41 protein-coding genes, 10 tRNA genes and 1 pseudogene (2 of these 52 only partly in view) are annotated in these 57,671 nt (G+C 40.8%); 38 read left to right on the top strand and 14 right to left on the bottom strand.

Translation table 11 applies throughout. The annotated features are described in order from the left end of the window. On the top strand, window positions 1–1,090 hold the 3' portion of the coding sequence (locus tag AAEU31_RS09885; RefSeq protein ID WP_421967123.1) for a hypothetical protein. Its footprint begins 275 nt before the window's first position; 1,090 of the gene's 1,365 nt are visible here — the last part of the coding sequence; the start codon falls outside the window, past its left edge; its stop codon occupies window positions 1,088–1,090. 219 nt (window positions 1,091–1,309) lie between these two features. Here AAEU31_RS09885 and AAEU31_RS09880 read toward each other — a convergent pair whose 3' ends face one another. Both AAEU31_RS09880 and AAEU31_RS09875 read right to left on the bottom strand, forming a co-directional pair. Then, window positions 1,310–1,702, bottom strand: coding sequence for a hypothetical protein (locus AAEU31_RS09880; protein WP_289098136.1), 393 nt, complete (start codon window positions 1,700–1,702; stop codon window positions 1,310–1,312). A 49-nt stretch (window positions 1,703–1,751) separates the two neighbouring features. After that, the gene (locus tag AAEU31_RS09875; RefSeq protein ID WP_421967122.1) at window positions 1,752–2,066 is read right to left on the bottom strand and encodes a hypothetical protein; all 315 of its coding nucleotides are present in this window, start codon (window positions 2,064–2,066) and stop codon (window positions 1,752–1,754) included. A 927-nt stretch (window positions 2,067–2,993) separates the two neighbouring features. Between AAEU31_RS09875 and AAEU31_RS09870 the strand changes: the two genes are divergently transcribed. After that, window positions 2,994–3,326: a hypothetical protein gene (locus AAEU31_RS09870; protein WP_421967121.1), complete on the top strand. Its 333-nt coding sequence runs from the start codon at window positions 2,994–2,996 to the stop codon at window positions 3,324–3,326. 363 nt (window positions 3,327–3,689) lie between these two features. On the opposite strand, the gene AAEU31_RS09865 is transcribed toward AAEU31_RS09870, so the two are convergent. Together AAEU31_RS09865 and AAEU31_RS09860 are read right to left on the bottom strand one after the other, a co-directional pair. Then, window positions 3,690–3,766: transfer RNA gene (locus tag AAEU31_RS09865), tRNA-Pro, on the bottom strand. Window positions 3,767–3,870: 104 nt separating this feature from the next. After that, window positions 3,871–4,488, bottom strand: coding sequence for an arylesterase (locus AAEU31_RS09860; protein WP_135925084.1), 618 nt, complete (start codon window positions 4,486–4,488; stop codon window positions 3,871–3,873). Between AAEU31_RS09860 and AAEU31_RS09855 the strand changes: the two genes are divergently transcribed. The 21 genes from AAEU31_RS09855 (at window position 4,489) to AAEU31_RS09755 (ending at window position 18,241) form a co-directional block, all read left to right on the top strand. Next, window positions 4,489–5,208: an ABC transporter ATP-binding protein gene (locus AAEU31_RS09855; RefSeq protein ID WP_421967120.1), complete on the top strand. Its 720-nt coding sequence runs from the start codon at window positions 4,489–4,491 to the stop codon at window positions 5,206–5,208. It abuts the gene before it with no gap. Beyond that, window positions 5,198–7,699, top strand: coding sequence for an ABC transporter permease (locus AAEU31_RS09850; protein WP_421967119.1), 2,502 nt, complete (start codon window positions 5,198–5,200; stop codon window positions 7,697–7,699). Before AAEU31_RS09855 ends, AAEU31_RS09850 begins: the two co-directional genes overlap by 11 nt. Window positions 7,700–7,828: 129 nt before the next feature. Then, window positions 7,829–8,353, top strand: a complete 525-nt coding sequence (ruvC, locus tag AAEU31_RS09845) for a crossover junction endodeoxyribonuclease RuvC (RefSeq protein ID WP_421967118.1) — start codon at window positions 7,829–7,831, stop codon at window positions 8,351–8,353. Window position 8,354: 1 nt separating this feature from the next. Further along, entirely contained in the window at window positions 8,355–8,975 is a 621-nt protein-coding gene (ruvA, locus tag AAEU31_RS09840; RefSeq protein ID WP_421967117.1) for a Holliday junction branch migration protein RuvA, read from the top strand. A gap of 7 nt (window positions 8,976–8,982) precedes the next feature. Further along, complete coding sequence (ruvB, locus tag AAEU31_RS09835) at window positions 8,983–9,987, top strand: Holliday junction branch migration DNA helicase RuvB (RefSeq protein WP_135925074.1); 1,005 nt, start codon at window positions 8,983–8,985, stop codon at window positions 9,985–9,987. 934 nt (window positions 9,988–10,921) lie between these two features. Next, on the top strand, window positions 10,922–11,626 hold the full coding sequence (tolQ, locus tag AAEU31_RS09830) for a protein TolQ (protein WP_135925071.1): 705 nt from the start codon (window positions 10,922–10,924) through the stop codon (window positions 11,624–11,626). Next, on the top strand, window positions 11,613–12,038 hold the full coding sequence (gene tolR / locus AAEU31_RS09825; protein WP_135925068.1) for a protein TolR: 426 nt from the start codon (window positions 11,613–11,615) through the stop codon (window positions 12,036–12,038). The genes tolQ and tolR overlap by 14 nt, the downstream gene beginning before the upstream one ends. A 1-nt stretch (window position 12,039) precedes the next feature. Further along, the gene (tolA, locus tag AAEU31_RS09820) at window positions 12,040–12,978 is read left to right on the top strand and encodes a cell envelope integrity protein TolA (protein WP_421967116.1); all 939 of its coding nucleotides are present in this window, start codon (window positions 12,040–12,042) and stop codon (window positions 12,976–12,978) included. A gap of 9 nt (window positions 12,979–12,987) precedes the next feature. Further along, window positions 12,988–14,346, top strand: coding sequence for a Tol-Pal system beta propeller repeat protein TolB (gene tolB / locus AAEU31_RS09815; RefSeq protein WP_421967115.1), 1,359 nt, complete (start codon window positions 12,988–12,990; stop codon window positions 14,344–14,346). Window positions 14,347–14,380: 34 nt separating this feature from the next. Continuing rightward, the gene (pal, locus tag AAEU31_RS09810) at window positions 14,381–14,923 is read left to right on the top strand and encodes a peptidoglycan-associated lipoprotein Pal (RefSeq protein WP_135925061.1); all 543 of its coding nucleotides are present in this window, start codon (window positions 14,381–14,383) and stop codon (window positions 14,921–14,923) included. A gap of 12 nt (window positions 14,924–14,935) precedes the next feature. After that, the gene (gene ybgF / locus AAEU31_RS09805) at window positions 14,936–15,694 is read left to right on the top strand and encodes a tol-pal system protein YbgF (protein ID WP_135925058.1); all 759 of its coding nucleotides are present in this window, start codon (window positions 14,936–14,938) and stop codon (window positions 15,692–15,694) included. 168 nt (window positions 15,695–15,862) lie between these two features. Beyond that, window positions 15,863–15,938: transfer RNA gene (locus AAEU31_RS09800), tRNA-Lys, on the top strand. A 62-nt stretch (window positions 15,939–16,000) separates the two neighbouring features. Further along, window positions 16,001–16,076, top strand: a tRNA-Lys gene (locus tag AAEU31_RS09795). Window positions 16,077–16,132: 56 nt separating this feature from the next. Beyond that, window positions 16,133–16,208, top strand: a tRNA-Lys gene (locus AAEU31_RS09790). A gap of 47 nt (window positions 16,209–16,255) precedes the next feature. After that, a tRNA-Lys gene (locus AAEU31_RS09785) sits at window positions 16,256–16,331 on the top strand. A 56-nt stretch (window positions 16,332–16,387) separates the two neighbouring features. After that, window positions 16,388–16,463 (top strand) — tRNA-Lys (locus AAEU31_RS09780). 49 nt (window positions 16,464–16,512) lie between these two features. Further along, window positions 16,513–16,588: transfer RNA gene (locus AAEU31_RS09775), tRNA-Lys, on the top strand. A gap of 51 nt (window positions 16,589–16,639) precedes the next feature. Further along, window positions 16,640–16,715 (top strand) — tRNA-Lys (locus tag AAEU31_RS09770). A gap of 54 nt (window positions 16,716–16,769) precedes the next feature. Continuing rightward, a tRNA-Lys gene (locus AAEU31_RS09765) sits at window positions 16,770–16,845 on the top strand. Between the two features lie 129 nt (window positions 16,846–16,974). Next, window positions 16,975–18,015 carry a quinolinate synthase NadA gene (gene nadA / locus AAEU31_RS09760; RefSeq protein WP_135925056.1) on the top strand — a complete coding sequence of 347 codons (1,041 nt, stop codon included), beginning with the start codon at window positions 16,975–16,977 and terminating at the stop codon, window positions 18,013–18,015. 138 nt (window positions 18,016–18,153) lie between these two features. Continuing rightward, window positions 18,154–18,241, top strand: a tRNA-Ser gene (locus AAEU31_RS09755). 64 nt (window positions 18,242–18,305) lie between these two features. Here the strand turns inward: AAEU31_RS09755 and AAEU31_RS09750 are convergent. The 5 genes from AAEU31_RS09750 to AAEU31_RS09730 all read right to left on the bottom strand — a co-directional run bounded on the left by AAEU31_RS09750 (window position 18,306) and on the right by AAEU31_RS09730 (window position 30,874). Beyond that, window positions 18,306–20,030 carry a GspE/PulE family protein gene (locus AAEU31_RS09750; protein ID WP_421967114.1) on the bottom strand — a complete coding sequence of 575 codons (1,725 nt, stop codon included), beginning with the start codon at window positions 20,028–20,030 and terminating at the stop codon, window positions 18,306–18,308. A gap of 2 nt (window positions 20,031–20,032) precedes the next feature. After that, complete coding sequence (locus tag AAEU31_RS09745) at window positions 20,033–20,455, bottom strand: hypothetical protein (protein ID WP_421967113.1); 423 nt, start codon at window positions 20,453–20,455, stop codon at window positions 20,033–20,035. Window positions 20,456–20,473: 18 nt separating this feature from the next. Next, complete coding sequence (locus AAEU31_RS09740) at window positions 20,474–21,382, bottom strand: prepilin-type N-terminal cleavage/methylation domain-containing protein (RefSeq protein ID WP_421967112.1); 909 nt, start codon at window positions 21,380–21,382, stop codon at window positions 20,474–20,476. 286 nt (window positions 21,383–21,668) lie between these two features. After that, the gene (locus tag AAEU31_RS09735) at window positions 21,669–27,836 is read right to left on the bottom strand and encodes a pectate lyase family protein (RefSeq protein WP_421967111.1); all 6,168 of its coding nucleotides are present in this window, start codon (window positions 27,834–27,836) and stop codon (window positions 21,669–21,671) included. 80 nt (window positions 27,837–27,916) lie between these two features. Then, window positions 27,917–30,874, bottom strand: a complete 2,958-nt coding sequence (locus tag AAEU31_RS09730) for a TonB-dependent receptor (protein ID WP_421967110.1) — start codon at window positions 30,872–30,874, stop codon at window positions 27,917–27,919. A 173-nt stretch (window positions 30,875–31,047) separates the two neighbouring features. On the opposite strand from AAEU31_RS09730, the gene AAEU31_RS09725 reads away from it, so the two are divergent. Beyond that, window positions 31,048–32,460 carry a pectate lyase family protein gene (locus tag AAEU31_RS09725; RefSeq protein WP_421967109.1) on the top strand — a complete coding sequence of 471 codons (1,413 nt, stop codon included), beginning with the start codon at window positions 31,048–31,050 and terminating at the stop codon, window positions 32,458–32,460. 119 nt (window positions 32,461–32,579) lie between these two features. Here the strand turns inward: AAEU31_RS09725 and AAEU31_RS09720 are convergent, their stop codons facing one another. Together AAEU31_RS09720 and AAEU31_RS09715 are read right to left on the bottom strand one after the other, a co-directional pair. Continuing rightward, on the bottom strand, window positions 32,580–32,978 hold the full coding sequence (locus AAEU31_RS09720; protein WP_421967108.1) for a DUF2750 domain-containing protein: 399 nt from the start codon (window positions 32,976–32,978) through the stop codon (window positions 32,580–32,582). A gap of 85 nt (window positions 32,979–33,063) precedes the next feature. Further along, entirely contained in the window at window positions 33,064–33,645 is a 582-nt protein-coding gene (locus AAEU31_RS09715; protein WP_138557141.1) for a TetR/AcrR family transcriptional regulator, read from the bottom strand. Window positions 33,646–33,766: 121 nt separating this feature from the next. On the opposite strand from AAEU31_RS09715, the gene AAEU31_RS09710 reads away from it, so the two are divergent. The 8 genes from AAEU31_RS09710 (at window position 33,767) to AAEU31_RS09675 (ending at window position 49,193) form a co-directional block, all read left to right on the top strand. Further along, the gene (locus tag AAEU31_RS09710) at window positions 33,767–34,810 is read left to right on the top strand and encodes an alkene reductase (protein ID WP_421967107.1); all 1,044 of its coding nucleotides are present in this window, start codon (window positions 33,767–33,769) and stop codon (window positions 34,808–34,810) included. A gap of 211 nt (window positions 34,811–35,021) precedes the next feature. Next, on the top strand, window positions 35,022–37,379 hold the full coding sequence (locus AAEU31_RS09705) for a TonB-dependent receptor domain-containing protein (RefSeq protein ID WP_421967106.1): 2,358 nt from the start codon (window positions 35,022–35,024) through the stop codon (window positions 37,377–37,379). A 56-nt stretch (window positions 37,380–37,435) separates the two neighbouring features. Then, window positions 37,436–38,563: an alkaline phosphatase family protein gene (locus AAEU31_RS09700; RefSeq protein WP_421967105.1), complete on the top strand. Its 1,128-nt coding sequence runs from the start codon at window positions 37,436–37,438 to the stop codon at window positions 38,561–38,563. Continuing rightward, a complete protein-coding gene (locus tag AAEU31_RS09695; RefSeq protein WP_421967104.1) occupies window positions 38,560–39,621 on the top strand; it encodes an alkaline phosphatase D family protein in 1,062 nt (353 codons plus the stop codon). Before AAEU31_RS09700 ends, AAEU31_RS09695 begins: the two co-directional genes overlap by 4 nt. A 151-nt stretch (window positions 39,622–39,772) precedes the next feature. After that, the gene (recC, locus tag AAEU31_RS09690; protein ID WP_421967103.1) at window positions 39,773–43,117 is read left to right on the top strand and encodes an exodeoxyribonuclease V subunit gamma; all 3,345 of its coding nucleotides are present in this window, start codon (window positions 39,773–39,775) and stop codon (window positions 43,115–43,117) included. Next, entirely contained in the window at window positions 43,104–46,679 is a 3,576-nt protein-coding gene (gene recB, locus AAEU31_RS09685; RefSeq protein WP_421967102.1) for an exodeoxyribonuclease V subunit beta, read from the top strand. Before recC ends, recB begins: the two co-directional genes overlap by 14 nt. Before the next feature lie 5 nt (window positions 46,680–46,684). Continuing rightward, window positions 46,685–48,751, top strand: coding sequence for an exodeoxyribonuclease V subunit alpha (gene recD / locus AAEU31_RS09680; protein WP_421967127.1), 2,067 nt, complete (start codon window positions 46,685–46,687; stop codon window positions 48,749–48,751). Then, window positions 48,738–49,193: a GNAT family N-acetyltransferase gene (locus AAEU31_RS09675; RefSeq protein WP_421967101.1), complete on the top strand. Its 456-nt coding sequence runs from the start codon at window positions 48,738–48,740 to the stop codon at window positions 49,191–49,193. The genes recD and AAEU31_RS09675 overlap by 14 nt, the downstream gene beginning before the upstream one ends. Here AAEU31_RS09675 and AAEU31_RS09670 read toward each other — a convergent pair. Then, window positions 49,190–49,819 carry a trimeric intracellular cation channel family protein gene (locus tag AAEU31_RS09670; RefSeq protein ID WP_253038369.1) on the bottom strand — a complete coding sequence of 210 codons (630 nt, stop codon included), beginning with the start codon at window positions 49,817–49,819 and terminating at the stop codon, window positions 49,190–49,192. The genes AAEU31_RS09675 and AAEU31_RS09670 overlap by 4 nt on opposite strands. Before the next feature lie 113 nt (window positions 49,820–49,932). Continuing rightward, the gene (locus AAEU31_RS09665) at window positions 49,933–51,225 is read right to left on the bottom strand and encodes an amidohydrolase (RefSeq protein WP_421967100.1); all 1,293 of its coding nucleotides are present in this window, start codon (window positions 51,223–51,225) and stop codon (window positions 49,933–49,935) included. Between the two features lie 56 nt (window positions 51,226–51,281). Here AAEU31_RS09665 and AAEU31_RS09660 point away from each other — a divergent pair, with 56 nt between their 5' ends. The 6 genes and pseudogenes from AAEU31_RS09660 (at window position 51,282) to AAEU31_RS09635 (ending at window position 57,326) form a co-directional block, all read left to right on the top strand. Next, complete coding sequence (locus AAEU31_RS09660; protein WP_421967099.1) at window positions 51,282–51,944, top strand: Crp/Fnr family transcriptional regulator; 663 nt, start codon at window positions 51,282–51,284, stop codon at window positions 51,942–51,944. Window positions 51,945–51,998: 54 nt separating this feature from the next. Further along, the gene (locus AAEU31_RS09655) at window positions 51,999–52,403 is read left to right on the top strand and encodes a hypothetical protein (RefSeq protein WP_421967098.1); all 405 of its coding nucleotides are present in this window, start codon (window positions 51,999–52,001) and stop codon (window positions 52,401–52,403) included. Between the two features lie 105 nt (window positions 52,404–52,508). Beyond that, window positions 52,509–53,012 (top strand): Mpo1 family 2-hydroxy fatty acid dioxygenase, encoded by a 504-nt coding sequence (locus tag AAEU31_RS09650; protein ID WP_421967097.1) that lies wholly within the window; start codon window positions 52,509–52,511, stop codon window positions 53,010–53,012. 21 nt (window positions 53,013–53,033) lie between these two features. Then, complete coding sequence (locus tag AAEU31_RS09645; protein ID WP_138557155.1) at window positions 53,034–53,822, top strand: SDR family oxidoreductase; 789 nt, start codon at window positions 53,034–53,036, stop codon at window positions 53,820–53,822. A gap of 177 nt (window positions 53,823–53,999) precedes the next feature. After that, window positions 54,000–55,001 (top strand): annotated as a pseudogene (locus AAEU31_RS09640) (branched-chain amino acid aminotransferase); the annotation flags it as partial. 171 nt (window positions 55,002–55,172) lie between these two features. Further along, window positions 55,173–57,326, top strand: coding sequence for a prolyl oligopeptidase family serine peptidase (locus AAEU31_RS09635; protein ID WP_421967096.1), 2,154 nt, complete (start codon window positions 55,173–55,175; stop codon window positions 57,324–57,326). A 63-nt stretch (window positions 57,327–57,389) separates the two neighbouring features. Here AAEU31_RS09635 and AAEU31_RS09630 read toward each other — a convergent pair whose 3' ends face one another. Then, window positions 57,390–57,671, bottom strand: partial view of a DUF481 domain-containing protein gene (locus AAEU31_RS09630; protein ID WP_235382469.1) — the 3' portion only. It continues 810 nt past the right edge of the window; 282 of the gene's 1,092 nt are visible here — the last part of the coding sequence; its start codon lies beyond the right edge, outside the window; it ends in the stop codon at window positions 57,390–57,392.

Raw genomic sequence — 57,671 nt, 5'->3', positions numbered from 1 at the left:
TTGGGGGCGATTTGAAAGCAATGAATCAATAAAAGAAAAAAAAGGCTGTCACTCTCTAAATGAAGAACAATTTCGTTTACCTACAGAGGCTTTAGGGGGAACTATAACAGGTGCTATATATAGTGCTGGTTTGTTAACTGCAGGCAATATTGAATTCGATGAGGATAAGTACATATCAGCATTGACTGAGGCAGAAAGTAACTTTGAATTTAATGGTTTAAAGGGAAGAATTGCCGTGCAGGCCATGTTAGTTGAATGGACTAAGGCTTACGACTTTTATAATAGTAAGTACCCCTCATTAAAAAAGGAGTTAGCTTCTGTAAACAGTATTGCTAATACTTATAAGATCAAGCGCGTTTCTAAACTACCAAGCAATCTTAAACAACTAAACTATGACTTTTCATCAGTAGAAGATATGAGTTCTTACTTTTCACAATTGTATAGTACATATGAACTTATTTCTGGGGAGATAACTAGTACTAAATTAAATATTGCAAAAAAGGCATTAGCGGATCAACAAAATATGTTCGCAGGTGCAAATACTGTTGATGATTATGACAGAATTTTAGATCAATATAGTAATTCACAATTCGCAGATAAGCATTTATTGGAGCTTGTTGAACAGAAACGTTATGAATTAATTAATAAAAAATATGAAACTGAATTTGCTAAATTAGCAAATACTAGTGACTATCAACGATTTATTGATCTATTTACTCGATATTCTCATGATCCAAAGCGTTATGTAGTAATGACTAGAGAAAAGTTATATGAACACAACACTAGAGTTGCGAAAAAGCAAGCTGAAGAAAGAGTAAGATTAGCCAAGATACAAGAAAAAAAGAGACAGGAACGACTTAAAAAGGAAAGAGATGACTTTATTAGAACGGTTACTGCATATAGAAGCACTTTAGCTGAAGGAAGTAGCTCTCATTGCGGCCTAGTAGTTGAAGTTAAAAAAGTAGTTGCTAGTGTTCAGTCTATGGAAGGCTTACAGTTCATTAAAATAGACCAGCTATATCCTCAAGGATATGCGCAATGTAAATTTTATAATGGCGTGTACCAAGCACCACAAGGTTTAGCCATATAACTACTATTCTGAAAATTTAAATGAGAAGTCACTTACCTTGAAGTGGCTTTTTGTTTTAATATCAGCTTACTTTAGACCCCAAAAGTATTCACCTTTGTATTTGATTAAGCTAGATTGGTATATAGATTCCAAGTTTAGATCAGTTTAATCCATTAAGGTTTTTTAGTACGACACTGAAAATACCTAAATATAAAAAGCGACTCTTTTGAGTCGCTTCAATTAACCATCATTTTCAATGATTGTGTTCCAATGCCACTGCGCTAATTCGAAGAACAAATCAGGCGGCAGTAGAAAGAACTGTTCAAACTCATCAGCCCAAAGCTCGCAGAAATCTTTTATTTGGTCGATGTAAAAGATGAGTATGCGGTACATACCGCTCCCTTCAAGATACTGACTTTCAAGGCTATGCTCTCGAGCAATTGACTTACTAACGCTGACCCCGACGACTTTTCCAACATCATCACGATGAACGTATATGTACTGTGAAAAGTCTAACTCAAGCCTGTCTTCGTTAGTGACATTTGCAAGCCAAAGGCTCGTCGATGCGTCTTGAAAAGGTGACTTAGACTCTCTTGTGTACTTTCTGACAATTTGAAGTTTTGTTTGGCTCATGTTTATCTCCTGTATGTACTTAAAGATAAACATGTTCACTGCAAGCGAATTAATACGAGTTATCGAAGTCAAATTCCAACTGACGCTCATCAACAAAGCCTTCACTAACACCAGCGTCATTACTCACTAATAAGTTAGTGTTGCTGCAAAGTAGTAATAATAGTGACCTTAAAAGAGATAACTGTTCATAGCTAAAACAAATTTTGTAGCTACTCGAAAAGCAGTGAAAAAGCAGCTTCTCTACATCAAAATTATCTTCCGTAAAGTTTAGGTCATAAATAGCGTCATACTCTTGATAAAGGCACTGACTAACTTTCTCTAAAAAATCGGCCGCTACAGCAGCATTGAACTTCTCATTTTCCATTTTGGTTGCTTCCTTCTTTATTAATTTAAAAATAAGAAGCCGCAGACAATGCAAATTTTGCATAAGTAGCTCGCATTTATTTTTGAAGACAAACTTTTTGGAGATGAATATGACTAACTCAAACGTTGTGTAACTATTTCAGAAGCGACCTGCAGTTGCTAATGGTGAAGAATATATTGCTTTATATGAACAAAATGATAGCTACATATATTGCGTAAGAAACTATGTAGCCCATCTAGAGTCTAAAACTTTAATCAAACGCCTTTGAATGTGCAAAAACGGCCTCACTATCTGCGTAGCGAGTTATAAAGTCACTTTCATCAAAATCAAAATCATAAAAGCAAGTTGTAGTTATTGGTTTTTCATTCTCGAGTAAAATTTCAAATTCGGCCTGTAGTACTTCAGAAGCGCGTATAGGCTTATCAAAGTACACGTAACATTTCGAATTACCACCTAATGAATGAGTTTTCCCATCAATATTTATTTTATTACCCTCAATTACAATTTCATTGGGTGTAATAACTAGGTAAGAGAAATAGTAGACTACACATAAGTAAAAAATTGGAGATACAAACAGCGCGGCTTTTATCTTTATGGATTCCGTATCATGAAAGTAATATGTAGATACCAAAGATACCAATGAGAAAAGAAGTGTTATGACAAACATTGGTGTAAGCCAGTTTTTTTTAAATTTGAAGTTCAATATTGATTACCATTTTAAAGCTTAAGTTGACTCAACTGCATTGAACCAATTAGAGAGAGTAATTTTAAGGTTCTCGCCTATTTCCACAAGCACCATTAAGCTTTTTATTTTCCATAAAGTTTGTTTTTTCTCAGCCGATCAAAAAATAATAAATCAGCAGACAATACAAATTTTGCATAAGTAGCTCGTATTTATTTTCGAAGACAAACTTTTTGGAGATGAATATGACTAACTCAAACGTTGTGGAACTATTTCAGAAGCGTCCTGCAGTTGCTAATGATGAAGAATATATTGCTTTATATGAGCAAAATAATGATTACATTTATTACGTAAGAAATTATTTAGCTCAGCAAGAGTTTATAGTTGTTAGCGACTCTTTTATGCAAGCACTACCTGAGGAGATGCGCCCAGCTACGAACGTGTTTTTCAGTTGTAATTTCTGCTTATTGAAACAGTTCAAGCAATTGGTGCAATCGCATATTCTCAACACTGGACAATTTCTTTATTTTTATCATTTGTTTGATAAATCAGTTAACGCGTTTTTTGACTCGTTATGACTTAAAGCCAGCTCTGCTGGCTTTTTTAAATCATTGAGCGTGATTTAAGTGAGGCATTAAAAGTAAAAGGTAATTTGATGGATATTTCAAGCATTCTTAAAAACACTATAACGGTAAGGCAAAGTTTGTTAGTTGATAGGACTGAACAATGATCGTAATAACAAAGCTAAAAAGTTGTGTTTCAATCGAACTCACTATGCTTAAAGCTGGACGAAGTTAGAATGAATTTAAGTCCAATTAACTTAAAAAACGTAAGGGAACAAAAATACTGTATTTTGGGAAGTTACTGGGATAATTATGGGGTGGCTATTTTTTAGCCTTTAAGGACGAAGCAATTAAGTGATTGATTAGGGTGAGAAAAAATGGTCGGCATAGCAGGATTTGAACCTGCGACCCCTGACACCCCATGACAGTGCGCTACCAAGCTGCGCTATATGCCGACGTTGCAAGCCATAGTACGGCTTTTTTTATAAAAATCAATACACCTGCGGTTTGTTTGGCTGTTTATTGTCCAGCTCTAATTATAAAGTGATTAGGCTAGCGGTTAATCTAGCCAATCGTTGATCGTTTTGTACATAAAGTCGCGTATTAATGGTTGAGCATCGGCGTTAGGGTGTAAGTTATCGTTTTGCATAAGCTCTGGTCGCCCAGCAATATCGATCATAAAAAATGGCATAAGTTCTGAGTTTGTTTCATTGGCAATGGTTTTAAAGCTGTCGGTAAAAAGCTTGGTATAACGCGGGCCATAATTTGGTGGGATCTGTACCTCCATTACGGCGGTTTTCGCCCCAGTTTGTTGGCTTTTTGCTATTAAATCACGTAGGTTAGCTTGTAAGCGCTTGATTGGAAAACCGCGTAAACCGTCATTTCCGCCAAGCTCTATAAGCACGTGCGTAGGTTCGAACTCGGTTAGTAATGCATCGAGTCGTCTTAATGCACCGCCTGTGGTTTCACCGCTAATACTGGCGTTTACTAGGTATACTGATTGGTCTTTTTCATCGTACTTATCTTGTAACAATTTAACCCAGCCTTGCTCTTGTTTAAGGCCATAAGCGGCGCTTAAACTGTCACCTAAAATTAAAATTGTGTTGTCAGCTGCTGCCGTAAGTGGTTTGATTACTAACAGTAAAACGAATATAAAACGTAGGATTGGATGCATCATATGTCAGCGCTTTCTCAATTAAACATTATTCAAGTTAAAGGACTTTCTAAAACGGTCACCACGGTTGAGGGCGACCTCACCATCCTCAGTGACATCAGCTTTAATGTCAAGTCAGGAGATTCGGTTGCGGTAGTGGGCACATCTGGTTCGGGTAAGTCTACTTTATTAAGTTTATTAGCCGGCCTTGACCAATCAACCAATGGCAGTATTCATTTAGATGGTGCTGCATTACACGAATTAGATGAGGAAGAACGTGCTGCACTTCGCGCAGAGAAAGTGGGATTTGTATTTCAATCTTTCATGCTCGTGCAAAGTTTAACAGCTCTAGAAAACGTGATGCTTCCGGCTGAACTTACAGGAAGCAAAAATGCTAAACAACAAGCACTTGAGCTACTTGAAAAAGTAGGGCTAAGTCATCGTGTTGGCCATTACCCGTCACAATTGTCGGGCGGTGAGCAGCAACGTGTAGCGATTGCTCGTGCATTTATTGGTACACCTAAAATTTTATTTGCCGATGAACCTTCAGCCAACCTTGATAGTAAAAACGGTAAGCTCATTGAGTCGTTATTATTTGAACTTAATCAAGAACACGGTACGACACTTATTTTAGTAACTCATGATGAGCAGCTTGCGCAAAAATGCCAGCAAATATTACATATTGAAGCAGGGCAATTAGTAACAGTAAAAGAAAGCGAAGGAGTGCAAGCGAATGTGGGCTAAATTAGCACTAAAACTGTTTTCACGTGAGTTTAAGCGCGGTGAGTTAACAGTGATCAGTGCAGCCATAGCTTTAGCTGTACTGACTGTTTTAACTTTATCTATGGTTACTGACCGTATCGGTCAAAGTATTGAGCAAAAAAGCAGTGCCTTTATTGCTGCAGATCGTGTCTTAGCAAGTAACCATGCTTTACCTGCTGAGTTTTTAGATAAAGCCGCCCAAGATAACATTCGCACCGCAAAAATAACCTATTTCGATACCATGCTATTTGCTGGTGACGAAATGCAGTTGGGTTCGGTTAAAGCGGTATCAAACACTTATCCATTAAAAGGCGAGCTAAAGATAAAATCTAGCTTAACTGCTGAGCCTCAGGTAACTGAAGACATTCCAACTCGCGGTGAAGTTTGGCTCAGTGAGTCGGTGTTCTATGCGCTTAATATTAAAGTTGGCGATAAAGTAGAGTTAGGAGCCGCCACTTTTGTTGCCAGTCATGTTGTAGCTGAAGAGCCAGATGCACCGTTTAATGTGTTTTCTAGTAGCCAACGTATTTTAATTAACGAAGACGATATTGCAAAAACTCAGGTTATTCAGCCGGGTAGTCGAGTGTTTTACCGCCAGCTCTATGCTGGGGACGAAAGCGATATCGAAAATTTTTATAGCTGGTTAAAACCTCAAATGAAAGAAAACCAGCGTTGGTATGGCGTTAAAGACCGCCAATCGCCTATTTCTAATAGCTTAAACCGCGCCGAAAGCTACTTATTATTGGCAGGCTTACTTGGCATCATACTAGCTGCTGTGGCTATCGCGGTATCGGCAAAGCGCTATTGTGAACGCCAATACGACCCTGTTGCCATGATGAAAACACTCGGCGGTAGCCGCGCTATGATCCGTAAAATATATCTACTTCATTTGAGCCTTGTTTGTTCAATGTCGGTGATCGTTGGTTTGCTGATTGGTTATGGATTGCAAGCCATTGCAACAGATTATCTAGCACAAAGCATGGGCTCAGTACTTCCTAGTGCATCGGCTAAACCGTGGATTATTGCAATTAGCACAGGTTTAATTTGTGCAATTATGTTCTCGATTAAACCATTACTCGATTTATTTGATATTCCGCCGCTGCGCGTACTGCGTCGTAACTTAGGCGATCGTTTATTGGTCAGTAAAATACACCTTGCTATGTCTGCACTTACCGTATTTTTACTGATGTGGTTATTTAGTAATAATATTAAAATAAGCGCTATTTTGTTTCTCTCTACAGCGTTTTTAATTGCTGTGTTGTTTGGTTTATCAAAGGTTATATTTGGTGGCGGTCGAAAGCTCGGTTTAAGCCCTGGTAATAGCTGGTCTTTGGCAATTGCGTCTATCCAAAAACGCGCCAATGTGAATGCTGTGCAATTGATTAGTTTTGCTTTGGCTATCAAACTGTTGCTGTTTTTAATTGTACTTAAAAATGACATGATCTCTGACTGGCAATCGCAATTACCGGTTGATGCGCCCAATTCATTTTTAGTGAATATAACAGAGCAAGAACTAGAGCCAATTACGAGCTTTTTAGCAGAGCGAGATATGCCAACCTCTGACTTTTACCCGGTTGTCCGTGGCCGCGTAAACGCCGTTAATGGCGAGTTGGTAGCTCGTGAAGTCTCACAAGAAGACAATGAAAAGAAAGATGAAGAAGCCCGTTCAGGTATTGGTCGTGAGCTAAACCTAACTTGGCGTGAAGATTTACCAAGTCAAAATGAGCTTATTGATGGCAGATGGTTCACAAAAGATTCTGTCGCTGAAGCTTCAGTTGAAGAGTCTATGCTTGAACGCCTTGATGTTAAATTAGGTGACACATTAACCTTTTTGATTGGTGCACAATCGTTTGATGCCAAAATCACCAGTGTGCGCAAGGTTAATTGGACAACATTAAAGCCGAACTTCTTTATTATTCTAAGTCCTGATGTATTGGCGAGTTTCCCTGCTACTTATATTTCATCGGTAAATGTAAAAGCAGATAAAAAGCGCGAGTTTAATGAGCTAATGCGCCAGTACCCAACGGTTAATGTGATTGATGTTGAAAGCTTTATAAAGCAAATCCGCTCAACCATAGAGCAAGTATCGTTAGCGATAGGGTTTGTGTTGGCAATTGTTGTTGCTTGTGGTGCTTTAGTGCTTATTTCACAAGTACAAGCAAGTTTAGGCGAGCGTATGCAAGAGATAGTTATTTTGCGAACCTTAGGTGCGAAAGGGCGCTTAATTAAAAATGCCACCTTATATGAGTTTTTACTATTAGGGGTCACAGCAGGCTTAGTCGCTGCCATTGTTAGTGATGTTGCATTATTAATAGTACAAAGGCAGATGTTTGAATTAGCAGGCAAACTGCATCCGCATATTTGGTTAATTGGCCCTGCGGTAGGGGGCTTATTTGTGGCATGTTTGGGTTATTTAATGATAGCCAGAACAATGCGCAAAAATACTCAAGGCTTATTGCGCTCGTTGGCATAAGATAAAGCTGTGTGAAAAATGCTCGCAATTGCGGGCATTTTTTATGAATTGCAATTGGTTACTGGTAATTTATACAGTGCTCTGGCATTATTAACTGCAGATAATAATGATAATAGACGGGTCAGTTAGTTGGCGATTATTTTAGGAATTGATCCTGGTTCACGATTAACAGGGTATGGTGTGATTGCCTATCAAGGTGCAAAGTTTACCTATTTAGGAAGTGGTTGCATTAAATTAGCCGATCACGATTTTCCGGTGCGCTTAAAAATGATTTACCAAGGTATTAGCCAGTTGGTAGAACAATTCTCTCCAGATAGCTTTGCTATCGAAAAAGTGTTTATGGCACATAATCCAGACTCGGCACTTAAACTAGGCCAAGCCCGAGGTGCAGCAATTGTTGGTGCTTCAATGGCTGAGCTGCCAGTTTATGAGTATTCGGCACGACAAATTAAGCAAGCAGTTGTAGGTAATGGTGGTGCCGATAAGTCGCAAGTACAGCATATGGTTAAAAATATATTAAAATTACCGGGCACTCCGCAAGCCGATGCTGCTGATGCCTTGGCTATTGCTATTTGTCATGCTCACTCAGAACAAAATTTAATAAAACTTGCGGGGAGCGCTAGCAAAACCGTAAGAGGACGATTAAGGAAGTAATATGATTGGTCGATTAAATGGCTTACTAGTTGAAAAACAGCCACCAGAAATTCTTATTGAAGTAAGTGGTGTAGGCTACGAAGTACAAATGCCAATGACCTGTTTTTATGATTTACCGGCAGTGGGTGAGCAAGCGATTATTTATACCCACTTTGTAGTACGTGAAGATGCCCAGCTATTATTTGGTTTTAACAATAAAACCGAACGCGCTTTATTTAGAGAGCTATTAAAAGCCAATGGTGTTGGCCCTAAACTTGGCCTTGCCATTTTATCGGGAATGTCGGCGCAGCAATTTGTAACGTGTGTAAATAATGAAGATGCAACCACTTTGGTTAAACTACCGGGAGTTGGTAAAAAAACCGCTGAGCGTTTAGTGCTTGAAATGAAAGACAGACTTAAAAGTTGGGGTAATGACTTATTTACGCCATTTAGCGATAATGCGGTTATTGAGCCAGCAAGTAATAATACACTTGTGGCAAATAACGCTGCCGATGATGCTGTTTCAGCGCTTGAAGCGTTAGGTTACAAATTACCGCAAGCACAAAAAGCGGTTAAAGCAGTTAATAAACCAGATATGACGACCGAGGTTCTAATTAAAGAAGCTCTAAAATCAATGTTGTGAGTAAACCATGATTGAAGCAGATCGCTTAATTGATGCATCTGAGCAAAGTAACGAAGACAGTGTTGACCGTGCTATACGGCCAAAGCTTCTTAATGATTACACAGGCCAGCCGCATGTTAAGCAACAAATGGAAATTTTTATTGAGGCCGCACGGCACCGTGGTGAAGCACTCGATCACTTATTAATATTCGGTCCTCCGGGTCTTGGTAAAACGACTCTTGCTAACATTGTTGCTAACGAGCTTAACGTAAATATTAAAACGACGTCTGGTCCTGTACTCGAAAAGGCAGGGGACCTTGCTGCACTTTTAACAAACCTTGAAGAAGGTGATGTACTTTTTATTGATGAAATACATCGGCTAAGTCCACAAGTTGAAGAGATTTTATATCCGGCGATGGAAGATTATCAGCTAGATATTATGATTGGTGAAGGCCCTGCAGCGCGCTCAATAAAACTCGATTTACCGCCATTTACATTAATTGGCGCAACAACACGGGCAGGATCACTTACCTCACCGCTAAGAGACCGTTTTGGTATTGTACAGCGCTTAGAGTTTTATTCTGTTGAAGACTTATCAAAAATTGTTGCACGTTCTGCTAGCTTTTTAAATTTAACCATGTGTGATGAAGGCGCGGCAGAAATAGCCAAGCGCTCGCGTGGTACACCTCGAATTGCAAATCGTTTGTTGCGCCGTGTGCGTGATTACACCCAAGTACGCTCAGATGGTAAAGTAAATGCTTCGGTGGCTGAGCAAGCACTCGATATGATTGATGTTGATAAAAGTGGCTTTGATTATATGGACCGTAAATACTTGCTTGCTATTATCGAAAAATTTATGGGCGGCCCCGTTGGTCTTGATAACCTCGCTGCCGCCATCGGCGAAGAAAAAGAAACCATAGAAGATGTAATAGAGCCTTTTTTAATACAGCAAGGTTTTATTCAACGCACTCCACGCGGACGACTTGTCTCGGATATTGCCTACCTTCACTTTGGTTTAACACCCGATAAATAATCAAACCTAAAGCTTAGTAACAAGTTTTTTATTTATAAGTTTCGAGCAGCTCAAAAGGGCTGCTTTTTTAATTTAGGTAACTTGGTTTTATTTATTAGCAAGATAGGTTTTACCGCTTACCGCTTACCGCTTACCGCTTACCGCTTACCGCTTAGTATCATTTTAACATCTGTAATTCACATGCTGTTAAGTTAGCTGTAGGTATTCTCGTTCACGTTTGCTCAGGCAAAAAAAAGCCCGCATAAGGATGCGGGCAAACAACAAGTTGAAGGAAGTAATCTTGGAAACTATGGTCAATTTGAACGAGGTTTTATCCTGTGCAAATTAACCTGGAGCAATACGAAACATCATAATGCAAAAAACTGAGCTTAATGAAAGACTCTTTCATGAGGTTGCTAGCTCGGTATAGGTAAATAATACGCAATGAAGGATTTTTCTTCAAACTAGAAAAATTTTATTTTCAGATAAAAAAAACTAATGTGAGTGAAAATTTAAGTTGTGTGCTTTTTGTTCACTTTTTGGTGTTTTTATATTTAAGCTCATGAATAAAGTGGGTTTTAAAAATTTTATGAACTTCATTCAGGATTAGTTTAAGTATTCTGTAGTAGATTCGCAAAACTGCTTTTGGGTGTTTATGCGTGTTTTTTGAATAAAAGCGCTATTTTTTGAGGTTTTATTAGCTTTTTAGGATTTTTGTAATGACTTTTTATTAAGGTAAAAATATGCACAAAAAGACGAGTGAAACTTAATATGACTAAAAAATAGCTAAGCAATTTGCTTTTTACCGTTAATTGCCGCTAATTCACAGCAAGAGCGTTGTCAGTTTATAACTGACTATATACACTAGGCACAACTTTTGGCCTCATTTATGGTCAAACAGTGCGCATGTAAAAAATATAACAAATTATATAGAAATCTATTTTAGGAGTTTAACGTGGGATCAGGGCTTAACTTTTTAGATCTTATTCTAGAAGCCAGTGTACTTGTCCAGCTAGTAATGTTGGCATTAGTCGGTATGTCGGTAATGTCATGGGCAATTATTTTTCAACGTAAAAAAGCGATTTCTGATGCACTTAATGGCGCAAAGCGTTTTGAGCAAAAGTTTTGGTCAGGCGTTGATTTAAGTAAACTATATAATGAAGTGTCAGCTCGTCCTGGAGGCGCTTCTGGTGTTGAGGCACTTTTCGTCGCAGGTTTTAAAGAATTTGCTCGTCATAAGAAAAATTCAATTCAAAGCGCAAGTATTGTGATGGAAGGAACGCATCGTTCTATGCGCGTTGCTTTGTCTCGCGAAGTAGAAAAACTAGAATCAAGTCTTTCATTTTTAGCAACAGTAGGTTCAATTAGCCCATATATCGGCCTATTTGGTACGGTGTGGGGTATCATGAATGCGTTTATCGCGTTAGGCGAAGTTAAGCAAGCTACGTTACAAATGGTTGCACCGGGTATTGCAGAAGCACTCATCGCTACAGCGATGGGCTTATTTGCGGCAATCCCAGCTGTTATCGCTTACAACCGTTTTGCAAACAAAGTAGAAAAGCTTGAAGGTAATTACATTAACTTCATGGAAGAGTTTGCTAATATTTTACACCGCCAAGCAGCTACACAAATAGAGGCTAAAGCGAATGTATCAGCGTAAGAAACGTCGCCCTGTAGGGGAGATAAACGTAGTACCTTACATTGATGTAATGTTAGTACTGCTAATCATATTTATGGCAACAGCACCACTTATCACCCATGGTGTAAAAGTCGACTTACCGAAAATGGAAGAGTCTGATCTTGTTGATACCAAAGATACACCACCGATCATTGCTTCAATTGATGCCGAAGGTAAATATTATGTCAGTATTGGTACTGACCCAGAAGCGCCGATGGAAGCCCTTGATGTGGCGGCGGTTATAAAGCTACAGCTGCAGAAAAATCCAGATACTCCGGTTATGATTAAAGGCTCTGGCCGCGTTTCTTATCAAGAAGTATTGCTATTAATGGACTTTTTGAAAAACGCGGGTGTTCCGTCTGTTGGTTTAATGACTGAATCATTCGAGGAGTAGTATGCGTGCATCAATAATAAAATCGGTTATTTTGCACCTTGCTATCGTTGGTTTTTTAGTAGCGAGTGCAAACTTTCATATGCCAGCTCCTAAAGTCATGGAAGTAAACCTTAATCCAGCGTTACCTGCACCAGAAAAAGCTGTGTCTGCTGTTACCGTTGATCAACAACAGGTTGAGCAGAAAATTGCAGAGCTTAAAAAGCAAGAAGAAGCAAAAAAACAAGCCGAAGCGAAACGTATTCAAGAGCTAGAGCGTCGAGCTAATGAAGCGCGTAAGCAAAGAGAAGCTGAAGACCGTCGTCTTAAAAAGCTAGAGCAACAGCGCCGTGCTAAGGAAAAAGAAAAAGCAGAAGCTGAAGCACAAGCGAAAAAAGCACGCGAAATTCAAGAGAAAGAACGTGCAAAAGCTGAACAAGCTGAAAAGCAAAAGCAAGAGGCTGAAGCTGCAGCAAAAGCAGCCGCTGATAAACGTAAAGCTGAAGAAGAAGCGTTAAAGAAAGCGGAAGAAGAGCGTAAGCGTAAAGCAGCTGAAGCAGAAGCTGAGCGTAAACGTAAAGCTGAAGAAGCCGAACGTAAGCGTCAACAAGCTTTACAAGAACAAATGCTGCAAGAACAGTTAGCAGCAGAGCAAGCTGCACGTAACAAGGTACGTCAACAACAAGTTCTAGGCGAAGTTGAAAAATACAAAGCGTTAATAATGGCACGCATTCAGCAAAACTTCTTAAAAGATGAGAAGATGAAAGGCAAAGAGTGTCGCCTTAATATACGTCTTGGTTTTAATGGCCTTGTGACTCAAGTAAAATCGCTTGGTGGTGATACCTTAGTGTGTGAAGCTGCAATGCGTGCAGTGCGTATGGCAGATACATTACCAGTATCACCTGATCGTGACGTATTTGAGCAACTAAAAAATATAAACTTAACCATAGCACCTAAATTTTAAAGGAATGATATGTTTAACCAGATAAAAACTGCGTTTTTTATTGTATTACTGGGCTTTCATGGCATTGCCAGTGCTGCCTTAGAAATTGTAATTACCGATGGTATCGATGGCGCTCGCCCAATTGCGGTTGTGCCTTTTAAATATCAAGGTGTTGGTCCTATCCCTGAAGAATTAAATAAAGTGATTGCAGCTGATTTAATGCGCAGTGGTAAGTTTAAGCCAATCGATGTAGCAAACATGCCGCAGTTACCGGGCAAAGATGCTGATGTTGACTATGGCGCATGGGTTAACCAAGGCGTTGAGGCTGTGCTTGTTGGTCAAGTAGAGCAACAGCCAGGCGGCCGCTACCTTGTAAAATATGAACTTATTGATGTTATTCGTGGGCAAATCACCGGCGGACAAACAAAAATGATGGCTAATGGCAAATTAATGCAAAGCCAAGATCATATTTTAGACGCCCGTGAAAGTGTGATTTCTGAAACCGGTTTTCGCCGTTATGCACACCGCATTAGTGATGTGGTTTACGAAGCACTAACTGGCGAAAAAGGCGCATTTCTAACAAAAATTGCTTACGTTATCGTGCGTGATGATGAGCCAAAACCTTATCAGCTCGTTGTTGCAGATTACGACGGTTATAATGAACAAGTTCTACTTCGCTCTAAAGAACCTCTTATGTCACCAGCGTGGTCACCAGATGGGACTAAACTTGCGTATGTAACTTTTGAGAATCGTCAAAGCCAAATTTACATCCAAGATCTTTACACTGGTAAGCGCGAGTTAATCACAAGCCATCAAGGTATCAATGGTGCACCACAGTTTTCACCAGATGGTCAAAAGCTACTTTTAGTACTTTCGAAAGACCGCAATGGTGCAACCGAAGTATACCTTTTAGACCTTGCTACGCGTAAAGAAACACGCCTAACAAATCACCGCAGTATCGATACAGAGCCTTCTTGGTTCCCAAATGGTGAAGATATTGTGTTTACGTCTGAAAGGGGTGGTAATGCCCAGATTTATAAGTTAAATTTAAAAACAGGCAGAGCTAAAAGAATGACGTTTGATGGTGATATGAATTTAGCAGGTTCTATTTCACCTGACGGAAAAGAATTAGTGATGGTGAATCGAACAAACGGTCGATACCATCTTGCTAAAAAAGAGCTAGCTACTGGTGCGTTCCAAGTGTTAACGAGAACACGCCTAGATGAATCGCCAAGTATCGCGCCAAACGGTTCGATGATTATCTATAGCACGCTTCATAATAATAAACAGGTATTAGCGTTAGTTTCTATGGATGGTCGCTTTAAAGCACGTTTGCCTGTACTAGACGGACAAGTTAAGGCACCGGCTTGGTCGCCTTATTTACAGTAATTTTACTGGTTTACTCAATATAGGAATCAATTAAATGCAACTTAATAAAACTTTAAAAGGCCTGCTAATTGCTGTGCCAGTGATGACATTAGCAGCATGTAGCTCTTCTTCTGATCTTGATGAAGGTGCTGCAAACCAATCTAACCAAGGTATGGTTGAGCAATCAAACAACAATGATACAGTTGAAGTTGCAACACTTACTCCAGAGCAGCAAGCTGAAGAAGCACTTCGTCAAAAATACGAAGCGTTACGTCAAGAGCAAATCATTTACTTCGGTTTTGATAATGCAAAAATTCAAAGCAAATATGCTGAGCTTTTACAAGCACACGCTGAATTCTTAGTACAAAACCCATCAGTTAAAGTACTAATCGAAGGTCACGCAGATGAGCGCGGTACACCTGAGTACAACATCGCGTTAGGTGAGCACCGTGGTCAAGCAGTAGAAAAATATTTACAAAGCTTAGGTGTTTCTGCTAGCCAAATGTCAGTAGTGAGCTATGGTGAAGAAAAGCCAATGGTTAAGTCTCGCACTGAAGAAGCGTTCGCGAAAAACCGTCGCGCAGTATTAGTTTACTAATAAAGAGTCATTATGAAGCCGAAAATTATTTTGGCAGCAATGATCTTAAGCGGGAGCACCCAGTTATGGGCTGCTCCCGCTCCTGTTTCAGAAGCTGCAAGCTCACAATCGAGCATTGAGAAGCGTTTAGTCGCGTTAGAAAACATGATGAAGTCACGTAATTTATTACAAGCTGAGCTTCAGCAGCAGCTTAATATATTACAAGACGAAGTAAGCCAAGTTCGTGGTATTACGGAAGAGCAAAGCTATAAGCTTGAAAAAGTACTTCAGCGCCAACGCGAGTTGTACCAAGAAATCGAGAATCGTGTAAGCCAAGCATATAGCCAACCTGCTACGCCAGCTCAACCTACAAACAGCTATACCGATGTAGGGGCTACGCAAGCGATTAGTTCAGACTTATCAGAAAACGAGGCTTATGAGCGCGCTGTAGCGTTAATCATGAAAGATAAACGTTATGAGCAAGCGATTCCTGAGTTTCAAACATTCTTAACGACTTATCCTAATTCAGTATATGCATCTAATGCACATTATTGGTTAGGTCAGTTGTTAACAATACAAAATGATCAAGCGGGTGCGACTGAACACTTTAAAAAAGTAGTCAATGAGTATCCTAATTCTAACAAGCGCCCAGATGCGATGCTAAAGTTAGGAAACTTATTAGCTGATCAAGGTTTAAGCGAGCAAGCACTTAAAACCTTTAATGATTTAATTAATCAGTACCCAAGTACGACTGCTGCAAAATTAGCCACAGAACGTCTGTCGCAAATGTAGATTTGACCTGATTAGACTGCTTTTTGACTTAAGCGGTCTAAAATTAGGCATCTAGACATAAAAACTTAAAAAAAGAGATATTTTCTGTTGCACTCAGCATTTAAATAAGTATTATAAGCGCCCGCAGCAGGCGATTGGTAACAACAGCCGAATTGCGGAAAAAAGAGCGGGTCATTAGCTCAGTTGGTAGAGCAGTGGACTTTTAATCCATTGGTCGATGGTTCAAGTCCATCATGACCCACCATTCTATTAGAATGGTAATCTTTAATCGACGGATTTACGTATAGCTTTTATAAGCATCAGAGCGGGTCATTAGCTCAGTTGGTAGAGCAGTGGACTTTTAATCCATTGGTCGATGGTTCAAGTCCATCATGACCCACCATTCTTTGAATGGTTCTATATCGACGGATTTACGTAGCTTTTAATAAGCAGCAGAGCGGGTCATTAGCTCAGTTGGTAGAGCAGTGGACTTTTAATCCATTGGTCGATGGTTCAAGTCCATCATGACCCACCATTCTTTGAATGGTCATATCGGCGGATTTACGCACTTAATACCAGAGCGGGTCATTAGCTCAGTTGGTAGAGCAGTGGACTTTTAATCCATTGGTCGATGGTTCAAGTCCATCATGACCCACCATTTTATGGTATTATTCAAATCGGCGGATATACGCAGCTTTCATTAAGCGACAGAGCGGGTCATTAGCTCAGTTGGTAGAGCAGTGGACTTTTAATCCATTGGTCGATGGTTCAAGTCCATCATGACCCACCATTCTTCGAGTGGTCTTATATCGGCGGATTTACGCACTTAATACCAGAGCGGGTCATTAGCTCAGTTGGTAGAGCAGTGGACTTTTAATCCATTGGTCGATGGTTCAAGTCCATCATGACCCACCATTTAAAATGGTATTTTACATCGGCGGATTTACGTATCTAAATATCCAGAGCGGGTCATTAGCTCAGTTGGTAGAGCAGTGGACTTTTAATCCATTGGTCGATGGTTCAAGTCCATCATGACCCACCATTTCTAAAAATGGTATCTCACATCGGCGGATTTACGCATCTAAATATTCAGAGCGGGTCATTAGCTCAGTTGGTAGAGCAGTGGACTTTTAATCCATTGGTCGATGGTTCAAGTCCATCATGACCCACCATCTCTTACTTACCTTTTCTATCTAAGTTATCCTTTATTTATCTTAACAGCGCACAGCAATACTGTTCTTTAGCTTAAGATTCTCGTATAATTCGCGCCATGAATGCACTGTGGACTAAGTGGTCGAGAAATGAGTCTAGCTGAACAAATTATGCCTGAAGATTATATCTTCCCTCCAAAGCCAGCTCCGTTATCAAAAGACGAGCAAGCCGAGTACAAGGCACGTATCAAACAATTATTGAAAGATAAGAACGCCGTTCTTGTTGCCCATTATTACACTGATCCTGAAATTCAAGCGCTTGCTGAAGAAACAGGTGGTTGTGTTGCTGACTCGCTAGAAATGGCGCGTTTTGGCGCTAAGCACGACGCAGATGTAATTGTGGTTGCGGGTGTTCGCTTCATGGGCGAAACAGCAAAAATCCTTACGCCAAATAAAACAGTTGTTATGCCAACACTTGCTGCAACCTGTTCATTAGACGTAGGTTGCCCAATCGAAGAGTTCTCTGCGTTTTGTGATCAGCATCCAGATCGCAAAGTAGTAGTGTATGCAAATACATCAACTGCAGTTAAGGCGCGTGCAGATTGGATTGTTACTTCTTCATGTGCCCTAGAGATCGTAGAGCACTTAGACGAGCAAGGCGAAAAAATCATTTGGGGTCCTGACAAACACTTAGGTTCTTATATTCAAAAGAACACAGGTGCTGACATGATCATGTGGAATGGCGCCTGTATCGTTCATGACGAGTTTAAAACCAAAGCACTTAAGGATATGAAAGCCTTACACCCAGATGCGGCTGTATTGGTTCACCCAGAGTCACCTGCGGAGATTGTAGCCTTAGCAGATGCAGTTGGTTCAACAAGCCAACTTATCAAAGCAGCGCAAACCATGGACAACAAAAAGTTCATCGTCGCGACTGACCGTGGCATTTTCTACAAAATGCAGCAGTTATGCCCAGAGAAAGAATTCTTTGAAGCACCAACAGCAGGTGAAGGCGCAACATGTAAAAGCTGTGCACATTGCCCGTGGATGGCAATGAATGGCTTAAAAGCGATTGAAGAAGCACTGACAGACCCAGAAGGTAAAGAAGTGTTTGTTGATATGGACTTACGTGAAGGCGCATTAAAGTCGCTTAACCGTATGTTAGAGTTCTCTGCAACGCTTCAGCGTTAATGTTTATACAAAAGGCAAGGTGTTTACCTTGCCTTTTTTGTTTGATTACTAATCACTTAACTACACTATTTTAAAAAGCCCTTGCGTCTGTAGGGTTGTTTTCATACTATAACGCCGCGCTAAACTCTAAGCGCCTTAGGTGACGTGTCCGAGTGGCTGAAGGAGCACGCCTGGAAAGTGTGTATACGGCAACGTATCGAGAGTTCGAATCTCTCCGTCACCGCCATTTCTTTATCTACCAAGCTTACTTTAATTATTCTCAAATGGTTTAAAGGCGTATTTTAGCTAGTCTAATTATCCAAGTTGTTAATTATTTCACACTCTTTCCAAAAGGACTGTCCTAATACTCTGTTTATTTCTTCTGCTGAAGTGAGGCCTTTTGATAATGCTTCTAAGGCTACTTTATATAAAGACCTCGCACCGCTTTGAGCTGCAACCTCTCTTAACTTACTGGTACTTTCTCCAGCTCTAATTGCATCGGCTAGTTGATAGTCTATAGTGATTATTTCGAACAGAGGAATGCGTCCTTTGTAACCAGTGTGATCGCACTCATCGCAACCTGATGGCGACATAATATTTATATCAGGAAAGATACTTTTAAAGCGTTTGCCATGGGTATCTGTGGTCAATGGTCCACTTAGATTACAACTATGGCATAGTTTTCTAATTAAGCGCTGTGCTGCAACACCTTTTAAAGAGTCGGCAATAATAGGCCGTGACACACCTAAGCCTATTAACCTTGAAATAGTCGTAATTGCATCACTAGTATGTAAGGTGGTCATTACAAAATGCCCGGTGATTGCAGCGCGAAAGGTCATTTCTGCTGTTTCTTCATCGCGAACTTCACCCATCAATATTACATCAGGGTCTTGTCTTAAAATACTTCTGAGGGCGCTGGAGAAGGTAAGGTTCTGTTGAGGATTAATATTAACTTGGGCAATACCTTCAATTTCATATTCTATAGGGTCTTCAACTGTAACAAGGCACTTTTCGGGTGAGTTTAATTCTTTTAAGGCTGCATAAAGTGTACTTGTTTTTCCTGACCCGGTAGGGCCTGTTATCACAAAGATACCTTCGCTACTTTGCAGTAAGTTTTTAAATGTGTCGAGCTCTTGCTGTTGTAAACCAATATCATCTAATTTGTTTACAACAGATTTGATTAGCAGGCGGATGACTACTTTTTCTCCCCCTTTAACAGGTAATGTCGATACCCGTAGGTCAACATCTTGGCCTTTAAGCTCTAAACTCACACTACCATCTTGTGGGACCATTTTTTTTGCTAAATTAAGGCCAGCTAATGCTTTTATTCTTTGTATTATTGGGATAAAAACTTGTGCAGGTAATTCTGATATGACCCTTAACATGCCATCTACTCTGTAACGAACTATGCCGCCATTATTAAAGGGTTCTATATGGATATCACTGGCTTTAAATATAAATGCCTCTAACAGCATTTCAGATACAATTTTAACGATGGCTGAGTTTGAAGAGTCGGGCTCATTTCGTTTTGTTCGTGTGTTAAGTTGGGTTGTTTTTATAATAATGTCATTTTCAGATAGCATTTGCTCCTGATAAAACATTTCTGTCCATTTTGCTATGAGCTCGGGTGATGCCAATACTGACTTAACATGCAGGGTCGTTAAAAATTCAACCATTGCTTCCATATCAGTATCAAATGGGTGGGGTGAAGCAACTGTTAATAAGCCATCAGTAAAGCCCACAGGAAAAATGCCATACTCTCTGGCTACTTTAAGAGAAACATAATGAAGCAATTCTTCCGGCACATTGGTAGGAGGTTTTGCAACCTCTAACTGGTAACTCTTTGCAATCATTTCAGTTAATATTTTGCTGTTGACTTGCAAAATTGCCTCTGCACTTTTCCATGCTGAAATCGCAGATTCACCGTTATACATTTCTTCAATATTAATATTGCTGTTAGTTGATTTTTCAATGCAAAATCGTTTTAGCCAATTAAAAGTGGCATTACTTCTGTGTACTTCATGTTTATCAGCCATACTCATTCCATATATATTTTGTCGTCTTTGGCATCAAACGTAATTGTTGAATTACCATGTGGAATGGTTAGGCGAAAATGTTCGTTGGTAATTTTTTCATAAGTTACATCCATAACAGATGCAATAGGGCTTGGTAAATCGTCTGGCAGTTCTCCGTAAGTTGTGCGGTAATGTTCAACATCTTCTGCAATCATTAATAATGCTACTGAGCTGCCCGTTTGATAATCTCTGTCATAATTTACAGGGTGAGTTTCATGACCGATAACTAGTGCTTTTGCTAACAAAAACCCAAAAGCAATATATGCTGCATAAGGAAGCCAGCTCGGTAAAACAATAAAAGATCGATTTTTATTTCGTTGATTATTTTGCGTTTCATCCATCGCTTGCGCGATACTTTCTTGCCATCGTTTATTGGTTGAAATCATTTTTATCTTCCTAGTTACTTATTCCTGATGGCCGTGCTGCTGACCTATATGTTGTTCAGGGTGTTTTACCCAGCCCGGAGGCCAATTCAAGTTAGAACCTGCATTACTGCGACTGCCTGATTCTGATTCACCATTTGTACCAGTTTCTGTACTTGTACCAGTTTCTGTACTTGTACCAGGTTCTGTACTTGTACCAGTTTCTGTACTTGTACTCGTTTGGCTACCCGTGTCGCTATCACCACTACTTCTATCTGGAGGTGGGGTATTACCTGTGTTACTTGCATCAGGAAGTTGGGGGTTACCATTATTACTTGCTTCAGGTTGCTGGCTAGTCCCAGCATTAGCTAATTTAGGTGGTTGATTGATTTTGGGAAGGTTTGAATTTGCAGCTAAAGGTTCTTTATTTGTTTGGTGTGTCTCATAAGGTATTGCTAACGCAATAATCATCATATTAGGAGTCACGAAAGAGTGTTTTAACTCAGTTATGTGATCTAAGGCATTAAGTACATTTAAACCGTTTTGACTATTTGCTTTTAAAAATAAAACAGGAAAAGCCTCATGACCGGTAAAATTAAAAAACCCAGAATGATTAACTAATTGAGCTGAAAATCCAATATCAAACTCTTCAGAAAACTGACTGGCAAGTCCTGGTAAATAGCTTGGGGCTTGACCAAAACTTGAACTTGAAAGCTCATTTGGCTTTGCCAGTGCATCTGGTGAAGTTGCTATAACATCCTGATATGCAAGCCCTATAGAATAGATTCTATATAACAAGGTAGCTGCTTTAGATTCATTTACATAGCTTTGATAATTAGGTAGGGCGATTAAGGATAAGATCCCTATAATTGATATAGCCACCATAAGCTCTACCAATGTGAACCCATTACTTTTAAAAAAGTTGAGCTTTCCCAAAATCGTTGATTTCATTAATACAATTCACTATTTAAGTTATATCTTCTTAAATATAGACAAAATCATAGGTTTTTCATCTTAGTTTAATTTATATTTTTCGTAACTTAAGGATGGTTAATTAAGTAAATTCAATGTTCTACAGTATAGTTGTTTGAAGGTTTTTCAGAGTCAACTTGCTTGTCAGCATCAGGTTTACTATTTAAGAATATTACGCTTAATTAAATTGATTGATATAAAAAGCCGTGTGGTAACAATTACCAAAAAATAAACCCCGCAATTGCGAGGTTTATAGCGTAATGCACTATTGAATACTTATTTTATCCAATGTGATAGTCGCTTCACTTTCCGTTCTTATGGTGATGAATGAAGTGCTGGTTGCAACGAGTCCATCCACAGTATAAGTTTGGCCTGCTGTTAAGTCAGACAGCGGCACAGAATAAAACTTAGACGCAGTGCCATGAATTGAATTGCTACTACCCGAAGTATTGTTATCGACATAAATTTGAAAGTTTTTGGCTGTGTTTCCAGCTACCGCTGCAACTTTGAACGTTACTTGGTAGTTGTTTGATAAATCAAGCAAGCCTGTTGTTTCGGTGTCATTTCCTGTCGTACTGGTACTTGGGGTTGTGTTAGCAATGCTAATTCTAGCGCCAGTCATTGTTAACTGTCCGCCTGCGACGTCAACATTACCTGTTACACGGTAGAACAGCGCTTGTTCGTTACCCGCAGATCCTGAAATATCACGATAGCTGTTACTAAAAAACTCATCAGTATTAGCAGCAGAGAAGTTTTCAGTAAAGGGCAATCCAAGTGGTTCTTGAATAGGAGGCTCCGTTGGAGACTGAATATCAGGAATGTCTAAATCACTTTGATCCAGCTTACCAACACCTGCATGAGCAAGTACATGTGCTTTAACATCCATTACAGGCGTAAGCGTATATTCATAAGGTGCTTTATATGAGCTGGTTGGCGTCATGCCATTTTCAGTCACTTCTGCTCGTACATCCCCATCTGCCGCATCACTCCATGTAATGCCTTCGCCTAGATAATTACCTGATGTGTTCCAATAACCAATCTGTGCTGAATAAAAAGAAACCACAGGGTTCTTGGTATTTTCAAAGTAATTATTCTCTATGTGTAGCTCAGCTCCCATGCGTGAATTAATTGCACTTGAAGTGATATTGTTATAGTAGTTATTGAAAATATGACCATTACCGAACCTAAATAAAGGAACCCGAGAGACAATATTTTCAAAGCGGTTGTGATGGAAGGTGATATGACGGTTTTTATTACTGCTGTCGTCATTGTCACTATGGCCATGTAATGAAGTTTTCCAACTATCATGTATATAATTGTAAGAAATGGTAATGTTCTCAGCACCCGACTTAGAATCAATTAAGCCATCATAATAGTCTTGATCCACGGAGAGCGAAGAATACAACTCATTATGGTCAATCCAAATGTTTGCTGTTGTTTCGTTTTCATCACCTTCAATTGAAATTCCGTCTTTACCACCAGTGAGTACTTCATGAATTTTTAAGTTTTGGATGATAATGTTGTTAGCGCGGCGAATAGCAATGCCAATCCCACTAAACTCACCTCTATCAGCCACACCGATAATTGAGACATTATTCATATCTTTAATTTCAATAGATTTATTATCACCGCCACTGTTAGCATCTGTGATTACACCATCAACATAGATAGTAATAGCGGATGCTGAAGACTTCGCTTGTGCTAGGGCTGCTTTTAATGAAGCACCATTATCAACAGTAACAACAGTACCGCCTTCACCTCCGGTGATATTATAGTTATACCCTGCAAACCCTCGACTAGGATTGATTGGCGCAATGCTGACAGGCTCATCCGGTAGTTGAGGAATAGCAAGTGGTTTTGGACTCCATCCTTGACCGTCGTTATAATCTGCAAAAATGTTTTCGCGGTCTAGTAGCTCGTTGACTTCTGAATCTGAAAGAATATAGCCACCTTCGCGTTCAGATAAATCAAGTGGATTACCGTCTAAATCCATACTGCCATATTCGCGCCAACCACTGGTTGCTGTGGCAACGCTAGGGTTAGGAGCAGGTTGATTATTTACACCTTGAACAGCCCAGCCAATTTTAGCGATATGTGTATCAAACCTATTGTTTATTAAGGTTATATTATCAAAGTATGTATCGCTGCCTCCACTTCTTGCAATGTATGTTGAGTTATCTAAAACATCATTGCCAATGGGGCCAGGACCATGTGTGAATCGACTATTCAAGAAAATAAAACCAGGGTCTGTTTCTACAGGTACACGCGCTTGTAAAACATAGCCACCCGCTGAGTCAGTTAAAGGATCACCGTCTTTTGAATCACCGATTGTACGGATCTCTGAACTCTCGAATAACGCCGTTGTTGGGTAACCCCAAATAAAATCAACATTCCCTGCAACAAGCGTGTTGTAGAACCATGAGTATCCTTTTAACAGAAGGGTATCTTGTTCACTTTTAAAGCGGGCATTGTTCGCAACTAGGCGGTACGGGCTATTGAAATAAATAGTTTCTGCTTGGTTTGAATCCACATTATTACGAATATGCGTATTTTTAAGGGTGAGATTATTAAGGGTCAGCATGTCGACACCTTCTACTAAAAACACACTTCTACCTCCGTTAGGTGTTCCTGTGCTAATAGGTGCACTGCCACCCGTGCCGCCATTCATAGACTCGTAATTCTCATATTGAATAACGGTGTTTTCTTGGCTTTCACCTTGAATAGTGAGGTTGTTTTTATCGCGCAAAAATAACAGTTCGTTATAAATGCCGTCTTTTATGGAGACAGTGGTGTGCTCATCTTTGCCCAAGTACTGCATAGCAAAATTAAGTGCACCTTGCACAGTTCTAAAGTCTGCCGCACCTTCATCATCAACGAGCAGCTGATTACCTGCAGGCATGCTTACTTTAGTAACAAAGTCCCATTGACTGTTATCACCTAGGCCACTAAATTCTTGACCATTTAACATTGCACCAACCACGACATCATCACCAATTACAACACGGTATGTATGTCCATACTCAAGGGTATTATTGCGTGGCTTAATGGTGAGCGTGTTCCCATTTAGCTGTAGTGGATAGTAGTAAACAGAGCGAACTTTAGCTTGTCCAGCAAAACCAATGTGGTCAATGTTTTTACCAACGGTAAGGGTATCGACTAAACTGTTATCGCTGACTTTATAAATACGTACTTCACCTAAAGCGCCTAAACTTGGTTCATTATCAAATGTAAGGCTAAATTGCGTATCAATAAATTGATTGGCACTGTTTTTTTCAGGAAATAACTTTCCAGTTAAGTCGCCATAGTCAGTTGTTGGCATGACAAAACCTTCAGCCACACTCACTTCTATTGTTCGGGTTATGGTACCATCAGAACCAGAGACGAATGTAATCGTGGCATTACCGGCCGCCATTGGGGTGAGAGTAATTACACTTCCATTGATATCGACACTGACAATTTTGTCATCAGTTGAAGTCACTGTGAATTCATCAATTGTTACTCCATCATTTTTAATGGCGGTGACATTAATTGTTAATGGTTCAGCTGTCGTTGAGGTGTCCCAGTTAGGGGCCTTGTAATCCAGTGTGAGTTGAATGGGTTTGATAGTCGGATCGCCAACTTTTAAGTCATCCAATTCAAATGAACGGTTATTAGTAAATAAACCTATTAGCCCACGTGCGCTGTAATTTGTATCACTCACTGAGCCTAAGTTTTCACCATTTAAATAAATGGTTAATTGATCATTGATTAATTCAAAACGGGTGGTGTACCAAACACCGTCTTCTGTGCCCCCTTTTTCGCCGAGTAAAATAGGTGTACTTGCCTGAACAGGGCGTGCAATAGAGCCCTCGGTGCTGACAGCAACTTCTACTCGAGTGCTACTAGATGAGTTTTGCACATTTAAACCGCCACCATACCAGTTTCCTGTATCTTGATAACGGGCCATCATGTACAACTGTTTGTTTGCTGTTGTACTGTTTTGACGAGGACGAATTTTCGCTTCTACAAAATAATTACCTGTTTGTGGGATATTTTGCATTGCTTCGTCTGTGGCTAAAATAAGTTCACCGCCTGCGTTGCCTGCGGTGTATCGCATCATATTATTACCGTTGATATTTAAAATATCGAATTCACCCATGGCACCGTCTACGTTAGTAGGCGTTGCTAAAATTTTCCAGTTGCTCAAATCACCACTTTCAAAATCATCACAAAAATACAGTTCAGGTGCATCTGTACACTTAAAGATACTTGGGTCTTCAACGTACTCAATGCGTAAATTATTAATCACTACTTTACCGCCTGTCTCGGTACGCAATTGTAAAAAAGAGTTCTTGGTAGCGAGTTTTCCGGGTACGACTAAGGTTTCGCCAACAACTAAGTCATTGATTAACTTGTTGAAGAAACGAGATTCACCACCGTGCATCGATTTAGAGCTACTTGATGTATTGTTGTCGACATAGATTTGGAACTTGTTGTCACCTTCAGGATCGCTAGCACTGACAATATCCATGACGACTTGGTAAGGCCTTGATAAATCAAATACCCCCGTTGAGTTTGTATCATTTTCGCTGGTTTCCACGCCCGCAGTGGTATTACCCAAAGTGAATCGGCCCCCGTCCAGTTCTAAGCCGTTTTCCACGACGGTGACGGATCCTCCAGTTTTTGAAAACATCGGAACTTCATTACCTTGACTATCAACTATTTTTTGATAGTCGACAGAAAAAATATCACCAGTAACAGTCGTAAAATCGTTTGTGTAAGGAAGTTCAACAGTGGGGATCTCACCTGTTGCAGGTGGATCAATTGGCGGTTCAACAGGCGGCTCAACTTCGGGCACATCTGTCGCAACTGTTTCTATTTTTAGATTATCTATGACTAATAAGGCGGCTGAATCGGTTCTGATTTGAAAGTAAGAGTTTTTAATATCTGCGCTCAGGATACCGCGTGCATCTGGGTGCGTTAATTCAGTTCCTGTATTAACATCTTGCCCAGGTATATAAGTATAAGAGAAGCGTTGTCCGACAGGCAGGTTGGTTTCATCAATCGATTTTCCATAAAACTTTGATGCATCAGCATGCACAGAGTTACTTTGGCTTGTTGTATTGTTATCAACGTATAAAGAAAGAGAGCCTGCACCATTATGGCTAATGACGTCAAAGCTAATAGTGAAGCCTTCGCTTAAATTGTATATTCCCACACCCGTTGTATCGCTTGGCGATGATTCTTTACCTGGCAGGGTATTACCGATTGTGAAACGGTCACCTTCCAAAACAAGCTGACCCAATTCATTGATAATGGCACTGCCGCCAGATTTAAAATAAAGAGGCCCACTTCCTTGCTCATCAGAGAGGCTTTTATAACTAGATGAGAAGAATGTATCAGTGTCGGTATCGAATTCTTCGTTTAATGCAAGACCGGTTTGTTCAGCAAGTTCACTAAGCTTTACCAACTCATTTTGGGCTTGCTGTTCATCAAATGCTAAAATATTGTTGTATGCATCATCGTTGTTATCACAGCTAAGTACTAACGTTGCAAGCTGTGCTGCATCATTTGTAGAGCACACACTAAAGGTATTATTGACAGTGTTGTGCGAGCGAGAAATTAAATAATGCTTACTCGGTGTATCACCTTCACTGGTTGTTAATACTAAAACGCGATTACCAAACTGAAACTCATAGCTGCCAACAAGCGTTTCATTCCCATCGACTAGCTTAGTGAATGACCCCGTGCTTGCTCCTTCTTCACTGGGTGTAAACTGCCATATTTCAATACTCGCTTTTGCCCCTTTTACAACGGGGTTATAAATTGTCCCCGTAAAGTCGGCAGGAGTGAAGGCGAGAGGCTGTGTACTGTTATACTGCTCAAAAATAAAATCTACAAAATGCATAATGGCAGTATCAGCACTCACTAAGCTGGTATTTGCTCCCCCAGCGTTAGCAAGCCATTGATTTACCTTTTCGTCAAAATCGTCACTGGCAAAGAATTCTGCAGGTGTTTGTTCTTGGGCTAATTCCATTACTGCAGCCTGTGCTGCTGCGTCACTAATGGTAATACCGTTACTGGTGTCACCATCCACATCTAACGACTGCAATAAACGCAAACTATTGATTACAGCAGGATGAAATACTGTGTCTGTAGAGAATACGCTCAGTGGAGTGACAACATTGCTGGCCGCGACACTTGGAAATGTCAGCTCACCAATAGAAAATGTGATCGCTTCACCACGGAAATAATCAAATTGGCCATTACTGTCCGTTTTACCGTTTGTCACAGACGGGCTGTTATAGGTCAATCCGGCGACAGGGCTATCTATAAAAACCCCTTGAATAGGGGGGAGTGGCGCCTCTTTTACGTTGACAGAGCTTTCTTCGCCGCAGCCTGCAAGTACGGCTGCAAGCAATAAGCAAGATGGAATTTTAATTGTGCTATTCATACATCCCTCCAAGGATGAACGCGTTTAGCAACACAAACGCGTGTGTTCAGTGATTATTGTTGTTTTAAGTAGTTGAATTATTAGTAGAACTTATAATTCATTCCTAGTTGATATGTCCGACCATAATCTTCTCGTTGATACAAAATCTCGCCGCCAGACTGATCATTACCGGTGAAATAACGAAGGTCTGACTCGTCGGTGATATTGATTGCATCAAAGTAGAATGAAAGGTGTTCGTTGAAGTCGTAAGTCGCTTTTATGTCAAAGGTTAATATGTCATCTTGGTAGATATCAGCCCATGTTTTACATGCTTTAGCATCATTTTTGTCTGCTGAAATAGGGCAAGAGCCTACTTGCTCTAAAATATCGGAACGATAATTACTGATTAGCCTAAGTGACGCTGTTTTATTCTCCCAACCCAGCGCAATATTAGCGGTAATATCTGCTTGGCCTGGTAACGGCATTTTTTCATAGCGTATGGTGTCATCGAGTTTTGACTCACTACTGACGACGGTCATATTACTTTGCCAAAATAAGCCGTTTTCAAAAAACTGGTTATAACTGAGCTCCATACCATACACGGTTGCTTTATCACCGTTTAAGGTGATATCAACTTGATTTATGACTAAGTCTTGTGGAATCGCGAAGTCAGAAACATGATCAACAGGTAATGTAAGAGGTAGCTCATCTAACCCCATTTGAATACCACTGACATCAACAATGAAGTTATCAATATTTTTATAGAAAACAGCTACTTCAACGAATAATTCTTTGGAAGGATACCAACCAAATGAGGCGTCAAAGTTGTCTGATGTCATTGCGACAAGATTTGGGTTACCAACTTGAAGTGCATTGTCGGGCCCCAAAATATAGTTTTGTAATTCTAATGCACTTTGCCCATCGGGTTCGCTATAACATGTATTGGTTGTGGGGTCGCATAAACTGATATCATCATCAAACCGTGCATATCCTCGTGCTTGTTTAAACGAAGGGCGAGTGTAGCTGGTCCATAAAGAGGTTCTAACTAACATCGTTTCATTTGGTTCATAACGAAGATGCATACTAGGAAAGTATTCACTGTAAGTTATTGATGATTCAGGTAACGGAACTGCAATATCTAAGGTATGCTCACCACCAAATGACCAATCGTCATTTTCAAGTGACATAAAACCAGTCGACGAAAACTCGGTATGCGCATAACGCACACCCGTTATTACGCTTACTTTTTCTGATAACTGCAGTTCTGCCATAACATAAGCGGCATACGTGTCCTCGGTGAGTACATAGTCTTCTTTAGTGCTGTCGATTGATACTTCGCCACCGGTGGCATTTTCGCGCGTGATTTTTGTTGAATCAACCATGTACTCAACATCCTGCGCAGACACTAAAGGGTAGGTGAATAAATCACCAGCGGGCACACTATAGTCATAATCGGTAATATTAGAGTTAGCAACAGCGATACAGGTTTCATTACCATCGCAATCATCAGCATTTATCGTGTAACTCCAACGATCTTTATCTCTGTAGTGTTCACGTTCGTTGTAGGTGCCCCCAAACTTTATAGAATTTAAAAACTGACTATCAAACTCCTTTTGAAAGTTAAGTTTAAAGCTTGTGATTTCGTCTGTGCGGATGCTGTCTTCCATGAATAGGTTATCGTATTGCATATTAGAAAGATCGCTTAAATCACCGTCGGCCTCACCAGCAAAAACATCATTGTCTGGGTCAAGCTCAAAACCACCAAGAGCCGCAGCTTCAGAAGGCGTTAATACTTTCGCTGTAATAAAATCACGGCCAGCCTTGCCATAAACGATATTTTCTCGTTCGCGGAATTGCACACGACGATCACCCACTGATTCATCGTCTGTTTTAGAGTAAGCATATTCATAATCTACGCGCCACGACTCAGCAAAGTAGTTTTCACCACCAAAGCTATAGTTGGTGGTTACAGTTTCACCTTCTTGAATAAAATACTGGTTGTAAACATCAATATCTGAAAGTGCAAACTCCTTAGTTTGTGGGTTAACATAAATAACTTCGTCTTCTTGATCGCCATTATAAAAGTTATAAAATTCACGTTGAGCGATATCGTCGTCGGTGTATTTTGAATAATTACCACGAATATAGTAAAAGCTGTCTTCATTTGGTTTGAATTCGACATTCAGTGTGGCATTGGTACGTTTACGATCCGCTATTTCGCGACGGTTTTCGAGCTGTGCAGGGATTAAAATTTCTTCTGCATTTGCTAATTCTGTTTCAGAGAGACCAATACCCCCTTTTAAAAAGTTCATATCACGAGAGCTGTGATGACGTACTTCATCGACTTGTGTTTGTCTGTCTTCATAGCTGGCCGCAAAGCCAATACCGACTTTGTCATCAAATAATAACTGTGTACCATCAATACTAAACTTCGGTGAATGTGCCTCTCTCATTTCATTGTAAGAATCTTGAAGTTTTATTTTCAGTGTATTGTCACCACGGTCATAAGCCGAAATAGCTTTCACGTTTACTGCGCCACCGATTGAGTTTAAGTTCATATCAGGTGTGAGTGTTTTAAACACCTCAATTGCACCAAGAGAGTCACCCGTTATGCCATCAAGACCGACTTTTCGGTCATCACCTGCACCAGAAAGTTCCGCGCCATTCATATTTACCGACACAAATTTGGGACCAAGACCACGTACTGCTACATATTTACCTTCGCCTTCGCTTCTTTCTAAGGTGACACCGGGAACACGACGTAGAGACTCAGCGACATTTTGGTCAACTAAGTTACCTAAATCATCTGTAGCAATCACAGAGCTAAATGCTTTGCTTTCACGTTCCATTGCTCGGGCTTTTAAATCAGCCTGATAAATGCCTGTTACAGCGATGATCTCCATGTCATCATCTCCATCTTGGGCTTTCTTTATCGCTGTTTTTTCATTACTACTAGACGCTGTTTGCGGTACGGGTTTGGTTGTCTGTGCGTCTTGTGCATAGACGGGCAGGGCAACCAAAAGTGCTGCTGCAATACCGCTGAGTTTTATCGTTTTCATTGTTGTTCCTTTTTAAAAGGCTTTTATTGTGTTCTATTTTCTTTTTAAAAATCCATTTGCCACCGGTGGCAATCGGAGGTAACATAAAGTTAACACTGCATTAATTAAACTGTCAATTTTTTAATCAGCATAAAGGCTGGTTTTTTCTAAAAGGTACAAAAAGGTGGGTTTGAATGAAAAGTGAACAATACCGGTTTTGTCGAAACGTCCTGTTGCTACTGTTTGGTGCATTGAGTGTGTCACTATTTAGTGCAAATAGTATGGGTCAGTCGTTAACGCCTAGGCCTATTGCCTTTGATGGTGCCGAAGGGTTTGGTAAATTCTCTCGAGGTGGCGCAGAGGGTAAGTTGTATATTGTAACGAGCCTCGAAGACAAAGATGAGCCTGGAACCTTACGTTACGCAATTAAACAAAAGCATCCTCGCGTTATTACATTTGCTGTGTCTGGGGTGATTAAGCTGTCAAAAGAATTAAAAGTAAACCACGGTCGAATCACGCTAGCAGGGCAAACCTCTGCGGGAGGCATTACCATTTCAGGTGCGCCATTTACTGTCTCAAATGCAGAGGATGTGATTATTAGATTTATTCGTTTTCGATTAGGGACATTTAAGGTGGTAGAAGACGCATTAACTGTGCGCAATTCTAACAATGTTATTATAGACCATTGTTCATTAAGCTGGTCTGTTGATGAAACGGGTAGCTTTTACAATAATCGTAATTTCACATTACAAAACTCTATTATTTCATATAGCTTAAACGACTCTATTCATCCTAAAGGAAAGCATGGTTATGGTGGTATTTGGGGAGGAGCTAATGCCTCTTTTATTAATAATATAATAGCAAATCATGCAAGTAGAACTCCCCGTATAAATGGACACAGACTAAAATCTCCTTACCCTTACACAGATGAATTTATCGAAGTGAGTAATAATATTATTTTTAATTGGGGACACAATAATGTGTATGGCTCTGAGAATGGGCGATTTAACCTGATAGCGAATTATTACAAACCGGGTAAAGCGAGCAAGCGCATTCAATTTGCGGATATTTGGTTCTCCCCATTAATTAGCAAAAACCAAGCTTATATCGCTGGAAATATTCTAGAAGGGTACCCAGAGTTTGATGATAAAAACTGGTTAGCTGTCAATTATAGAAATAAAAAAGAAGGGAAACGTATCGCCAGCCAAGCAAACAGCCCTTGGTTGAGTGATAAAAAAATTATAGTTGAGAAAGAGTCTGATTTTAAAGAAAAGAATGCGAAGCAGGTGTTTTATGACATCGCACAAAATCAGTTAGCGGGAGCTAATAGAAATGCAAATGGTGTGTTCATAGACAGCGTTGACCAGTTAGTTTATGACCAACTCAAAGACAAGCGTCCCGTAACAGGGGATGGGTTAATTAATCATGAACTTGACGTTATTCCTAGCTGGCAAGCGTATGAAGCTCAATTTAAAGATGTTGCTGTTGTTCAAGATAAAAATAACGACGGTATTGCCGATAGCTGGTTTGCACAACAAGAAGCGGTGTTAAAAACATTAAACGAATCACAAAAATTAGAATTATATTTAGAGCATTTAGCAAAGTAGTCAATAATTTTTGTTAAATTGGCAGGATTAGGTATTTTACGGATTGGTATCATAGCCTATCGGTAAATGCCGCATAACAAAGGGAGCTATTCCTCCCTTTGTTAAGTTATAAGCATGATTTAAAAACGTCTTTTTGGCACTCTTAGTTGCGAGTCAAACTCATCGGGGAATAAAATCGTGCCATCATCCTCATCAGTTGGGAATACAGCAATCAGTAAGTCATCTTGTTCAAGGCCGGGTGTCCAGCGGCTTAACCAATCTTTTACTGGAATCGCTTTGGGCTCGCAATCTTGCCATTCACCGGTTGCCCAGCTTTGTGCAAATTCGCGGCTAGGCCATACAGGGACACAGTCGTCGTCTTCGTTAGAGAGCATGACACAGCCATGTTCATCATTGAGGATCCATACTTGTTTAAACTCTTGAACCGTTTCAAACATATAAGCGAGTCGTTTCTTTGCGCCTAAGGCGAGTACAGCATCAAACTCAGTTTCAACACGTTTAGCAGTTGCATTATTCATGACAGGCTCACTCTTTTAGTTATACACAGCTACACCTTAATCATAAGGTGATAAATAAATATGACAAGTAAAGTTAATAGCTAAATTAATTTACTAATGCAGCGAATAGATCGTCAGCAAGTTGTTGCAGAGATTTTGGATCTTGATTTGTTAGTGCATAGGTACGAATACCGTATATACCCATTACTAAAAAGCGCGCCAACTGTTGAGCTGGCTTGCTACTTTTAAATTCGTTGTTATCAAGGGCTTTTTGAATTTGTTCGGCGAGGGCATTCTCGTAGGCATTAAGGTTACCACGCAGCACACTACAAATTTGTGGATCATTGCCTTCAACCTCAGAAATACTTTTTGTAAGCAAACATACCTTGGCAACTTCACCTTCAATACATTCATCAACAATCACAGTTAAGTAATGTTTGAGGGTCGATAAAATTGATTGTTGGTCATTAAAGAGGGCAGTAAATTGTTGGTTTCTGTCTTTTTGATACTGCTCAGTAGCGGCTAAAAATAAGCCTTTTTTGTTGCCATAAGCCGCGTAAATAGAGCCCGGATGAAGATGAGTCACTTCTTTTAATTTTTGCATACTGGTCTTCGCATAGCCATATTGCATAAAGGCATGCATGGCTTGGCGTAGTACAAATTCAGTATCAAATTCAGCAGTTCTCATTAAAGCTCCTCACGATTTATAAACGAAGTTTACGTAATCTTGAACGAATATTCAAAATAAACCTTGAAGTGTGTATGTTTCGCCCTTATCTTGAATTTATGTTCAAGATAAGGATAAAACCATGACAACCGATTTACTTTCTCCATTTAAACTAAACGACAGTATTGAGCTGCAAAACCGTGTACTAATGGCCCCACTTACACGCTGTATGAGCGACGATAACCTCGTTCCAACCCAAGCGATGGTTGATTATTATGCGCGCCGTGCCGATGCCGGTTTAATTATTAGCGAAGCAACAATTATCCGCCCAGATGCTCAAGGTTACCCAAATACACCGGGTCTATTTACCAGTGAACAAATTCAAGGTTGGAAGAAAGTGACCGATGCTGTGCACGCGAAGGGCGGCAAAATGTTTGCTCAGCTTTGGCACGTAGGTCGCGTTGCTCACCCTCACTTTTTTGGTGGTGATGTACTAGCACCATCAGCAATTGGTGTAGAGGGGTCGGTACCAAGAATGCGCGAGTTAACTTACGTTACCCCAAAAGCTGCAACCATTGAAGACATCCAAGCTTTAATTGCCGACTATGCAAAAGCGGCTGAAAATGCAATTGAAGCGGGTTTTGACGGCGTTGAAATTCATGGTGCGAATGGTTATTTGATTGATCAATTCTTACACTTTGCTGCCAATCAACGTGAAGACCAATACGGTCAAACACCAGAAAACATGTCACGTTTTGCTCTTGAAGTTGTTGATGCTGTAGTGGCAGCCATTGGTGCAGATAAAACAGCATTACGTTTATCGCCAGGTGCGTATTTTAATATGACTGAAAGCGACGGTGATAAAGCAGTATTTGATTATCTATTACCAGCACTTGAAACACGTAACCTTGCGTACCTACATGTTGGTATTTTTGATGACAGCATGCGCTTTGCAAGTTTAGGTAATAAGTCGGCGTCTGAATATATGCGTGGTGCTTATAAAGGTACCTTGGTAGGGGTAGGTAGCTATAGCTTTGAAACAGCAAATCAAGCTATCGATAACAACCAATTTGATTTAATTGCGATTGGTCGCCCATTCATTGCGAACCCAGATTACATCAGTAAAGTTAAAAATGGTGAAGCGTTAACACCATATAGCGAAGAAATGCTGGCTGAGTTGATTTAAGCAAATCTAATAATATTGTCCAACCAACAAGCGCCCAGTTAATTTAACTGGGTGTTTTTCTAATACTTTCTTATTTATTAAACAGTTGAGTCTTAAATCTGCCATGAAAATGCATTAATTGTTTAACTGTTGTGTCAAAAATTTTGACCCTAAATGTCATACACGCTCTGCATACTGTGCCCGCTTTTATATACGTAACCTTGGAAAAACAATGAGCACAGTAACTAAAAAAACAAAACTAAGCCTTGTCATCGCAACGCTTTTAGCAACATCGGCAAATGCAAACACCAATAACGAAATTGAAGAAATTACCGTTGTTGCAAAGCCAACCAGTTATGCAAATAATGTCATTGAACCTGCCATGCTTGAGCAACAAAGTTCAGTATCAAGTGTGTTAGCCGTGATTGATAACTTACCGGGTATTAGCATCAACGAAGGTGATGCATTTGGTGGTGACGATTGGTCAACCACCATTACTATGCGTGGCTTTAGTATCGATGGTAATCAACAGCAATTAGGTATGACGATTGATGGTATTCCTAATGGCGGTTCTAACTATGGTGGCGGCGCAAAAGCAAACCGTTATCTTGACAGCGAAAACTTAGCAACGGTTGAAGTAGGGCAAGGTACGTCTGATATTGCCTCTGCATCACTCGAAGCGCTAGGCGGTACATTTAATTTTGTGAGTGCACAACCGAGTACTGAGCAAAGCACCACGTTTGCTTATACAACGGGCGATCACAATGCTAGCCGTTACTTTGTTAAACATGAAACCGGCACAGTGTTTGATAACACGCAAGCCTATATTAGCTATTCGCAAACAGACACTAGCCGCTGGATTGGCGATGGCAGCAATGGTGGTAAAGACAACCAGCATATCGAAGCTAAGTTTGTGTCAGACTTTAGCGACCTAACCGTAACGGGTCGTGTATCGTATGATGATGTTCACGAAATTAACTATAACAGCATCAGCATTAGTGAGTTTGAACAAAACCCTGACTGGGATCGTTTAACTTGGAATTGGACTGGCGTGCCGCATTTTGATCAAATGTTTGCTGAGGGCTGGGGTACACTGCGTGAAAATACCCTTGCGTATGTAAAGTTTGATTACGCATTAGGTGCCACTTCAAACTTAAGCTTGTCGCCTTACTACCATAAAAACTCGGGTCGTGGCGATTGGATCCCGCCTTATTTAACGTCACCGGTTGATGGCGATGGTAACCCAACAACAATTGGTGGTGAAAACGCAGGCAGCTATGGCTTTACAGATAGCGACGGTAATCCACTTGCACCTGCTGCAGGTTGTACGGCAAGTTTAGAGTGGCCATGGTCATCTGGCCCAGGTTTAAACCCAGCCTGTTATTCAGATGATGCCATTCCGGTTATGTCGTATCGCCATACTCACTACAAAAAAGACCGCTTAGGTATGACCGGTGAGTACCAAGTAACGCTTGGCAATCATGATATTGAAGCCGGCTTTTGGTTTGAACAAACAGACCGCGATGAATCACGTGACTGGCATAAAGTTATTGATGCCCGTGTCTATCATCATTTCGACCAAACACCGTATTGGACACAGTACAAGAACACGTTTGAAACAGATACATTCAAATGGTACGTGCAAGACTCAATCAGTTTAGGCGATTTCACACTTAATTTAGGTGCTAAACAATATCTTGTTGAACTGCAGCGTTATAACCATTTTGAAGATGAATATTCAGATAAAATCGACAGTGATTCAGACGTACTATTCAGCGGCGGTGTGTTGTATCAGCTATCTGCAAGCACAGAGTTATTTACCAGTTACAGCGAAAACTTTGCGGCAATTAAAGATGGCGTACTTGAACGCGATTCATCAACACTGACCGAAATTGAACCTGAAACAGCTGAAAACATCGACCTAGGTGTGCGTTACAGTGATGACCGTTTACGTTTAACGGCAACGGCTTACAGCATTGAATTTGATAACCGTATTACTTTTATTGCCCCGGGCAGTGATACCGATGGTATCGACTACACGATTGGCACGAACGGTTCTTACATCAACGTAGGCGGTATTGAGTCAACAGGTGTGGAGCTTTCTGCAAGCTATATGCTGACTGACAAATGGAACCTTTACACATCGTATACCTACAATAACTCTGAGTATCAATCGAACGATCCAAGTGCATATAACGGTGATGGTGAGTTACTTGATGAAGCATCTGCAAGCTTTAAAGCGGGTGATGAAGTGATTGACTCAGCACAAGATTTATTTGTGGTATCAGCAGATTATTACAGTGGTGATTTCCGCTTTGGTTTATCGGCTAAATACACCGGTGAGCGTTTAGGTGCATGGACTGATGAACAAACCCGTACACGTAACAAGGTTGATGGCTACACCTTGGTTGATTTAAACATTGGTTATAACACGAGCCTTGATTCGGGTGTGTTTAAATCACTCGACCTTGCATTTGTGGTTAATAACCTGTTTGATAAATCATATCTAGCGGGTGGTACAGGTAATGGTTCAACCTACTTTATTGGTGCACCACGTACCGCTGCTTTAACACTTACTGCGCAGTTCTAATTAATAAGCGACGTTTTAAACAGCCCATCTTTGATGGGCTTTTTAGCAGGTGATATATGAAAAAAATAATTTTAGCGACGGCAGTGGTCGCAGCATCTTTTTTAAGCCTAAATAGTAAAGCTGCCGACAATGTTGTGCTCGTTACTCTTGATGGACTTCGCTGGCAAGAAGTGTTCTCTGGTGCAGATAAAAACTTAATTGATAACACTGATTTTGTTGCAGATACAGATGAGCTAAAGGCGCTTTTTTGGCGAGATGACCAAGCACAGCGTACACAAGCGTTAATGCCATTTTTTAGCGAAACACTGGCAAAGCAGGGCGTTTTGATTGGTGATAGAACTCAAGGTTCATTTATGTCGGTAAGCAACCCGTGGTATTTCTCATACCCAGGTTACAGTGAAATATTAACCGGCATTGTAGATGAAAATATCGATAGCAACGATAAAGTGCCTAACCCCAATAAAACCATTTTAGAGAGTTTAAATTCTCAACCCGAGTTTAAAGGTAAAACCGCGCTTTTTGGTAGCTGGGATCTGTTTCCTTATATTGTAAATCGCGAACGAAGTGGAGTTTTTGTTAATGCTGGCTTTGAATCTTTTGATGCGGTGAAATCAGCCGAAGTGACTCTGCTAAACCAAATGCAAAGCGAGATCCCAAGCCTTTGGCACAATGTTCGCCTCGACAGCTTTACCTACCGATTTGCCAAACAATATTTATTAAATAAACAGCCGCGTTTGCTTGTTATTAGCTTGGGTGAAACCGATGATTTTGCTCATAACGGTAAATACGATGCCTACTTAAAATCGGCTAAACAAAGTGATGCGTTTATTCGTGACCTTTGGCAAACAATTCAACAAACACCGGGCTATAAAGACAATACCACATTGATCATTACCACCGATCATGGCCGTGGCAGTCATGCTGATGATTGGCAGCATCATAGTTCGAAGCGCGCTTTGGCACGTTCAGAGGAAGCTATTAAGCACTTTCCAAATGGTATTGTTGGCTCTGAACACATTTGGCTAGCAGCCATCGGCCCAGATATAAAAGCAACAGGCTTAATTAAGCCAAGCAATGAGCTTAAACAAGCGCAAGTAGCGGCAACTGTGCTGAGCATTTTAGGTGTAAATAGTCAGCATGTTAATCCGAAAATGGCGGCGCCGATTAAGGAGATTTTAAAATGAGTTTAACTTTTAGTTTGTTTAAAAGCGCCTTATCTGGGTTAATGCTGGTTAGTAGTGTGAGTGCGATTGCCGCGCCAAGTAAAATTTTGTTTGGCTCATGTGGTCATCAAGACAAGGCTATTCCGATTTTTGATGCCATCAACAAAGAGCAAGCCGATTTATTTATGTTCCTTGGCGATAACATTTATGGTGATACCGAAGATATGTCGGTACTTGCTGATAAATATCAACGTTTAGGGCAAAAGCCGGGCTTTAAAACATTACGTGCGAATACGCCAATCATTGCCATGTGGGATGACCACGATTATGGCGAAAATGACGCAGGTAGCGAATACCCCAAAAAACAGCAATCACGAAAAATCATGCTCGACTTTTGGCAAGAGCCTGCGGATTCTGCTCGTAGAACTCGCGAAGATGGTATTTACACTTCGTACACGTACGGTGAAGGTGAGCAAACAGTAAAAGTGATCATGCCTGATCTGCGTTTTAATCGCACACCGTTGAATCACGTATCGGCGATGACCTATCAACTTGAACGAAAACCTGCAAAACAAGGGCCTTATAGCCCAACAACTGATAAAAACGCTTCTATGCTTGGCGAAAGCCAATGGCAATGGCTTGAACAAGAGCTCAAGTCAGATGAAAAGATAAAAATCATTGCCTCAAGCTTGCAGCTATTAGCTGATTTTACAGGCTGGGAGTCATGGGCTAATTATCCTGCTGATCGTGAGCGTTTATTTACGCTTATTAAAAAGCATAAAGTAAACGGTGTAATTATTGTCAGTGGCGATACCCACTGGGGGGAACTCTCAAAATATCAAGATAACTTAGATTACCCATTATTTGATATAACTAGCTCTGGGCTTACAGAAAAGTGGAAAGATGTTAGCCCTAATAAACACCGTGTGGGTGATTACACTCATGAGGTTAACTACGGCGATTTAACAATCGATTGGCAAAAAGCAGATCCTACCATTCGTATTGCGCTTAAAGGTATCAAGGGTGATGAGATAATGCACACCGAGTTTGCGTTATCGACGATAAGTCCATACCAGTAAATATTGCCTGTAGCGCATACCCGTAATACGTACCCGCAGCTCATGGCAAACATGGAATTAAGCCTTGTTTGCGGCTATTTCTCTCTATCCCATCTAATTAAAATATCTTACACTGTGTCAATTAGTTAGTTTCAAGCAAGGACAGTGTAAAGTGCTGAATATAATTCAATCAAATCGCATGGAAGCACTGCAAGCGCGGTTTCACGCTCTTCTTAAAGTTAATCCATTAACGAGCCCCTTTAAAAAAGAAATTGTGCTTGTGCAGTCACCGGGTATGTCGCAGTGGCTAAAGATAGGTTTAAGTGAACACTTAGGGATTGCAGCTCAGGTCGACTTTCCGCTGCCTTCGAGTTTTATATGGCAGCTTTACCAACAATTATTGCCAGATGTACCCAGTGAATCACCGTATAACAAAGCTAACCTTGCTTGGAAGCTGTTTGCGATTTTACCAAACTGCATTGATGAGCCGCTGTATTTACCACTGAAAACCTATTTAGATGGTGACAGTGAGGGGCAAAAAACCTTTGCCTTGTGCGAGAAAATTGCCGACGTTTATGACCAATACTTAATGTATCGCCCCAATTGGATTACCACTTGGGAGCAGGGCATTGATGAGCTTGATGATGTTGATGTGGGCATTGCGCCATGGCAGCCAGATCTTTGGCGCAAGCTGGTGTCGCACAGTAAAGAACTTGGGCAAAGCCAATATCACCGCGCCAACATGCAAGACAAACTCCTTGCAGCCCTTGAAAAAATGGACGCAAGCCTATTACCTGAGCGTATTAGTTTATTTGGTATTTCTGCAATTGCGAGCAGCCAGCTTGAAGTGTTTCAGGCCATTGCGAAAAAAACGCAGGTGTTTTTGTTTTTCTTCAACCCCAGTGAGCATTACTGGGGCGACACACTTGATGAAAAAACAGCAGCCAAAATTGCTGCTAAATATGCCAAACGCCCGCAGTTACAAGCACTTGAAGACAGCGCTAAAAACCCTGATCACGAGTACTTTTTTATTGGTAATCCGCTACTCTCGTCGTGGGGTAAATTAGGCCGAGACTATTTTGAGCAGCTACTACAACTAGATGCGCAGTGGCTAGACGGATTCGATAACGATTTTGATCAAAGCTTGCTATCGCAAATTCAGTCTGAAATTTACCAATTAGCCTTTAAGGGCGAATCACTTACGCCTGATAAAGAATGGTTTATTAATGACGAAGGCAAACTGCCAATTCAGGCAGATGACACCAGTATTGTGCTGAGTGATTGCCACACGCCACTTCGTGAAGTAGAAAGACTACATGATTACTTGCTCAATCTATTCAATGAAAATAAAGCGCTAACACCAAAAGATATTATTGTAATGATGCCGGACGTTGGCACATACAGCCCGTACATTGAGGCGGTGTTTGGTGGTGCCGAAGGGCGACGCTTTATTCCTTATGCGTTAGCCGATTTAGCCATAGAGCAAGAAAAGCCCGTGCTTAGCTCGTTTGCTAGTTTAGCCGATTTACCTTATTCACGCTTTGGTGTGTCTGACATCCTTGATTTACTGCAAGTCACGCAAATTGCCGATAAATTTAACCTCGAACCCCACGAATATGAGCAAATTGGTTTTTGGCTTGAACGCGTTGGCGTTAAATGGGGCTTAGATGCCGCCCATAAAGACAGTTTTGGCTTACCAGCAATAGATTTAAACACTTGGCAACATGGCCTAAACCGCTTGTTACTTGGCGTTGCGCAACGGGATGAACAATTGCCGTTTTCGGGGATTTACAGTGCCGATGAAGTTGAAGGCATGGCACTGAATACCTTAAATAAACTCATTGAATTTATTGATGTACTTGCCCGTTATAAAGCCAAGCTGCAAGCTGATGCACCACTTAACGAAAAGGCAGAAATTCTAAAAGAGTTATTAAGCGATATATACAGTGATGAAGGCGAACAAAGCTGGGATTTATTAGTGCTGCAAAAAGTGCTTGATACACTGATTAAGCATTATGACAATGGTGATTACCAACAAGCCGTTTCGCAGCGCATTGTAAGTTACCTTGTAAAACAAGGTATTCAAGAAAAAGGCGTAGGGCAGCGCTTTTTAGTGGGGCAAGTTAACTTTTGTACGCTGATGCCAATGCGTGCAGTGCCATTTAAAGTAGTGTGTATGCTAGGTTTAAATGATGCGGATTACCCGCGTACAGTTCAGCCAATTGGTTTTGACTTAGTTCCTTACTCAAAACGCCAAAAAGGCGATCGCTCTCGTAAACTCGACGATCGTTACCTGTTTTTAGAAGCGATTTTAAGTGCTCGTGAGAATCTATACATCAGTTATATTGGCCGTTCTTGCTTTGATAACCAACCAAGAATGCCCTCAACCTTAGTGAGCGAGCTTTTAGAATACATAGCCCGTAGTTTTGAGTTTGCTGATCAAGACACTCACTTAAAGCTACCAGAGGCGCTAATTAATTATCAGCACTTACAGCCATTTAACCCAGCTTATTATCTGACCACTAACAAAGAAGGTAATAAAAACCAAACTGATGACGAGAAAAAAGCAAATAAACCGCTAGCCACACAATTACACAGCTATAACCCAGTGTGGGTGCCAACTCAAGCTGTTAACCCTGAACCTCAGCAAGCGCTTAGTGTCCAGCCAGAAAGCAGTGTTGAATTAACTCAGTTTATTCGCAGTATTTGCCAGCCGCACGAGAGCTTTTATCAGCAAAGTTTGGGTTTACGCTTGCCGCAATTTAACGATATTGCAAAAGATGAAGAGCCATTTAGTTTAGACGCATTACGTCGCTACTTTTACCTAGACGAAATTCTCGAAGCCAGCATTCAAGAAATTCCTCTGAACCAAGCGCAAATAATGCAGCGCGGTGAGTTACCTCAAGCCCATGTTGGCGATCTTGTATTTGAAAGTATGCAGCACCGAGTTGATGCGCTTGCAGGGCAAGTGAAAGCACATATTCAAGGTGATGAAGCATTACCCGTTGAAGTAAATATTAAAATTGCCAATACCACACTAGAAGGTTGGTTAAATCATATTTATGGTCAAAAACAGGTGTTTTATCGCACCGCCAGTATTAAAGCAAAAGATGTTATTCGTGGCTTTGTGCATCATTTAGCGGCGCAAATAATGGGTCAGCCTGTTGAAACCCTTATTCTTGGCTTAGACAAGCAAATTAGTTTTTCACCCTTGTCAGAAAACGATGCCCGCAAGTATTTAAACGATTGGTTCTCGCTTTATGAAACGCTTTTAACTCGCCCAGTGGCGTTTTTTCCGGTCAGTGGTTACGAGTACATAAAAACAGATAAAGATATGGTCAAAGCAAACAATAAATTCGCGCCGCAATACATAGGCATGGGTGAGGGTGAAAACCCGTATATTCGTTTAACCATAAAGAGCCTTAAAGATTGTGAAGAAGAGTTTATAAAATGGAGCGAGCTGCTGTTATCGCCAATTGTTGAATTAGCACAGGAGGCCGATCATGCAAACGCTTAATCCAATGAGTATGGCGCTGTGTGGGCAAAGCCTTATTGAAGCCAGTGCCGGTACAGGTAAAACCTACACCATCACAGGTTTGTATTTACGGTATTTGTTGGGCTTACAAAAAGCGACCGGTGAAGATGAAGCATTAAATACGCCGCTTAGTGTTGAGCAAATCCTAGTGGTGACCTTCACTGAGGCCGCCACCCAAGAAATTAAAGACCGTGTGCGAGCACGTATAATCAATGCCAGAGATGCTCTGCTTGGCAAAGAGCCCGATGATGAGCTGATTGAGCAAGTAATTGACGAGGTAACTGACAAACACGCCGCATTTGATTTGCTAGACGCTGCGGCAAAGTCGATGGATGAAGCCGCTATATTTACCATTCATGGCTTTTGTCAGCGAATGCTGAAACAACATGCTTTTGAGTCAGGGGTGGCGTTTAACTTAGAGTTTATTTTAGATGAGCGTGAGCTTATTCAAGAAACCCTTAATGACTTTTGGCGTGCTTTTGTTTACCCACAATCAAAAGAGCGCACGCAAGCAATTACCGATATTTTCCCAGTGCCTGCATCACTGTATTCACAGGTGGTGAGTTTACTCAATAAACAAGGGGCAACAATCATCCCCGAGTATGACCTTGATGAAATATGGCAAGCACGCGACAGCTTTGTGGCAAAAGTCCCGGCATTTAAAAAGGCGTGTCGTGAGAGTGAGTTTATTAATGCTGTAAAAACGTCTGATTTAAGTGGCTCAAAAACCCCAGGGCGAAAAAACAGCCTTGCAGCGCTTGAAGAATACTTAAACAATGACGAGTTGTTTTTTGTATTTGGTACTAATAAATACTCGTTTGAAGTGTGGAGCACAGAGAATTTAAGCGACCCTGCAAATTACAAGAAAAACGGTAGCTTACTCAGTCACGAAATGCTGGCTCGGTTTGATGAAATGGCGCAACTTAGTAGCCTTATCAATAACGGATTGAATATTGCGATAGTGCAATACGCAGCTAAATGGGTGGCAAATGCATTAGTTAAACGCAAGCAAGAACAAGGTGTTATTACTCCAGATGACTTACTGAGTAACTTGCATCAGGCGCTTTTAAGTGAGCAAGGCCAAGCATTAAGTGAAAAAATTGCCGCTTTGTTTCCGGTTGCCATGATTGACGAATTCCAAGATACCGACCCAGTTCAATATGGCATTTTTAGCCGTATTTATGGCATTAAAAACACCACCCTTGCCATGATAGGTGACCCAAAACAGGCTATTTATGGTTTTCGTGGTGCAGATATTTTTACTTACATTGGCGCAAAACAAGCCGTAGCAAAAGACAAGCAATACACTCTAGATACCAACTACCGCTCAAGTGAAGGGGTTGTTGATAGCGTAAACCGCTTATTTGCTAAAAATGACAATAGCTTTATTTATAACGACGCAATCCCATTTCAAAAGGTTAATGCGAAGGGAAAACAGCAAGACAAAGCGCTTTTAATAAACGGTGAAATGCCAAGTGCATTTGAATTTTCGGTTTTTGTTGATGAGTACGCCGAAGCTAACAACAAGCCAACCAGCAAAGGGGTGGCTCAACAGGCATTGGCTTTGCAATATACGAAAAAAATTACTGAGCTACTCAAGCAAGCTGATGCAGGCGCTGCAACCATTGCAGGAAAACCTCTTACTGCGGCTGATATCTGTGTGTTAGTGCGTGACCGAAACGAAGCACAGCTGATGAAAGCCGCACTGGCAGAAGCCGCCATTGCCAGTGTGTATTTATCGCGTGATAGTGTTTTTAACCAAGAGCTTAGTCATCATTTACTGAACTTTTTAACGGCATTGCATGGACAGTATGATGAATCATTACTGCGCGGTGTACTTGCTGGGCCATTGTTTTGCTTAAGCTACAACCGCATTTATCAGCTTCACGAAAATGAAAGTGCATGGCAAGAACATCTAAACTTTTTTGCTCAGCTTGCTCATATTTGGCATAAACAAGGCGCTATGGCGATGCTTGAGCGTTTATTAAGCCATAACCAGCTCGCAGCGCGTTGGCAAGGCTTAGGTTACAACGTTGAGCGCTGGCTCACCGATTTCCGCCATTTAGGAGAAATCTTACAGCAAAAGCAAATTGAGCTTGAGGGCACCCACAGATTGCTGCGTTGGTTTGCACAAAAAGTTAGTCAACAAGATGGTGAAGCGGTGCAATTACGCCTAGAAAGCGATGCAAATTTGGTGAAAATTGTCACCATGCACGCCTCAAAAGGCTTAGAGTACCCGATTGTATTCATGCCGTTTGCCTGTGGCTATCGCGAAAGCAAAGAAGCCCTTTATCATAAAGACGGTAAGCTGATTTATGACCTTGCTAAAAGTGACGAGGCAATGCAAAAAGCAGAGCAAGAGCGCTTGGCTGAAGATTTACGCTTACTTTATGTGGCGCTGACTCGTGCCGTGCATTTTTGTTCTGTGGGTATGTATAACATTTCGCAAGGTCGTAGTGCTCGCCCTGGTATTCAAAGTACCAGCATTGGCCATGTATTATTTGCAGGGTTAGAGATCAAATCGGGCGATGAATGGCGTGCCTTATTACAACAATTTTGTGAAGGCTCAGCGCACATGCACTATGAGGCGTTTCGCCAAGCAGATGAGCTTGAAAAGTTAACATTTGTTGGAGCTGACAGTGAGCAAACCTATCAAGTTAATACTGTAAAAGCAGACATTCAGCGTGATTGGCGCTCAACCAGTTTTAGTAGCTTAACGCTGAAAAAGCATACTGACCATATTGAGCTTGGGCGCAGTGATGAAGACCACGAAAAAGATGAATTTTTAGCCCAAAATGCCAATGCTTTAACTCCTTACAGCTTCCCTAAAGGGGCTAAGCCGGGTAGTTGTTTGCATGAAATTTTTGAGCAATTAGACTTTACCGACCCTTATGCGTTAAAGCGTCCAGCCAGCGAGCAAGACGACCATGCACTTGATAAAGTGATCAAAAAGTTATTCGAAAAATACCATATTGATGATAGCTGGCAGGAAATGACCGAGCAGTGGATCCTTGCTGCACTGAATTGTCCATTAAACGATAAAGGGCTTAGTTTATCAGTACTTGAGCCTGATACCTGTTTGGTCGAAATGGAATTTAATTTACCACTATTATCGCTCTCAAGCGATAAGCTTAACCAAGTGTTGGTAAAACATTTTAACTTACCTGGGCAGCTCGACTTTAGTGAGGTACAAGGCTTACTAAAAGGCTTTATAGATTTAATATTTTGCTGGCAGGGTAAGTATTATATTCTTGATTATAAATCGAACTTTTTAGGCAATAGTGCGGCTGATTACCAACATGAGCAACTAGAACAAGCCATGACCAGTCATCAGTATCATTTGCAGTATTTAATATATACCGTAGCACTGCACCGTTTATTAAAACAACGTATTCAAGATTACGATAGCGACACGCATTTAGGCGGTGTTTACTACACCTTCTTACGTGGTATGAGCGAAGGGCAAGGGGTGTATTTTAATCAGCTAACAAAACAGCAAATAACTGAGCTTGATAGCTTATTCGCACAAGGAGCCATGCTATGAGTCAAATGACATTCGGCTTTGATGACCATGAGCCAAACGAGCCAATGAATAAGCAGTCAGAACAACATGCCCAAAGCGATTTAGTGTTGCCTGCCACAGAACTTAAAACACAGCCGTTACTGAGTTATTTACTTGAGGCAAAACGTATTCGCTTAGTTGATGTGAAACTCGCTGAGCTACTTACTGGCACAGAAACAGTAGCAGGTTCACAATCGTTGATAGAGAATAACGATGCAGCGCACTGTGAGGTTTTTTACCTTATTTTATTGCTTGCGGCAGCGCAGCAAAGTCAGCACAGTTGTTTAGAGCTCGCGAATATAAACTGGCAAAATCCGTTTGAAATTAAACAGCAAAGCTTAGCTGATGCCAGCATCGCAGCCCCTGATGTTTTAACACCGTTTGCGGCAGAATTTGGCCTTACTGAGGCCGTTAATAAATTAATGAATGCTGATTGTGTAGGGGACGACAAGCCACTGCTATTGTTTGCGAATAAACTTTACTTTGCCCGCTTGGCAGAATACGAAACCACTCTTGCATCGCGTTTACATCATTTAGCAACGAAAGAGCTCACACTTGATGAAGCCGCATTAACGGCATTACTTGAGGTGTATTTTCCTAGCAGTGAACATACACCCAACCCAAGCGATCCTATTAAAACATTAAACTGGCAAAAAGTAGCCTGTGCGATTGCTGCAACAAAAGGTTTTAGTGTGATCACCGGTGGCCCGGGTACAGGTAAAACCACCACGGTAACTAAGCTACTGGCCATATTACAATCTTTGTATGCCAGTGCGCCGCTAACAATTAAGCTGGTTGCACCGACAGGTAAAGCGGCAGCGCGTTTAACCGAGTCGATTTTAGGGGCAAAACAAAAGCTTAGTATGATCCCTGATAATATCGCGCCACTTATTCCTGACAGCGCGCAAACGATTCACCGTTTACTGGGCGTTATTCCGCATACCAATAAGTTTCGCCATAACAAGCGTAACCCACTGCATTTAGATGTACTGATCATTGATGAAGCATCGATGGTAGATTTATCGCTTATGGCAAAACTCATCGAGGCATTACCGAGCCATGCAAGGCTTATTTTACTGGGTGATAAAGACCAATTAGCCTCGGTTGATACGGGCAGTATTCTTAGCGACCTATGCCAAGGGTTAGAGCTTGGCAAAATGCCTGATTACAGCAGTGAAAGAGCAGCGCAGCTTAATCGCGTTTGTTTTAATAATCAGAGCGAGATACCCGCGGCGAGCAGTCATTTTGTACTTAACGATTGTATTGCGTTTTTACAGCAAAGTTATCGTTTTGATGGCAGCAGCGGCATTGGTCAATTAGCACAAGCTGTAAATACCAATAACACAGGCTTACTGGGCTATGTAGAGCAAACGATTAATCAAGGTGGCTTTAAAGACCTTAAACTTAATTACAGCGTAATTAGTAAACCGATTGAGCAATTTGTGCAACAAGCGGCGTTGCAATACCACGATTATTTGCAACTTATCCAGCAAGGGGCAAGTGTTGCCAGTGTGCATAAAGCATTTGCGCATTATCAGTTACTGGCTGCCGTCAGAGAGGGAGATTACGGTGTAAATAGCCTTAATCAGCGTATTGAAAAAGCACTGGCTCAACAAGGTTTAATTTCGCCATATCAAAGGCATTATGTGGGTATGCCAATTATGATCAGTCAAAACGACTACCAGCTAAAACTGTTTAATGGCGACATAGGTATTTTAATGCATGATGAGCAAGGTCAGTTAAAAGCCATGTTTGTTGATGAACAAGAAAATATTCGCGCCTTTTCGCCCGCCCGTTTACCTGCTCACGATAAAGTGTATGCCATGACAATTCATAAGTCGCAAGGCTCTGAATTTGCTTACACTGCAATGATTTTACCACCAATAAAACAGGCTAATCAGGGCATTAACAGGCAATTGGTTTATACGGGGATCACCCGCGCGAAAACCACATTTGAGCTGGTGGCCGATAAAAATGTATTGCTTATGGCGATGAATAAATCTGTTACTCGTGCATCAGGTTTATACGATAGGTTAAAACATGAAGCTAGTTAAAGTAACGAGTGAGCAACTCAACGAGTTAATGGGGTGGTTTAACACTGAGGCCGAACTGCGTATTTGGTCTGGGCCATTTTTTAATTACCCATTTGATACGCAAAGCTTTAAAAACGATTTAAACCTAGATGCGCTGAATTCTTACGCGCTGGTTAATGACGAAGGCCAGATGTTAGGGTTTGGGCAATACTATTTACGTGAAGGACGTTGCCATTTAGGGCGGCTGGTTATCGCGCCAAGCGATCGTGGTAAAGGTCTTGCAAAAGTGTTGATAAACTTACTAGGAGAGCAGGGCAAACAGCAGTTGCAGTGCGATAGCTTGTCGTTGTTTGTGTATAGCCACAATACCCTTGCTAAAACGGCCTATGAAAAGCTGGGGTTTATTCAAACTCAGTACCCCGCTGACATGCCACTCGATGGCTGTATTTATATGACTTGCTAAGAGCGTTTAAAGCTGCTTTTACGAAACAGATTAGGTTGCCAGCCAAAGTGTATGGCGCCTAATCTTAAACATACCGTTACAGCAAATGCGCCAATAATGCACCAAATATAACTGACCTCAAGGGTGAATAAAGCCGCATAAGTTAACCCGCCAGATAAGCAAGCGGTTGAATAGAGTTCTTCGCCCATTACTAGAGGCACTTCACGGCAGATCACATCACGCATCAGGCCGCCAAAAATACCCGTGGTCATACCCATGGTGATGGCAACAATCATATCTGCGCCGCCAATCAATGCCTTTTCGATACCAATAATATTGAAAATCGCCATACCCACGGCATCCATTAATAGCATGGTGGTGTTACTTAAATCGGGTAAGTGACGAATTGATAAAATAGAGGCGAATATGGCAATGTAAGTTGCGTACAAGTAATCAGGCTGAGCTATCCAAAATACAGGTTTGTTAAGTAATATGTCTCGAAGTGTGCCACCACCCAAGGCAGTGACGGTGGCAACGACCACCACTCCAAAACCACCAACACTTTTTTCATGGCCCAGCAAGGTGCCAGAAATAGCAAAAAATGCTACACCGATAATGCTTAAAAAGTGAAAGTATTCTGATGTCATGGGGCTTCCTTACCTGTTTATAGTAACTAAACCCTAGCAAAACGAACTTTATTGATGCTGAACAGCTAAGAAAATAGGGCGGGTAATGGTATTACCCGCCGATAAGAAAATTTTTATTCTTTGAGGTAATCAACCACTAATTGCGTCATTGCGTTTACACCAAGCTGTAAAGCTTTTTCGTCTGCAAAAAAGTGTGGTGAATGGTTGCTTGGTGCTGTAACCGCATCTTGACCTTTTGGTGTGACACCTAAGAAAAAGAACATGCCTGGTGTTTCTAAGGCGTAGTAACTAAAGTCTTCGGCACCTGTGATAAGTGGCGTTGTGATCAGGTTTTCTTTACCAACCACGCCAGCAAGTGTTGGTGTCATTTTCTTGGTTAATTCAACATCGTTCACTGTTACTGGGTAACCATGGTCAATGTGAACATGTGCTTCTGCACCACCTGATTCAGCCACCATCTCAGCGGTTTTAGCTAAACGCTTTTTAATGTCAGCGCGCATTTCTTGGTCAAAGGTACGAATTGTGCCCACCATTTCAACTTGATCTGGGATGATGTTGTTACGCACACCGCCATTAATGGCACCAAATGAAACCACCGAAGGCGCTTTGGTCACATCAACTTGGCGTGATGCGATGGTCTGTGTTGCCATAATAATTTGTGATGAAGCTACAATTGGGTCAACCCCATTCCAAGGACGTGAGCCGTGAGTTTGGCGGCCTTTTACTGTGATTGTAAACTTGTCTGCGCTGGCCATTAGCGGCCCTTCACGAAAACCAATTTGTCCGGTATTAAGTGAGCTGGTTACGTGTAAACCAAATACGGCTTCTGGCTTTTCTTTAAATAAGCCTTCTTTAAGCATAAGCTCAGCACCGCCTTCTTCGCCATCTGGTGCACCTTCTTCAGCAGGTTGAAAAATAAACAGAATATCACCTGCTAGTTGATCTTTAATTTTTACTAAAGACTCAGCGGCCGCCATTAAAATAGCCACATGGTTATCATGACCACAGGCATGCATTACGCCAACGGTATTGCCTTTGTACTCTGTTGTTTGCGTTGACGCGAAAGGTAAGTCTACTTGTTCTTTTACAGGGAGTGCATCCATATCAGCTCGCAGGGCAATAAGCGGGCCTTTTTTACCCCCTTTAAGTTTGGCAACCACACCGGTATGAGCAACACCTGTTTGAACCTCAAGGCCTAATGAACGTAAATGCTTAGCCACGTATTTGGCTGTTTCAAACTCACGGTTACTAAGCTCTGGATATTGGTGTAAATGACGGCGCCATTTAATGACCTTTTCGCTGACGCTTTTATTGGCAGACTTAAGTTCAGTATTAATATCACTAGCAAATGCAGGGGTCGAAATCGCACTGAGAAGTAGGCTGGTCGAAAGTAGTTTGTTTAACATCCCGTATCCTTTTATTATTAGTTACTAATTATTTAATCAATGTAAAGTATAACCACTTGAATGAACAAGACCTTTCGGTAATTAACCAAGACAAATGGTTTAAAAATCGCACACAATTATTTAAAGACAAGCTAGTTAAACATGCTAAATTAATCACCTTAAAGGCAGGTGATGCATTGTTTTTGCGTGGTGATGAAAATACCGGTCTGTATTGTGTTATTAATGGCGTGCTTAGAGTTTCTGGGGTTAATAGCCAAGGCAAAGAAGCGGTGCTTAGTTTTGTAACCAGTGCGATGTGGTTCGGTGAGGTTGCTTTGTTTGATGGCGGTCAACGCACCCACGATGTGTATGCACAAACTGCGGTACGGCTACTACACGTGCCTGAGCGGGCATTAATTCAGTTATTACAAGAGCATCCCGCTTATTGGCATGATTTCGGGCTGTTGCTTACCGATAAAGTGCGAAGCCTGTTTGACTCACTAGAAGATCACGCACTCCTCACGGCCAAGCAAAAGGTGAGTAAGCGGTTATGCATGCTTTATCAGTCGTCACTCCAAAGCTGTTTGCCGCTTACCCAGCAACAACTTGCCGATATGACCTATTTAACACGGCAAACCATTAATCAAATATTACAATCCCTACAAGCTGATTCAATTATTAATCTTAAATATCAATCAATTGAAGTAATTGACATCGAAAAATTACAATCTCAATGCTAGTTTGGAACTAAAATTGCTACAAAGTTGTAATCAAGCTTAAACGGAAGACAACTTGTGGCAATAACATTTCATAATCAATATAACCCTTATCACGCTTCGGCTGCTGCTAAGCTGTCGCAAACAACCCGCATCGATGATGTGAAGGCCATGCATACGCCTGCATCTTCAGCACAGCAACTTTTACAAAAGCAGTCTGAGCCCAGTTCTTTTTTAGCACAGGCGCAAGAAGCCTTGGTTTATCAGCGACTCGGGGTTGATATAGAGAAAATTGAAGAAATAAAAGCGCAAATAGAAAAACTTGCCGAACAAATGCAGCAACAAGGTGCCGACACCAAAGCACTGCAAGAAAAAATGAATGAGCTGCAAGGAATGCTTGATGAAGAATATCAAAAAGGACGCGAACGCATGGATATGCAGCCAGAAGCTGAAAAAGGCAAAGTTATTGATGCGCTGGTTTAATGTGTGAGTTTAATATAGCCATTTTGAAATGTCGGTTAGTTGACATTCTTGACGGTGAATTTTCTGCTAATCTGAATTTTGAACACAGTTTTGGCAGGAAAAATAATGAAAACATTAAAACAACAACTGACAAATTACGCTCTCTATCACCGCTCTAAACGTAATATTTACACCCATTTTATTGGCATCCCATTAATTGTATTTGCGATTATTTGTTTATTGCAACGAGTCACGCTTATTTCAGAGCCTGCTGTTATCTCCTTGGCAACCGTGGTGATTGTATTCACTTGTCTTTATTACTTAATGCTTAGCTTATCTATGGGGTTAATTATGGCTGTATGCTTAAGTTTGTTGAGCATTGCCGCTGAGCCCGTGGTGTCACTTGACGTGGAATTATGGCTAGCGGTAAGTATTGGTAGTTTTGTTGTAGGTTGGGTATTTCAGTTTATTGGCCATTATTTTGAAGGTAAAAAGCCAGCCTTTGTTGATGATTTAATTGGTTTAGTAATAGGGCCTTTATTTGTATTAGCTGAGTTATTGATTATGCTTGGTTTTTATAAAGATATTGCTGAACATATCGAACAACATGCAGGCCCTAACAAAGCATAACAACAATAAAAAGGAACACATATGCAATTAAATGGTAAAACAGTTTGGGTAACTGGGGCATCTTCTGGAATTGGTGAAGCACTTTGTGAGCAATTAGCTGCAAAGGGCGCAGTGCTGATATTGTCTGCTCGTAATGAAGAAAAACTCAACGCTCTAAATACAAGGCTCGGTGGCAATCATCATGTGGTTGCCCTAGATTTGGCAAAACCCGAAGCCTTACTTGAAGATATGCCCGCAGTGATTGAGCGAATTGGCCGCATTGATGTGCTTATCAATAACGGTGGGGTGTCGCAGCGTAGTTTATTTTTAGAGAATGAATTCACTGTGTATCGCCAACTGATGGAAGTGAACTATTTTGGTTTAATAGCTTTAACCAAAGCGGTAGTACCGCAAATGGTTGAACAGGGTATGGGCATGGTCGTTTCAATTAGCAGTGTAGCGGGTAAAGTCGGTTCAAAGTTCAGAACAGGTTATTCGGGTTCTAAATACGCGGTAGTGGGTTTTATGGATTGCTTAAGAGCAGAGTTAGCCGACAAAAATATAAAATGTTTAACCATTTGCCCAGGTTCAATTAAAACTGCAATTGCGCATAATTCGTTAGATGGCCAAGGTAAACCGCAAAATAAGCCAGAGGAATCAATCGAAAACGGCATGGATGTGGCAAAAGCGGCTGCAAAAATGATTAAAGCCATTGAAGCCGAGAAAGATGAAGTTGTTATTGGTGAAGGAATAAGTGGTTTAGCACCGACTATAAAGCGTTTTTTCCCGGGCTTTTTTAATCGCCTCACAGCAAAAATGAACTACAGGTAATTTCGCTTAGTAAGCGTATAAATAATTATCATTAAATAATGCGCACATGAGTTGCGCATTTTTTATACCAGGCGAACGTTTTTTTATCGTTTTTATCGAGAAAAGGCACTAGTTTGCTATGGTTAAACAGGGATGGATTAGCATACAATGGGGCAAAAGTAGTCCAAACAAGAGAGAACAACAATGGCCGCATTTGGTACTGTATTTATGCCACAAATGATCCAAGCACGTTTTGCTGATAACTCATGGAGTGAAAGCGCGCTGGTCCCATCTGATAAAATCGAATTACATGCGGGTGCACACGTATTACATTACTCAAGCACCTGTTTTGAAGGATTAAAAGCGTTTCGTCACGAAGATGGCTCGGTCTATATCTTTCGTATGGATGCTAACATTGCTCGTATGAAGCAAAGCTCTAAGTTACTAAACTTACCTGACTTTGACGAAAGCATGCTTGAGCAAATGATCAAAGACATTGTTAAAGAGTATGCAGACGAAACACCAGCACCGCCGGGGTCTATGTATATTCGCCCAACTCACATTGGTACAGAAGCCGCAATTGGTAAAGCCGCTGCGCCATCAATGAGTTCCTTGCTTTATGTATTACTTTCGCCAGTGGGTGATTACTTTGCAGGTGGTGCTACTGCACTGCGTGTATTACTTGAAGAAGACGGCATGCGCTGTGCACCTCACATGGGTATGGTTAAAAGTGGTGGTAACTATGCAAGTGCATTAGGTCCAATCTTACAAGCTCGCTCTGAGCATAAAGCTGACCAAATTTTATTCTGCCCAGGTGGCGATGTTCAAGAAACCGGTGCTGCGAACTTTATTCTAATCGATGGTGATGAAATCATCACAAAAGCACTTGATAGCACATTCTTACACGGTGTGACCCGTAATAGTATTTTAACGATTGCGAAAGATTTAGGTATGACCGTATCTGAGCGTAACTTTACTGTGTCTGAGCTACTTGAAAGAGCTGCTAAGCCGGGCACTGAAGCTGCATTATCAGGTACTGCTGCGGTACTGACGTCGGTTGGCACGCTTATTCATAACGACCAAGAGTTTAAAGTGGGGTCGGGTGAACCAGGTGAAAAAGTCGCTAAATTACGCCAAGCATTGAATGATATTCAATGGGGCAAATCAGCAGATACTCATGGCTGGTTAACAAAAGTATAATTACGCAAACAGTGTTTACTATTGCGAAAAATTAAAGGCCACGCTATTGCGTGGTTTTTTGTTTTTACATTGGTTTACAGCGCTTCCTGTGTTTGACCGCAAATAACTAGACATTCTTTTGTATTAACTTTACTTTCATTTTGTTAACAATAACTAAAAAGTAAAATTATTATGATTAAAAAAGCGCTTGCTTGTGCAATTGTGGTTGCACTGACGGGGTGTAGTGAATCTACCCCAACAAAAACAGAACAAACTATAAAAACTGCAGAGGTTAAAGCTGCTGTGAATTATCCAGAAACGAAAAAAGGCAATGTTGTTGATGAGTACTTCGGCCAGAAGGTAGCCGATCCGTATCGTTGGCTAGAAGACGACATGAGCGAAGAAACGGCGCAGTGGGTAAAAGCCGAAAATGACGTTACCTTTTCTTATCTTAAAAATATTCCTTATCGCGATGAGCTTAAAACCACACTTGAAAAGCTGATGAACTATGAAAAAGTCACAGCGCCATTTAAAGAGGGTGAGTACACTTACTTTTATAAAAACGATGGCTTGCAAAATCAGTATGTGGTTTACCGTAAAAAAGGTGACTCTGAAGCTGAAGTGTTTTTAGATCCAAATACTTTCAGCGCCGATGGTACAACCTCAATGTCGGGCTTAACTTTTACTGAAGATGGAAGTTTAGCTGCTTATCAAATTTCTGAAGGTGGTAGTGACTGGCGTAAAATTATCGTTATTGATACAGCGACTAAACAGCCTATTGAAGAGGCATTAGTCGATGTTAAGTTTAGCGGTATTTCGTGGTTTGGTAACGATGGCTTTTATTATTCAAGCTACGATAAGCCAAAAGGGAGTGAGTTGTCGGCAAAAACAGATCAACATAAGGTCTATTATCACAAGTTAGGCACAGCACAAGCTGATGACCAATTAGTCTATGGCGGTACAGAAGCACAGAAACATCGTTATATTGGCGCTGAGGTCACGCGTGATAATCGATACCTAATAATTGCTGCAAGTACTTCAACATCAGGTAATAAACTGTTTATCAAAGATTTAACTAAGCCTGACAGCAAGTTAGTAACCATTCTAGATAACACAGATTCAGATACATCAATTATCGATAATGATGGCTCGAAACTGTATTTAGTGACTAACTTAAATGCGCCAAATATGCGTGTAGTGACAGTTGATGCCGCTGATCCAAGCCCAGAAAATTGGCAAGATTTAATTCCTGAAACTGACAATGTACTTAGTATTTCAAAAGGCGGTGACTATTTCTTTGCTAAGTATATGGTTGATGCGATTTCGCAAGTAAAACAGTATGATAAATCAGGTAAACTAGTGCGTGACATTAGTTTACCGGGTGTGGGCACCGCATACGGCTTTAGCGGTAAGCACGACGCTGAAACGCTTTATTATTCATTTACCAATTACACCACACCAGGCAACATTTATTCATTTAATGTTGATTCTGGCCAGTCTGATGTATATCGCAAGTCGGGCGCTCAATTTAATAGCGAACAATACACATCTGAACAAGTGTTCTACACATCTAAAGATGGCACTAAAGTTCCGATGATTATTTCATACAAAAAAGGCACTGAGCTTAACGGTAAAAACCCAACAATTTTATATGGCTATGGTGGCTTTAATGTAAGTTTAACACCAAGCTATAGCCCAACTGTTGCCGCTTGGCTTGAGCATGGTGGCGTGTATGCTGTTGCTAATATTCGTGGTGGTGGTGAATACGGTAAAGAGTGGCATGTAAATGGTACACAGCTTAAAAAGCAAAATGTTTTTGACGATTTTATTGCTGCTGCAGAATACCTTAATGAAAAACAATTCAGCTCACCTGATTACCTAGCGGTACGTGGTGGCTCTAATGGTGGCTTATTGGTTGGTGCGGTTATGACGCAGCGCCCTGAGTTATTTAAAGTAGCACTGCCTGCTGTAGGTGTATTAGATATGTTGCGTTATCACACCTTTACAGCTGGTGCTGGTTGGGCGTATGACTACGGCACCAGTGAGCAAAGTAAAGAAATGTTCGAGTACTTAAAAGGCTACTCGCCAGTTCACAATGTTAAAGAAGGTGTTAGCTACCCTGCAACGTTAGTGACAACAGGGGATCATGACGACCGCGTTGTGCCTGCGCATTCATTTAAGTTTGCTGCTGAGCTACAAGAAAAAGGTGCGAAACAAAATCCGTATCTAATTCGTATTGAAACAAATGCAGGTCATGGTGCAGGAACACCAACCAGTAAAATTATTGATCAATACGCTGATATTTATGGCTTTACCTTATACAACATGGGTGTTAAATCGCTATAAGATAATATTTACTCAACTAAAATAAAAACGCCGAGCTTAAGCTCGGCGTTTTTATAGCAATTGCTATAAATCTATACCCAGTGCGAAAATCATTTTGTAATCTTCTTTTTCGGGGACTACACCATTTTCATCGGCTATCGGGTCGGATAGATAATCCCAGACTAATGAAATATCAAAATCAATGTCATCAGTAACGTCTATTTCAAAGCTTGCCATTGCATACTGTGAATCGCCACCAGTGTCTTCACTGGCCGTCAAATATCGATAGTTAAAACTAAAATCGATATTTTTGGTTACTTCCAGTTCGTAATTAGTGCCAACAAAATAAGACATTGAAGAATTTGA

This window comes from Pseudoalteromonas thalassia (assembly GCF_049257215.1).
Lineage (GTDB): Bacteria > Pseudomonadota > Gammaproteobacteria > Enterobacterales > Alteromonadaceae > Pseudoalteromonas > Pseudoalteromonas lipolytica_C.
Note: the sequence above shows the minus strand (reverse complement) of the source record. Positions and strands in the feature narration are given on the sequence as shown.

What these genes read in the sequence shown, in the direction of transcription:
- AAEU31_RS09700 (WP_421967105.1), top strand. Translation starts at nt 37,436, where the DNA reads ATGAAAAAAATAATTTTAGCGACGGCAGTGGTCGCAGCATCTTTTTTA.
- AAEU31_RS09650 (WP_421967097.1), top strand. Translation starts at nt 52,509, where the DNA reads ATGAAAACATTAAAACAACAACTGACAAATTACGCTCTCTATCACCGC.
- AAEU31_RS09670 (WP_253038369.1), bottom strand. Translation starts at nt 49,819, where the DNA reads ATGACATCAGAATACTTTCACTTTTTAAGCATTATCGGTGTAGCATTT.
- AAEU31_RS09880 (WP_289098136.1), bottom strand. Translation starts at nt 1,702, where the DNA reads ATGAGCCAAACAAAACTTCAAATTGTCAGAAAGTACACAAGAGAGTCT.
- AAEU31_RS09725 (WP_421967109.1), top strand. Translation starts at nt 31,048, where the DNA reads ATGAAAAGTGAACAATACCGGTTTTGTCGAAACGTCCTGTTGCTACTG.
- AAEU31_RS09705 (WP_421967106.1), top strand. Translation starts at nt 35,022, where the DNA reads ATGAGCACAGTAACTAAAAAAACAAAACTAAGCCTTGTCATCGCAACG.
- AAEU31_RS09740 (WP_421967112.1), bottom strand. Translation starts at nt 21,382, where the DNA reads ATGAAATCAACGATTTTGGGAAAGCTCAACTTTTTTAAAAGTAATGGG.
- tolA (WP_421967116.1), top strand. Translation starts at nt 12,040, where the DNA reads ATGCGTGCATCAATAATAAAATCGGTTATTTTGCACCTTGCTATCGTT.
- AAEU31_RS09745 (WP_421967113.1), bottom strand. Translation starts at nt 20,455, where the DNA reads ATGATTTCAACCAATAAACGATGGCAAGAAAGTATCGCGCAAGCGATG.
- AAEU31_RS09750 (WP_421967114.1), bottom strand. Translation starts at nt 20,030, where the DNA reads ATGGCTGATAAACATGAAGTACACAGAAGTAATGCCACTTTTAATTGG.
- recD (WP_421967127.1), top strand. Translation starts at nt 46,685, where the DNA reads ATGACATTCGGCTTTGATGACCATGAGCCAAACGAGCCAATGAATAAG.
- AAEU31_RS09850 (WP_421967119.1), top strand. Translation starts at nt 5,198, where the DNA reads ATGTGGGCTAAATTAGCACTAAAACTGTTTTCACGTGAGTTTAAGCGC.
- pal (WP_135925061.1), top strand. Translation starts at nt 14,381, where the DNA reads ATGCAACTTAATAAAACTTTAAAAGGCCTGCTAATTGCTGTGCCAGTG.
- AAEU31_RS09720 (WP_421967108.1), bottom strand. Translation starts at nt 32,978, where the DNA reads ATGAATAATGCAACTGCTAAACGTGTTGAAACTGAGTTTGATGCTGTA.
- AAEU31_RS09860 (WP_135925084.1), bottom strand. Translation starts at nt 4,488, where the DNA reads ATGATGCATCCAATCCTACGTTTTATATTCGTTTTACTGTTAGTAATC.
- AAEU31_RS09715 (WP_138557141.1), bottom strand. Translation starts at nt 33,645, where the DNA reads ATGAGAACTGCTGAATTTGATACTGAATTTGTACTACGCCAAGCCATG.
- nadA (WP_135925056.1), top strand. Translation starts at nt 16,975, where the DNA reads ATGAGTCTAGCTGAACAAATTATGCCTGAAGATTATATCTTCCCTCCA.
- AAEU31_RS09695 (WP_421967104.1), top strand. Translation starts at nt 38,560, where the DNA reads ATGAGTTTAACTTTTAGTTTGTTTAAAAGCGCCTTATCTGGGTTAATG.
- AAEU31_RS09870 (WP_421967121.1), top strand. Translation starts at nt 2,994, where the DNA reads ATGACTAACTCAAACGTTGTGGAACTATTTCAGAAGCGTCCTGCAGTT.
- AAEU31_RS09730 (WP_421967110.1), bottom strand. Translation starts at nt 30,874, where the DNA reads ATGAAAACGATAAAACTCAGCGGTATTGCAGCAGCACTTTTGGTTGCC.
- tolR (WP_135925068.1), top strand. Translation starts at nt 11,613, where the DNA reads ATGTATCAGCGTAAGAAACGTCGCCCTGTAGGGGAGATAAACGTAGTA.
- AAEU31_RS09855 (WP_421967120.1), top strand. Translation starts at nt 4,489, where the DNA reads ATGTCAGCGCTTTCTCAATTAAACATTATTCAAGTTAAAGGACTTTCT.
- ybgF (WP_135925058.1), top strand. Translation starts at nt 14,936, where the DNA reads ATGAAGCCGAAAATTATTTTGGCAGCAATGATCTTAAGCGGGAGCACC.
- AAEU31_RS09675 (WP_421967101.1), top strand. Translation starts at nt 48,738, where the DNA reads ATGAAGCTAGTTAAAGTAACGAGTGAGCAACTCAACGAGTTAATGGGG.
- AAEU31_RS09875 (WP_421967122.1), bottom strand. Translation starts at nt 2,066, where the DNA reads ATGGAAAATGAGAAGTTCAATGCTGCTGTAGCGGCCGATTTTTTAGAG.
- AAEU31_RS09735 (WP_421967111.1), bottom strand. Translation starts at nt 27,836, where the DNA reads ATGAATAGCACAATTAAAATTCCATCTTGCTTATTGCTTGCAGCCGTA.
- AAEU31_RS09665 (WP_421967100.1), bottom strand. Translation starts at nt 51,225, where the DNA reads ATGTTAAACAAACTACTTTCGACCAGCCTACTTCTCAGTGCGATTTCG.
- AAEU31_RS09710 (WP_421967107.1), top strand. Translation starts at nt 33,767, where the DNA reads ATGACAACCGATTTACTTTCTCCATTTAAACTAAACGACAGTATTGAG.
- AAEU31_RS09645 (WP_138557155.1), top strand. Translation starts at nt 53,034, where the DNA reads ATGCAATTAAATGGTAAAACAGTTTGGGTAACTGGGGCATCTTCTGGA.
- tolB (WP_421967115.1), top strand. Translation starts at nt 12,988, where the DNA reads ATGTTTAACCAGATAAAAACTGCGTTTTTTATTGTATTACTGGGCTTT.
- AAEU31_RS09635 (WP_421967096.1), top strand. Translation starts at nt 55,173, where the DNA reads ATGATTAAAAAAGCGCTTGCTTGTGCAATTGTGGTTGCACTGACGGGG.
- recB (WP_421967102.1), top strand. Translation starts at nt 43,104, where the DNA reads ATGCAAACGCTTAATCCAATGAGTATGGCGCTGTGTGGGCAAAGCCTT.
- ruvA (WP_421967117.1), top strand. Translation starts at nt 8,355, where the DNA reads ATGATTGGTCGATTAAATGGCTTACTAGTTGAAAAACAGCCACCAGAA.
- ruvB (WP_135925074.1), top strand. Translation starts at nt 8,983, where the DNA reads ATGATTGAAGCAGATCGCTTAATTGATGCATCTGAGCAAAGTAACGAA.